Annotated in this window: 55 protein-coding genes and 1 pseudogene (1 of these 56 only partly in view); 29 read left to right on the top strand and 27 right to left on the bottom strand. The window is 68.7% G+C overall.

Annotated features, from left to right (window positions below; all coding sequences use genetic code 11):
* The 4 genes from OG707_RS00285 to OG707_RS00270 all read left to right on the top strand — a co-directional run.
* A protein-coding gene (locus OG707_RS00285) for a non-ribosomal peptide synthetase (protein ID WP_329112973.1) crosses the window boundary here: on the top strand, positions 1-711 show its 3' portion. Its footprint begins 2,496 nt before the window's first position; only the last 711 of its 3,207 coding nucleotides appear in the window; its start codon lies off the left edge, out of view; it ends in the stop codon at positions 709-711.
* 62 nt (positions 712-773) lie between these two features.
* Positions 774-2,132: a crotonyl-CoA carboxylase/reductase gene (gene ccrA / locus OG707_RS00280; protein ID WP_329112971.1), complete on the top strand. Its 1,359-nt coding sequence runs from the start codon at positions 774-776 to the stop codon at positions 2,130-2,132.
* 1 nt (position 2,133) lies between these two features.
* Positions 2,134-3,123 (top strand): 3-oxoacyl-ACP synthase III family protein, encoded by a 990-nt coding sequence (locus tag OG707_RS00275; protein ID WP_329112969.1) that lies wholly within the window; start codon positions 2,134-2,136, stop codon positions 3,121-3,123.
* Entirely contained in the window at positions 3,120-3,989 is an 870-nt protein-coding gene (locus tag OG707_RS00270; RefSeq protein WP_329112967.1) for a 3-hydroxybutyryl-CoA dehydrogenase, read from the top strand. The genes OG707_RS00275 and OG707_RS00270 overlap by 4 nt, the downstream gene beginning before the upstream one ends.
* Before the next feature lie 69 nt (positions 3,990-4,058).
* On the opposite strand, the gene OG707_RS00265 is transcribed toward OG707_RS00270, so the two are convergent.
* The 3 genes from OG707_RS00265 to OG707_RS00255 form a co-directional block, all read right to left on the bottom strand.
* Complete coding sequence (locus OG707_RS00265; RefSeq protein ID WP_329112965.1) at positions 4,059-4,817, bottom strand: thioesterase II family protein; 759 nt, start codon at positions 4,815-4,817, stop codon at positions 4,059-4,061.
* A 43-nt stretch (positions 4,818-4,860) separates the two neighbouring features.
* Positions 4,861-6,357: an FAD-dependent monooxygenase gene (locus OG707_RS00260; RefSeq protein WP_443071467.1), complete on the bottom strand. Its 1,497-nt coding sequence runs from the start codon at positions 6,355-6,357 to the stop codon at positions 4,861-4,863.
* 180 nt (positions 6,358-6,537) lie between these two features.
* Complete coding sequence (locus OG707_RS00255) at positions 6,538-6,945, bottom strand: hypothetical protein (protein WP_329112961.1); 408 nt, start codon at positions 6,943-6,945, stop codon at positions 6,538-6,540.
* Between the two features lie 303 nt (positions 6,946-7,248).
* Between OG707_RS00255 and OG707_RS00250 the strand changes: the two genes are divergently transcribed.
* The 6 genes from OG707_RS00250 to OG707_RS00225 all read left to right on the top strand — a co-directional run bounded on the left by OG707_RS00250 (position 7,249) and on the right by OG707_RS00225 (position 14,888).
* Positions 7,249-8,826, top strand: a complete 1,578-nt coding sequence (locus OG707_RS00250) for an acyl-CoA carboxylase subunit beta (RefSeq protein ID WP_329112960.1) — start codon at positions 7,249-7,251, stop codon at positions 8,824-8,826.
* A gap of 20 nt (positions 8,827-8,846) precedes the next feature.
* Positions 8,847-10,745 carry a 2-oxoacid:acceptor oxidoreductase subunit alpha gene (locus tag OG707_RS00245; protein WP_443071250.1) on the top strand — a complete coding sequence of 633 codons (1,899 nt, stop codon included), beginning with the start codon at positions 8,847-8,849 and terminating at the stop codon, positions 10,743-10,745.
* Positions 10,735-11,784 (top strand): 2-oxoacid:ferredoxin oxidoreductase subunit beta, encoded by a 1,050-nt coding sequence (locus OG707_RS00240; protein WP_329112957.1) that lies wholly within the window; start codon positions 10,735-10,737, stop codon positions 11,782-11,784. Before OG707_RS00245 ends, OG707_RS00240 begins: the two co-directional genes overlap by 11 nt.
* Before the next feature lie 30 nt (positions 11,785-11,814).
* Positions 11,815-13,410, top strand: coding sequence for a citramalate synthase (gene cimA / locus OG707_RS00235; RefSeq protein WP_329112955.1), 1,596 nt, complete (start codon positions 11,815-11,817; stop codon positions 13,408-13,410).
* 67 nt (positions 13,411-13,477) lie between these two features.
* Positions 13,478-13,990: a hypothetical protein gene (locus OG707_RS00230; protein WP_329112954.1), complete on the top strand. Its 513-nt coding sequence runs from the start codon at positions 13,478-13,480 to the stop codon at positions 13,988-13,990.
* Between the two features lie 52 nt (positions 13,991-14,042).
* The gene (locus tag OG707_RS00225) at positions 14,043-14,888 is read left to right on the top strand and encodes a DUF4097 family beta strand repeat-containing protein (RefSeq protein ID WP_329112952.1); all 846 of its coding nucleotides are present in this window, start codon (positions 14,043-14,045) and stop codon (positions 14,886-14,888) included.
* A gap of 12 nt (positions 14,889-14,900) precedes the next feature.
* On the opposite strand, the gene OG707_RS00220 is transcribed toward OG707_RS00225, so the two are convergent.
* Complete coding sequence (locus OG707_RS00220) at positions 14,901-15,599, bottom strand: hypothetical protein (RefSeq protein WP_329112950.1); 699 nt, start codon at positions 15,597-15,599, stop codon at positions 14,901-14,903.
* A gap of 199 nt (positions 15,600-15,798) precedes the next feature.
* Between OG707_RS00220 and OG707_RS00215 the strand changes: the two genes are divergently transcribed.
* Positions 15,799-16,617, top strand: coding sequence for an alpha/beta fold hydrolase (locus tag OG707_RS00215; RefSeq protein ID WP_329112948.1), 819 nt, complete (start codon positions 15,799-15,801; stop codon positions 16,615-16,617).
* 10 nt (positions 16,618-16,627) lie between these two features.
* Here the strand turns inward: OG707_RS00215 and OG707_RS00210 are convergent, their stop codons facing one another.
* The 7 genes from OG707_RS00210 to OG707_RS00180 form a co-directional block, all read right to left on the bottom strand.
* Positions 16,628-17,362, bottom strand: a complete 735-nt coding sequence (locus OG707_RS00210) for a helix-turn-helix domain-containing protein (RefSeq protein ID WP_329112946.1) — start codon at positions 17,360-17,362, stop codon at positions 16,628-16,630.
* A 225-nt stretch (positions 17,363-17,587) separates the two neighbouring features.
* Positions 17,588-18,670, bottom strand: coding sequence for a class I SAM-dependent methyltransferase (locus tag OG707_RS00205; RefSeq protein WP_329112944.1), 1,083 nt, complete (start codon positions 18,668-18,670; stop codon positions 17,588-17,590).
* Between the two features lie 42 nt (positions 18,671-18,712).
* A complete protein-coding gene (locus tag OG707_RS00200; protein WP_329112942.1) occupies positions 18,713-19,219 on the bottom strand; it encodes a hypothetical protein in 507 nt (168 codons plus the stop codon).
* A 188-nt stretch (positions 19,220-19,407) separates the two neighbouring features.
* Positions 19,408-20,685 carry an MFS transporter gene (locus OG707_RS00195; protein ID WP_329112934.1) on the bottom strand — a complete coding sequence of 426 codons (1,278 nt, stop codon included), beginning with the start codon at positions 20,683-20,685 and terminating at the stop codon, positions 19,408-19,410.
* Positions 20,682-21,929 (bottom strand): hypothetical protein, encoded by a 1,248-nt coding sequence (locus OG707_RS00190; RefSeq protein WP_329112932.1) that lies wholly within the window; start codon positions 21,927-21,929, stop codon positions 20,682-20,684. The genes OG707_RS00195 and OG707_RS00190 overlap by 4 nt, the downstream gene beginning before the upstream one ends.
* Before the next feature lie 15 nt (positions 21,930-21,944).
* A complete protein-coding gene (locus OG707_RS00185) occupies positions 21,945-24,170 on the bottom strand; it encodes a B12-binding domain-containing radical SAM protein (RefSeq protein ID WP_329112930.1) in 2,226 nt (741 codons plus the stop codon).
* A gap of 220 nt (positions 24,171-24,390) precedes the next feature.
* Complete coding sequence (locus tag OG707_RS00180; protein WP_329112928.1) at positions 24,391-24,543, bottom strand: hypothetical protein; 153 nt, start codon at positions 24,541-24,543, stop codon at positions 24,391-24,393.
* Positions 24,544-24,932: 389 nt separating this feature from the next.
* Between OG707_RS00180 and OG707_RS00175 the strand changes: the two genes are divergently transcribed.
* Together OG707_RS00175 and OG707_RS00170 are read left to right on the top strand one after the other, a co-directional pair.
* A complete protein-coding gene (locus tag OG707_RS00175) occupies positions 24,933-25,106 on the top strand; it encodes a hypothetical protein (RefSeq protein WP_329112925.1) in 174 nt (57 codons plus the stop codon).
* 32 nt (positions 25,107-25,138) lie between these two features.
* A complete protein-coding gene (locus OG707_RS00170; RefSeq protein ID WP_329112923.1) occupies positions 25,139-26,224 on the top strand; it encodes a hypothetical protein in 1,086 nt (361 codons plus the stop codon).
* Between the two features lie 72 nt (positions 26,225-26,296).
* On the opposite strand, the gene OG707_RS00165 is transcribed toward OG707_RS00170, so the two are convergent.
* From OG707_RS00165 to OG707_RS00155, 3 genes are all read right to left on the bottom strand, one after another.
* Positions 26,297-27,052, bottom strand: a complete 756-nt coding sequence (locus OG707_RS00165; RefSeq protein ID WP_329112921.1) for a hypothetical protein — start codon at positions 27,050-27,052, stop codon at positions 26,297-26,299.
* Between the two features lie 128 nt (positions 27,053-27,180).
* Positions 27,181-28,359 (bottom strand): phospholipase D-like domain-containing protein, encoded by a 1,179-nt coding sequence (locus OG707_RS00160; RefSeq protein ID WP_329112919.1) that lies wholly within the window; start codon positions 28,357-28,359, stop codon positions 27,181-27,183.
* A 138-nt stretch (positions 28,360-28,497) separates the two neighbouring features.
* On the bottom strand, positions 28,498-29,433 hold the full coding sequence (locus OG707_RS00155; protein ID WP_329112917.1) for an AraC family transcriptional regulator: 936 nt from the start codon (positions 29,431-29,433) through the stop codon (positions 28,498-28,500).
* An 89-nt stretch (positions 29,434-29,522) separates the two neighbouring features.
* Here OG707_RS00155 and OG707_RS00150 point away from each other — a divergent pair, with 89 nt between their 5' ends.
* Positions 29,523-30,455 (top strand): NADP-dependent oxidoreductase, encoded by a 933-nt coding sequence (locus OG707_RS00150; protein ID WP_329112915.1) that lies wholly within the window; start codon positions 29,523-29,525, stop codon positions 30,453-30,455.
* A gap of 305 nt (positions 30,456-30,760) precedes the next feature.
* Positions 30,761-31,150 (top strand): GNAT family N-acetyltransferase, encoded by a 390-nt coding sequence (locus OG707_RS00145; RefSeq protein WP_329112913.1) that lies wholly within the window; start codon positions 30,761-30,763, stop codon positions 31,148-31,150.
* A 50-nt stretch (positions 31,151-31,200) separates the two neighbouring features.
* Here OG707_RS00145 and OG707_RS00140 read toward each other — a convergent pair whose 3' ends face one another.
* Positions 31,201-31,974: a class I SAM-dependent methyltransferase gene (locus tag OG707_RS00140; RefSeq protein WP_329112911.1), complete on the bottom strand. Its 774-nt coding sequence runs from the start codon at positions 31,972-31,974 to the stop codon at positions 31,201-31,203.
* A gap of 404 nt (positions 31,975-32,378) precedes the next feature.
* Here OG707_RS00140 and OG707_RS00130 point away from each other — a divergent pair, with 404 nt between their 5' ends.
* Positions 32,379-33,101 carry a dienelactone hydrolase family protein gene (locus OG707_RS00130; RefSeq protein WP_329112909.1) on the top strand — a complete coding sequence of 241 codons (723 nt, stop codon included), beginning with the start codon at positions 32,379-32,381 and terminating at the stop codon, positions 33,099-33,101.
* A 139-nt stretch (positions 33,102-33,240) separates the two neighbouring features.
* Here the strand turns inward: OG707_RS00130 and OG707_RS00125 are convergent, their stop codons facing one another.
* On the bottom strand, positions 33,241-34,143 hold the full coding sequence (locus OG707_RS00125; RefSeq protein ID WP_329112907.1) for a LysR family transcriptional regulator: 903 nt from the start codon (positions 34,141-34,143) through the stop codon (positions 33,241-33,243).
* Between the two features lie 188 nt (positions 34,144-34,331).
* On the opposite strand from OG707_RS00125, the gene OG707_RS00120 reads away from it, so the two are divergent.
* Positions 34,332-34,625: a DUF1330 domain-containing protein gene (locus OG707_RS00120; protein WP_329112905.1), complete on the top strand. Its 294-nt coding sequence runs from the start codon at positions 34,332-34,334 to the stop codon at positions 34,623-34,625.
* Between the two features lie 253 nt (positions 34,626-34,878).
* Here the strand turns inward: OG707_RS00120 and OG707_RS00115 are convergent, their stop codons facing one another.
* The gene (locus tag OG707_RS00115; protein ID WP_329112903.1) at positions 34,879-35,805 is read right to left on the bottom strand and encodes a helix-turn-helix domain-containing protein; all 927 of its coding nucleotides are present in this window, start codon (positions 35,803-35,805) and stop codon (positions 34,879-34,881) included.
* 2 nt (positions 35,806-35,807) lie between these two features.
* A complete protein-coding gene (locus OG707_RS00110; RefSeq protein WP_329112901.1) occupies positions 35,808-36,035 on the bottom strand; it encodes a hypothetical protein in 228 nt (75 codons plus the stop codon).
* Between the two features lie 872 nt (positions 36,036-36,907).
* Here OG707_RS00110 and OG707_RS00105 point away from each other — a divergent pair.
* Together OG707_RS00105 and OG707_RS00100 are read left to right on the top strand one after the other, a co-directional pair.
* Positions 36,908-37,621: a hypothetical protein gene (locus OG707_RS00105; RefSeq protein WP_329112899.1), complete on the top strand. Its 714-nt coding sequence runs from the start codon at positions 36,908-36,910 to the stop codon at positions 37,619-37,621.
* Positions 37,622-38,225: 604 nt separating this feature from the next.
* Entirely contained in the window at positions 38,226-38,408 is a 183-nt protein-coding gene (locus OG707_RS00100) for a hypothetical protein (protein WP_329112897.1), read from the top strand.
* A 114-nt stretch (positions 38,409-38,522) separates the two neighbouring features.
* On the opposite strand, the gene OG707_RS00095 is transcribed toward OG707_RS00100, so the two are convergent.
* Positions 38,523-38,789, bottom strand: a complete 267-nt coding sequence (locus OG707_RS00095) for a hypothetical protein (protein WP_329112895.1) — start codon at positions 38,787-38,789, stop codon at positions 38,523-38,525.
* A 215-nt stretch (positions 38,790-39,004) separates the two neighbouring features.
* Between OG707_RS00095 and tap the strand changes: the two genes are divergently transcribed.
* The 3 genes from tap (at position 39,005) to OG707_RS00080 (ending at position 42,148) form a co-directional block, all read left to right on the top strand.
* Positions 39,005-41,248 (top strand): telomere-associated protein Tap, encoded by a 2,244-nt coding sequence (gene tap, locus OG707_RS00090; RefSeq protein ID WP_329112893.1) that lies wholly within the window; start codon positions 39,005-39,007, stop codon positions 41,246-41,248.
* A gap of 9 nt (positions 41,249-41,257) precedes the next feature.
* Entirely contained in the window at positions 41,258-41,815 is a 558-nt protein-coding gene (gene tpg, locus OG707_RS00085; RefSeq protein ID WP_329112891.1) for a telomere-protecting terminal protein Tpg, read from the top strand.
* A 117-nt stretch (positions 41,816-41,932) separates the two neighbouring features.
* On the top strand, positions 41,933-42,148 hold the full coding sequence (locus OG707_RS00080) for an e9imm peptide (RefSeq protein WP_329112889.1): 216 nt from the start codon (positions 41,933-41,935) through the stop codon (positions 42,146-42,148).
* Between the two features lie 7 nt (positions 42,149-42,155).
* Here the strand turns inward: OG707_RS00080 and OG707_RS00075 are convergent.
* The 4 genes and pseudogenes from OG707_RS00075 to OG707_RS00060 all read right to left on the bottom strand — a co-directional run.
* Positions 42,156-42,410: pseudogene (locus OG707_RS00075) on the bottom strand (IS5/IS1182 family transposase); the annotation flags it as partial.
* Between the two features lie 65 nt (positions 42,411-42,475).
* A complete protein-coding gene (locus OG707_RS00070; protein WP_329112887.1) occupies positions 42,476-42,919 on the bottom strand; it encodes a hypothetical protein in 444 nt (147 codons plus the stop codon).
* 313 nt (positions 42,920-43,232) lie between these two features.
* Positions 43,233-43,772, bottom strand: a complete 540-nt coding sequence (locus OG707_RS00065) for a hypothetical protein (RefSeq protein WP_329112885.1) — start codon at positions 43,770-43,772, stop codon at positions 43,233-43,235.
* Positions 43,769-44,449, bottom strand: coding sequence for a hypothetical protein (locus OG707_RS00060; RefSeq protein WP_329112883.1), 681 nt, complete (start codon positions 44,447-44,449; stop codon positions 43,769-43,771). The genes OG707_RS00065 and OG707_RS00060 overlap by 4 nt, the downstream gene beginning before the upstream one ends.
* Positions 44,450-44,945: 496 nt before the next feature.
* Here OG707_RS00060 and OG707_RS00055 point away from each other — a divergent pair, with 496 nt between their 5' ends.
* Positions 44,946-45,203: a hypothetical protein gene (locus OG707_RS00055; RefSeq protein ID WP_329112881.1), complete on the top strand. Its 258-nt coding sequence runs from the start codon at positions 44,946-44,948 to the stop codon at positions 45,201-45,203.
* 193 nt (positions 45,204-45,396) lie between these two features.
* A complete protein-coding gene (locus OG707_RS00050) occupies positions 45,397-45,585 on the top strand; it encodes a hypothetical protein (RefSeq protein WP_329112879.1) in 189 nt (62 codons plus the stop codon).
* 101 nt (positions 45,586-45,686) lie between these two features.
* On the opposite strand, the gene OG707_RS00045 is transcribed toward OG707_RS00050, so the two are convergent.
* Positions 45,687-45,815, bottom strand: coding sequence for a hypothetical protein (locus OG707_RS00045; protein WP_329112877.1), 129 nt, complete (start codon positions 45,813-45,815; stop codon positions 45,687-45,689).
* A 179-nt stretch (positions 45,816-45,994) separates the two neighbouring features.
* On the opposite strand from OG707_RS00045, the gene OG707_RS00040 reads away from it, so the two are divergent.
* Complete coding sequence (locus OG707_RS00040; protein WP_329112875.1) at positions 45,995-47,899, top strand: hypothetical protein; 1,905 nt, start codon at positions 45,995-45,997, stop codon at positions 47,897-47,899.
* Between the two features lie 104 nt (positions 47,900-48,003).
* Here OG707_RS00040 and OG707_RS00035 read toward each other — a convergent pair whose 3' ends face one another.
* On the bottom strand, positions 48,004-48,981 hold the full coding sequence (locus OG707_RS00035; protein ID WP_329112873.1) for a tyrosine-type recombinase/integrase: 978 nt from the start codon (positions 48,979-48,981) through the stop codon (positions 48,004-48,006).
* Positions 48,982-49,239: 258 nt separating this feature from the next.
* Between OG707_RS00035 and OG707_RS00030 the strand changes: the two genes are divergently transcribed.
* The 3 genes from OG707_RS00030 to OG707_RS00020 all read left to right on the top strand — a co-directional run bounded on the left by OG707_RS00030 (position 49,240) and on the right by OG707_RS00020 (position 50,297).
* Complete coding sequence (locus OG707_RS00030; RefSeq protein ID WP_329112871.1) at positions 49,240-49,653, top strand: hypothetical protein; 414 nt, start codon at positions 49,240-49,242, stop codon at positions 49,651-49,653.
* Between the two features lie 124 nt (positions 49,654-49,777).
* Complete coding sequence (locus tag OG707_RS00025) at positions 49,778-50,002, top strand: DUF6207 family protein (protein WP_329112869.1); 225 nt, start codon at positions 49,778-49,780, stop codon at positions 50,000-50,002.
* Positions 50,003-50,057: 55 nt separating this feature from the next.
* The gene (locus OG707_RS00020; protein ID WP_329112867.1) at positions 50,058-50,297 is read left to right on the top strand and encodes a hypothetical protein; all 240 of its coding nucleotides are present in this window, start codon (positions 50,058-50,060) and stop codon (positions 50,295-50,297) included.
* A 258-nt stretch (positions 50,298-50,555) separates the two neighbouring features.
* Here OG707_RS00020 and OG707_RS00015 read toward each other — a convergent pair whose 3' ends face one another.
* Positions 50,556-52,403, bottom strand: coding sequence for a hypothetical protein (locus tag OG707_RS00015; protein WP_329112865.1), 1,848 nt, complete (start codon positions 52,401-52,403; stop codon positions 50,556-50,558).
* Between the two features lie 146 nt (positions 52,404-52,549).
* Here OG707_RS00015 and OG707_RS00010 point away from each other — a divergent pair, with 146 nt between their 5' ends.
* Positions 52,550-52,810 carry a hypothetical protein gene (locus OG707_RS00010; protein ID WP_329112863.1) on the top strand — a complete coding sequence of 87 codons (261 nt, stop codon included), beginning with the start codon at positions 52,550-52,552 and terminating at the stop codon, positions 52,808-52,810.
* Positions 52,811-53,108: 298 nt separating this feature from the next.
* Here the strand turns inward: OG707_RS00010 and OG707_RS00005 are convergent, their stop codons facing one another.
* Complete coding sequence (locus OG707_RS00005; RefSeq protein WP_329112861.1) at positions 53,109-55,631, bottom strand: DEAD/DEAH box helicase; 2,523 nt, start codon at positions 55,629-55,631, stop codon at positions 53,109-53,111.
* Between the last annotated feature and the right edge of the window lie 805 nt (positions 55,632-56,436).

The raw sequence follows: 56,436 nt of genomic DNA, 5'->3' as shown, positions 1-56,436 counted from the left end.
GAGCGCTTCGTACCCAACCCGTACGGTCCGGCCGGATCGCTCATGCACCGGACCGGGGACCGTGTGCGCTGGGGCACCGAAGGACGCCTCGAGTACGTCGCCCGGGCCGACGCCCAGGCGGACGTACGCGGTGTCCGCGTCGAGTTGGCCGAGGTCGAAGAGGTCCTGTCCGAACACACCGGGCTCGCCCAGTCGGTCGTGGTCGTACGGGAGGACAGCACCGGCCAGCAGCGCCTGGTCGCCTACGTCGTCCCGGCGGGCGGCGGCACCGTCTCCGCCGACGAGCTCCGCCGGTTCGCCGCGGGATGGCTGCCCGAGTCCATGGTGCCGTCCGTCTTCACCGTGCTGGAACGCCTCCCCCTGACGGCCGCCGGACGAGTGGACCGGGCCGCGCTGCCGGCCCCCGACTTCGGCGAGGGCACGTACCGGGCGCCGCGCAACGACACCGAACGCGTACTCGCCACGGCGTTCGCCGATGTGCTCGAGCTGGACCGCGTGGGCATCGACGAGGACTTCTTCGACCTCGGCGGCAACTCGCTGCGCGCGATCCGGCTCGTCGGCCTGATCCGGTCGGAGCTCAAGCAGGAGGTCTCCATCCGCAGGCTGTTCGCGGCGCGCACCATCACCGGCCTGTCGGACATGTGGAAGGACCTCGGCCAGTCCAGCAGGCCGAGCCTGCGCCGTCGAACCAAGGAGGGCGCGGTCCTCTGAGCTCGTCCTCCGAGCGCGGTCCGGTCCCGTCGGCAGTGGCACTGCAAAGGAGAAAGGGAATCATGGATTCTTTGACAGAGGCCCTGCTGTCCGGGGCCGGCCCCGAGGAGCTCGGGCGACACGAACTCCCCTCGGAGTACGAGGCCGCGCACCTCCTCGCCTCGGACGTCGGCATGTTCGACGGCGTGGAGGACAAGGACGTCCGCAAGTCGCTGCACGTCGGACGCGTACCGATGCCGGAGCTCGCTCCGGACGAGGTGGTCGTCGCCGTCATGGCGAGCTCCATCAACTACAACACCGTCTGGTCGGCGACCTTCGAGCCCGTCCCCACCTTCGCGTTCCTCAAGCGCCTGGCTCGCGAGGGCGGTTACGCCGCCCGGCACGATCTGCCGCACCAGGTCGTGGGATCGGACGCGTCCGGGATCGTCGTACGGGTCGGGTCCGGCGTACGGCACTGGAAGGTGGGCGACCACGTGGTCGCCAGCTGTGTCCAGGTCGACGAGCAGGAACCAGCGACGCACGCCGACGCGATGCTCGGAGCGGGACAGCGCATCTGGGGCTACGAGACGAACTTCGGCGGGCTCGCCCACTACTCGGTGGTGCGCGCCAGCCAGCTCCTGCCCAAGCCGGCCCATCTGACCTGGGAAGAATCGGCGGGCGTGCTGCTGACCGCGGCCACCTCGTACCGGATGCTGGTCGGCGAGAACGGTGCGCGGATCAAGCAGGGCGATGTCGTACTCGTCTGGGGAGCGACGGGCGGCCTCGGCGCGTTCGCCGTGCAGATGGTGAAGAACGCGGGCGGCATCGCCGTCGGCGTGGTCAGCTCCGAGCGCAAGGCCGACGCACTGCGCCGGCTCGGCTGCGACGTGGTGATCAACCGCAACGAGATCGGCATGGGCGGCGACGACGCGCTCACCCCGGAGCGCACGATCGAGCTGGGCAAGCGGCTCGGCCGGGAGATCAGACGCCAGGTCGGCGAGGACCCGCACGTCGTGTTCGACTACGTCGGACGGGCGACGTTCGGGATCTCCGTCTTCGTCGTACGCAAGGGCGGCACCGTCGTCACCTGCGGGTCGAGCACCGGCTACGACCACCACTTCGACAACCGCTACCTCTGGATGAACCTCAAGCGGATCCTCGGCAGTCACGCGGCGAATCTGCAGGAGCAGGCCGAGTGCAACCGGCTCTTCCAGCTGGGGCAGCTTTCCCCCATCCTCTCCGAGGTCTTCCCGCTCAAGGACGTGGGCGAGGCTGCCCGGCTGGTCCAGCTGAACCGGCACACCGGCAAGGTCGGCGTGCTCTGCCTCGCGCCCGAGGAAGGGCTCGGCGTGACCGATCCCGTACGCCGCGAGAAGATCGGGGCCGCCCGGCTCAACCCGCTGCGCGGACTCCGTGCACCCGACTCCGCCGAGGCGTCCTGACATGGGTATCGGCATACTCTCCACCGGCTCGTACCTGCCCAAGCACGAAGTGGGCAACGAAGAGGTCGCCGAGCGCGTCGGCGTCACCGCCGAGTGGATCGAGCGCAAGACGCAGATACAGTCGCGGCGTTACGCGGCTCCGCACGAGGCCACGTCCGACCTTGCGGTGAAGGCCGCCGAACGGGCCCTGACCCAGGCGCAGTTGAGCCCCCAGCAGATCGACTACATCATCGTCTCGACCTCCACGGGGGACTTCCCGCAGCCGCCCACGTCCTATCTGGTGCAGCACGGCCTGGGCGCGTACGGCGCCGCCTGCTTCGACGTCAACGTCGTGTGCAGCGGCTTCGTCTACGCGCTGTCGCTGGCCCACAGCCTGGTCACCGTACGGCCGGACGCCCGGGTGCTGGTGATCGGCGCGGACGTGTACTCGCGGATCCTCGACTTCACCGACCACAGGACGGCGATCCTGTTCGCCGACGGCGCCGGAGCGGCGATCGTGGGGACGGTCCCGGAACCGTACGGGATCATCGCCAGCGACCTCGCCAGCCGCGGCGACGCACACCATCTGATCCGCGTCGAGGCCGGCGGCAGCCGCAAACCGGCGTCGGCGGCGACCGTCGCCGCGGGCGACCACTACTTCAGGATGGACGGCCGCGGGGTACGGGACTTCGTCGCCGAGCACGTGCCGCCTGCGCTCCTCGCGCTGGCCCGCAAGGCGGGCGTCGACATCGGCGCGGTCGACCACTTCGTACCGCACCAGGCCAACGGCGTGATGCTCGGCGACGTCGTCGAACGCGCGGGCCTGGGCGCGGCGCAGACGCACCGCACGCTGATCCGCTACGGAAACGTCGGCAGCGCCTCGGTGCCCGTGGCGCTCGACGAGGCGAACCGCACGGGAGCGCTGTCGCCGGGCGACCTGGTGCTGCTCGCCGGATTCGGCGGCGGCATGTCGATCGGAGCATCACTACTGACCTGGGGGGCCCACGCATGACCACGACGACCACGATCGAACGGGTGGGTGTCGCCGGCAGCGGCATCATGGGCACCGGCATCGCCGAACTCTGCGCGAAGGCCGGGCTGCAGGTGACGGTCGCGGTGTTCTCCGAGTCGTCGCTCGTGACGGCGCCGCAGCGGCTGGCCGCGTCCCTCGACAAGGGTGTGGCCAGGGGCAAACTGACGGCCGAGGAGCGCGACGCGGCGCTGGGCCGGGTGTCGTTCACCCGCGATCTCGCCGATCTGGCCGACCGTCAGCTGGTGATCGAGGCGGTCAAGGAGGACGAGCAGGTCAAGCTGGACCTGTTCGCCACCCTCGACAAGATCGTCGAGGACCCGGACGCGATCCTGGCGACCAACACGTCCTCGATCCCGGTCGTACGGCTCTCCGCCGCGACCCGCCGCCCGGGCCAGGTCCTCGGCCTGCACTTCTTCAACCCGGTACCGGCGCTGCCGCTCGTCGAGATCGTCGCCTCGGTGCTCACGGACGAGGCGGTGAGCGCGCGGGCGCTGGCCTTCGTGACCGACGTACTCGGCAAGAAGCCGATCGCCTCACCGGACCGCGCGGGCTTCCTCGTCAACGCGCTGCTGTTCCCGTATCTGCTGTCCGCGGTCCGGATGGTCGAGTCGGGCCTGGCCACGGCGGAGACCGTCGACCAGGGCATGGTGCAGGGCTGCTCGCATCCGATGGGCCCGCTGCGTCTCGCCGACCTCATCGGCCTGGACACGACCGTCTCCATCGCACAGGCCATGTACGAGGAGTTCAAGGAGCCGCTGTACGCACCGCCGCCGCTGCTGCTGCGCATGGTCGAGGGCGGCCTGCTGGGCAAGAAGTCGGGGCGCGGTTTCTACGCGTACACCTGACAGCCCAGTGCGGAAAGGGGCCCGGCCCGCCGGAAACGGCGGACCGGGCCCCTCGCGGTGGGCGGCCGGTCAGGAAGCGGCCACCCCCGTCAGCATCCCCTCGGTGACGGCCGCGGCGACCTGCCCGAGCTGGTCGAAGAGATAGAAGTGACCGCCGGGAAAGACCTTCAGAGCGAAGTCCCCTGTGGTGTGCGCCCCCCAGGTCCCGGCGTCCTGGACCGTCATCATCGGGTCGCTGTCCCCGGTCAGGGCGGTCACCGGAACGGCGAGCGGCTCACCTCCGCGCCAGGTGTACGTGCCCAGCGCCCGGTAGTCGGCCCGCAGCGCCGGCATCACCAGCTCCAGGATGTCCGGGTCGTCGAGCATGGCCTGCTGGGTGCCGCCCAGCCTGCGTACGTCGGCGAGCACATCGGAGTCGTCGTAGAGGTGATACGGGACGCCGCCGGTATTCGGTCCGCCCCGGCCGGAGAGGAACAGCCGCTGGGGACCGGGCAGTTGGCCGTCGGCGAGCAGCCGGGCCGTCTCGTACGCGACGAGTGCGCCCATGCTGTGGCCGAACAGGGCGTACGGCCGCCCGTCGTCCTCGGCCAGCTCCCGGGTCAGCTCCTCGGTGACCGCCCCGACCAGCGAGGCCAGGGACGTGAACGGCTCCTCGCGGTAACGGTCCTGGCGCCCCGGGTACTGCACGGACACGACGTCGAAGTTCGGGGGCAGTGCCTGCGCCAAGTCCTTGAACGCCGTCGCGGAACCCCCGGCATGCGGGAAGCACACGAGCCGCGGCCCGTCTCCCGAGGCCGTGGTGAAGCGTCGGAACCACGTGCTCTTCACTGTCGGTGTGTCCCTTCGTCGGCTGTTCGTTGCGGGCGGTGCCTCACCCCTGCAGGGCCGGACCGAACCAGGTGGCGAGGGCGGTACGGAGCGCGGAGGTGTCGGGCGTGCCGGCGGAGGCCCAGGCGACATGGCCGTCCGGGCGGATGAGGAGGGCGGTGGGAGCGGGGATCTCGCCGAGGGCCGGGACGGGCCAGTGGTCGTCCTCGCTGCGCGCCTCCACGAGGTCGATCCTGTCTCCCCATCCCTTGGCGACCGCCGCGATGTCCGCGCTGCCGTGCAGGTCGAGCAGGACGGGGCGGCCGGCGTGCAGCAGTTCGTAGACGCAGTCGGCGCCGTCGTACGACGTGAGGTCGGCGTCCGGTACGCGGCGGCCGACGAGTTGGTGGTCGCCGTCGACCGGGTACCGGATGTCCAGTGCTGTCAGCAGGTGGCGGAGGTACTGGTTCACGTCGTCGAACACCATGAGGGAGCTGAACACCTCGCGCAGGGCGTCCGTCTGGGGGCCCGGGCGGACCAGGGCGGACTGCGCCCTGGTGTTGTTCAGCACGCGCTCCGCCACGGGGTGACGCTCGGCGTGATAGCTGTCCAGCAGGCTCTCCGGCGCCCGGCCGCGTACCACCGAGGCCAGCTTCCAGCCGAGGTTGACCGCGTCCTGCACCCCCATGTTCAGCCCCTGCCCGCCGGCCGGGAAGTGGATGTGCGCTGCGTCGCCCGCGAGCAGCACGCGGCCCTTCCGGTACTGGGCTGCCTGCCGCGCGGCGTCGTTGAACCGGGAGACCCACCGGGGGTTGCGCATCCCGAAGTCGGTGCCCGCGACCCTGACCATCGACTCCCGGAGCCGCTCGAACGTCACGGGTTCGTCGCGGTCGGCGACCTGGTCGAACTCGGAGGTGATCACCCGGTGCCAGCCCGCCTCGAACGCGATCGCCGAGTAGTCGCCGTTCGGGGTGCGCCGGACCCAGACGTAGTCCTCGGGCAGATCGGGCAGTTCGACGTCGCCGACCAGTGCGGTCATCGTCGCCTCGGTACCGGGGAAGTCGATGCCCGTCAGCTTGCGCACCGTGCTCCGCCCGCCGTCGCAGCCCACGAGATAGCGGGCGCGCAGCGTCGCAGGGGTCTCTTCCGCCGTACTCAGCTCGACCGTCACGCCGGCCTCGTCCTGGCGGACCCCGCTGACCCCGGACGACCGGCGCACCCGGACACCGAGTTCGGCCGCCCACTCCTCGAGCAGGCGCTCGATGGCGGACTGCAGGATCATCAGCGGATACGGGTGCCTGGACTCGGACTCGTCGAAGTCGAGATAGAGGCCGGAGAAATGGCCCACCGGCTGCAGTTCGCCCTCCGCCAGGAAGCGGTCGAGGACGCCGCGCTGGTCGAGCACCTCCAGCGTCCGGGAGTGCATCCCGCCGGCGCGCGATTCGCCCGACCGCTCCGCGAGCGGCTCGACCACCGTCACGTCGACACCCGCCAGCCGCAGTTCACAGGCGAGCATCAGCCCGGTGGGTCCGGCGCCCGCGATCACCACGTCCGTGTCCATGCCGGTGTGTCCCACGTCGTTACCCCTCTTTCCGCCGCGCCTGTGACGTCGTCACATCGACTCCACGTTCACGCACGTGGATCAGCGGTTCAAGACAACTCGGTGCAGGGCCGGGGCACTTGGCGGGCGGACTTGCCCTGTCCCGCCGGCGGGACAGGGCAAGTCTCACGCGGACGTCGGTCAGGCGGCGTCGAGAGCGGCGGTGATCTTGTCGGTCATGGCGGTGAGGGTGGGGCTGGACGCGTTCTTACGCGACTGGGTGGACGCGTCGAGGGCGACGAGGACGGTGCTGCGGAAGTTGTCGGCCTCGTCGGGGGCCTGCTTCTTGAGCAGCTGCATGGCCGCGGTGAGGGCGGGCAGGACGCGATCGGCGAGTTCGGCGGTGGACTTGCCGCTCAGGTCGCCGACCGAGGACTTCTCGGAGAGCACGTGCCCGACGAGACCGGTCGCGGACGTCAGGGCGATGCTTCCCTGGGTGGCGACCTTGTGGGGGGAGTCGGCGCCGGCAGCGGCAGCCATCAGTGAGACCGCGCCGTAGGCGGCGGTCCGCAGGGTGACCTTGTCCTGGTCGCTCAGCGTGACAGACATGGTGGGGGGCTCCTTTGCTTCGTACGGGTGCGCAAGATGCCCGCCGGTGCCCTCGGGGGATGTGCAGGGGGTGCCGACGGGCTTGTGTGGCCCTCCGCGAGGGCTCGTGACCGTCAGCTTCGGAGCTCACGCGGGGAGCATCCCATTCCGTTCTCGACGCGGACTCGAGCGCCGGTGGAGCGCCGGTGAGCCCGGCCCCGTTGTCGTCCGGCGCTCCAACAGGCTTCGAGCGGCATGGCAGAAGCTGACGGCTGCTTCACCACACGACGGACGGTTCATCACGACGGCCGGAAGGGGAAACCCATGACCGCCCTGGACGACAAGCCGGTCGGGCAGCAGCGCGGCACGGTCGCCGAACTGCATGCCATACGTGACGCGATGCGCCGAGGCCCCAGCGACAGGGCCACCGAGGCGCAGCACGCCAAAGGCAAACTCACGGCACGCGAGCGGCTCCAACTCCTTTTCGACGACGGACGGTTCACCGAGGTCGAAGGGCTGCGCAGACACCGGGCCAGCGGCTTCGGCCTGGAGGACAAGCGCCCCTACACCGACGGTGTGGTCACCGCCTGGGGCCGCGTGTTCGGCCGTGTCGTCTTCGCGTACGCCCATGACTTCCGGATCTTCGGAGGCTCCCTCGGCGAGGCGCACGCCGAGAAGATCCACAAGATCATGGACATGGCCGCCTCCGCCGGAGCCCCGATCGTGGGCCTGTGCGACGGCGCCGGCGCACGCATCCAGGAAGGGGTGACCGCGCTCGCCGGGTACGGCGGGATCTTCCAGCGCAACGTCCGCAACTCCGGGGTCGTCCCGCAGATCAGCGTCATGCTGGGCCCCTGCGCGGGCGGGGCGGCCTACTCCCCGGTGCTGACCGACTTCGTGTTCATGGTGCGCGGCACCGCGCAGATGTTCATCACGGGTCCCGACGTGGTGCAGGCGGTCACCGGAGAGCAGATCAGCCACGACGAGCTGGGCGGCGCCGACGCCCACACCCGTCTCTCCGGCGTCGCCGGATTCGCGTACGACGACGAGGAGAGCTGCCTCGCGGACGTCCGCTACCTGCTGTCCTTCCTGCCCGCCAACAACCGTGAACAGCCGCCCTCCGAGACCTGTGCGGACCGGCCCGACCGGCTCACCCCGGCCATGCGCGACCTGGTGCCGTCCGACGACAAGCGGGTGTACGACGTACGCGAGGTCGTCGAGGAGTTCGTCGACGGCGGCGACTACTTCGAGGTGCACGAGGCCTGGGCGCCCAACGTGGTGTGCGCACTGGCCCGTCTGGACGGCCATGTCGTCGGCATCGTGGCCAACCAGCCCGCCGCGCTCGCCGGCGTACTCGACATCAAGGGCAGCGAGAAGGCGGCGCGCTTCGTGCAGATGTGCGACTCCTTCAACATCCCCCTCGTGACCCTGGTGGATGTGCCGGGCTTCCTGCCCGGCATCGACCAGGAGCACGGCGGCATCATCCGCCACGGCGCCAAACTCCTCTACGCGTACTGCAATGCGACGGTTCCCCGCATCCAGCTGATCCTGCGCAAGGCCTACGGCGGCGCGTACATCGTCATGGACTCGCGCTCCATCGGCTCGGACCTGTCGCTGGCCTGGCCGGGCAACGAGATCGCCGTGATGGGGGCGGAGGGCGCCGCCAACGTCGTCTTCCGGCGCGAGATCGCGGCGTCCGCCGATCCCGAGTCCTCCCGCGAACAGCACATCAAGGAGTACCGGGACCAGCTCATGCACCCGTACTACGCGGCCGAACGAGGCCTGGTGGACGACGTCATCGACCCTGCGGAGACCCGCATCAGGCTGATCGACGCGCTCGCCGTGCTGCGCACCAAGTACGTGGCTCAGCCTTCCCGCAAGCACGGGAACCAGCCCCAGTAGCGACAGGAGTCGACACTCGTATGTCTGTGACAACCGCTGCCCCTGACGTAACAGGGGTGCGCGACAAGGAAGTCCGCCGTCTGGACCGGGTGATCATCCGGTTCGCGGGGGACTCCGGTGACGGTATGCAGCTCACGGGCGACCGGTTCACGTCGGAGACGGCGTCGTTCGGCAACGACCTGTCGACGCTGCCGAACTTCCCGGCCGAGATCCGGGCGCCCGCAGGGACGCTGCCGGGTGTCTCCAGCTTCCAGCTGCACTTCGCGGATCACGACATCCTCACGCCGGGCGATGCCCCGAACGTGCTGGTCGCGATGAACCCGGCGGCGCTGAAGGCCAACATCGGGGACCTGCCGCGCGGGGCCGAAATCATCGTGAACACCGATGAGTTCACGAAGCGGCCGATGGCGAAGGTCGGGTATGCGACCTCTCCGCTGGAGGACGGTTCGCTGGAGGCGTTCCGGGTGCATCCGGTGCCGCTGACGTCGATGACGATCGAGGCGCTGAAGGAGTTCGGGCTCTCCCGCAAGGAGGCCGAGCGGTCGAAGAACATGTTCGCGCTGGGGCTTCTGTCGTGGATGTACCACCGGCCGACCGAGGGCACGGAGAAGTTCCTGCGGACGAAGTTCGCGAAGAAGCCCGAGATCGCCGAGGCCAACGTCGCTGCGTTCAGGGCGGGTTGGAACTTCGGTGAGACGACCGAGGACTTCGCGGTGTCTTATGAGGTGGCTCCGGCGACGTCCGCGTTCCCGACGGGCACCTACCGGAACATGTCGGGGAATCTGGCGCTGTCGTACGGGCTGATCGCGGCCGCCCGGCAGGCGGATCTCCCGCTCTACCTCGGCTCGTATCCGATCACTCCGGCTTCCGACATCCTGCACGAGCTCTCCAAGCACAAGAACTTCGGGGTGCGGACCTTCCAGGCGGAGGACGAGATCGCGGGGATCGGCGCCGCACTCGGCGCGGCGTTCGGCGGCTCCCTCGCCATCACCACCACATCGGGTCCTGGGGTGGCGTTGAAGTCCGAGGCGATCGGCCTCGCGGTGTCCCTGGAGCTCCCGTTGCTGATCATCGATATTCAGCGCGGCGGGCCCTCGACCGGTCTGCCGACGAAGACGGAGCAGGCGGATCTGCTGCAGGCGATGTACGGGCGCAACGGCGAGGCCCCGGTCCCGATCGTCGCGCCGAAGACGCCGGGTGACTGTTTCGATGCGGCGCTGGATGCGGCACGGATCGCGCTGACCTACCGCACCCCGGTCTTCCTGCTCTCGGACGGGTATCTGGCGAACGGCTCGGAGCCGTGGCGGGTGCCCGAGGTGGATGAACTGCCCGATCTGCGGGTGCAGTTCGCGGCCGGTCCCAATCATGAGCTGGCCGATGGCACCGAAGTGTTCTGGCCCTACAAGCGCGACCCGCAGACGTTGGCGCGTCCGTGGGCGGTGCCGGGCACGCCGGGGTTGGAGCACCGGATCGGCGGAATCGAGAAGCAGGACGGCACCGGCAACATCAGCTACGACCCGGCCAACCACGACTTCATGGTCCGCACCCGCCAGGCGAAGATCGACGGCATCGAGGTCCCCGACCTGAAGGTCGACGACCCCAACGAGGCCAGGACCCTGGTCCTTGGCTGGGGTTCGACATTCGGCCCCATCACCGCAGCCGTCCGCCGCCTGCGCGCGGAGAACGTACCCATCGCGCAGGCCCATCTGCGCCACCTCAACCCCTTCCCGAACAACCTGGGTGACGTCCTCGCCGACTACGACCGCGTGGTGATCCCCGAGATGAACCTCGGCCAGCTCGCCACACTGATCCGTGCGAAGTACCTCGTCGACGCGATCAGTTTCAACCAGGTCAACGGCATGCCGTTCAAGGCCGAGCAGCTCGCCACCGCCCTCAAGGAGGCCATCGATGCCCACTGAGGCCCTGACCCTCATCCCCAAGTCCGAAGTTCCGCTGGCGGCCCGGGACTTCAAGTCCGATCAGGAAGTGCGCTGGTGTCCGGGCTGCGGTGACTACGCGGTGCTGGCGGCGGTGCAGGGCTTCATGCCCGAACTCGGTCTGGCGAAGGAGAACATCGTCTTCGTCTCCGGGATCGGCTGCTCCTCCCGCTTCCCGTACTACATGAACACCTACGGGATGCACTCCATCCACGGCCGCGCCCCCGCGATCGCCACCGGACTGGCGTCTTCCCGGCGGGACTTGAGCGTGTGGGTGGTCACCGGCGACGGCGACGCCCTGTCGATCGGCGGCAACCACCTCATCCACGCCCTGCGCCGCAACGTGAACCTGAAGATCCTCCTGTTCAACAACCGGATCTACGGACTCACCAAGGGCCAGTACTCCCCCACCTCCGAGGTCGGGAAGATCACCAAGTCCACCCCGATGGGCTCCCTCGACGCCCCCTTCAACCCCGTCTCCCTCGCCATCGGCGCGGAAGCCAGCTTCGTGGCACGGACGGTGGACTCCGACCGCAAGCACCTCACCAGCGTGCTGCGCGCCGCCGCCGAACACCCCGGCACCGCCCTGGTCGAGATCTACCAGAACTGCAACATCTTCAACGACGGCGCTTTTGAGGTCCTCAAGGACAAGCAACAGGCCGAAGAAGCCGTCATCCGCCTCGAGCACGGCCAGCCGATCCGCTTCGGCGCCGACGGCTCCAAGGGCGTCGTCCGCGACCAGGCCACCGGCGACCTCAAGGTCATCGCAGTCACCCCCGAGAACGAGTCGCAGATCCTCATGCACGACGCCCACACCACGTCCCCGACCACGGCGTTCGCCCTGTCCCGCCTGGCCGACCCCGACACCCTGCACCACACCCCCATCGGGGTGTTCCGCTCGGTGGACCGCCCGGTCTACGACACCCAGATGTCCGACCAACTCGAAACCGCCATCGAGCAGAAGGGCAAGGGCGACCTCGCCACCCTCCTCGCCGGCAACGACACCTGGACCGTCGTCTAGGCCGAGATCCCAGACAGGAGCCGGATCAGTATGAGCAGCAGCCCGAGTGATTCCTTCCACGTCTTCGACACGACGCTGCGCGACGGAGCTCAGCGCGAAGGCATCAGCCTCACTGTCGCGGACAAGCTGACCATCGCACGGCACCTGGACGATTTCGGCGTGGGCTTCATCGAAGGAGGCTGGCCGGGCGCCAACCCGCGCGACACCGAGTTCTTCGCCCGTGCGCAGGAGATCGACTTCCGGCACGCCCAGCTCGTCGCCTTCGGCGCCACGCGCAGGCCCGGCGCCAAAGCAGCCGACGACCCGCAGGTCAGGGCGCTCCTCGAGTCGGGTGCCCCGGTGATCACGCTGGTCGCCAAGGCGCACGACCGGCATGTCGAACTGGCCCTGCGCACCACCCTCGACGAGAACCTGGAGATGGTCCGCGACACCGTCGCCCATCTGGTGGCCGAGGGCCGCCGTGTCTTCGTCGACTGCGAGCACTTCTTCGACGGCTACCGCGCCAACCCCGTTTATGCGAAAGCCGTCGTACGGGCCGCACACGAGGCGGGCGCCTCGGTCGTCGTGCTCTGCGACACCAACGGCGGCATGCTCCCCGCCCAGATCCAGGCGATCGTGCACATCGTCCTCGACGACACGGGAGCCCGGCTCGGCATTCACGCCCAGGACGACACGGGCTGCGCCGTCGCCAACACCCTTGCAGCCGTCGACGCCGGCGCGACTCATGTGCAGTGCACGGCCAATGGCTACGGAGAGCGCGTCGGCAACTCCAACCTCTTCTCGGTCGTCGCCGCCCTGGAACTCAAGTACGGCAAGAAGGTTCTGCCCGACGGCGCGCTGCGCGAGATGACGCGCATCTCGCACGCCATCGCCGAGGTCACGAACCTCGCCCCGTCCACCCACCAGCCCTATGTCGGCATCTCCGCCTTCGCACACAAGGCGGGCCTCCACGCCTCCGCGATCAAGGTCGACCCGGATCTGTACCAGCACATCGACCCCGACCTCGTCGGCAACCGCATCCGCATGCTGGTCTCCGACATGGCGGGCCGCGCCTCCGTCGAGCTCAAGAGCCAGGAGCTCGGCGTGGACATCTCCGGCGACCGCGAGCTCGTCGGCCGCGTCGTCGCACGCGTCAAGGAGCGTGAACTGCAGGGCTACACGTACGAGGCCGCCGACGCCTCCTTCGAACTGCTGCTCCGCGAGGAGGCCGAGGGCAGGGCCCGCAGCTACTTCCGCATCGAGTCCAGGCGGGCCATCATCGAGGACCGCCCCGACGGCAGCCACGCCAACGAAGCGACCGTGAAGCTGTGGGCCAAGGGCGAGCGCATCGTCGCCACCGCCGAGGGCAACGGCCCGGTCAATGCGCTCGACCGTGCCCTGCGCGTCGCGCTCGAGCGCATCTACCCGCAGCTCGCCACGCTCGAACTGGTCGACTACAGGGTCCGCAGGCTGGACGGCACGTACGGCACGGAGTGCACGACCCGCGTCCTGATCTCCACCACGGACGGCCAGAACGAGTGGTCAACGGTGGGCGTCGCCGAGAACGTCATCGCCGCATCGTGGTGTGCGCTGGAGGAGGCCTACACGTACGGGTTGCTGCGAGCGGGGATCGAGCCGGTCGAGTAGCGCACCGACGCCACGCGTCGCACCTTCGGACTTGCATATGACGCCACCCTGGTGCCATCATGGCGTCATGGACCTCACTCCGTATGTCGACACTCTCCGCCGGGAGCTCGCGGTTGCCGCCGAAGCGGGCGGAGAGGATGCCCTGAAGCTGGCCGAGCGGCTCACCGCTCCGCTGGAATCGGCGACCCGGCTGACGCTGCTCAACGTGCTCTCCGCCGCGATGGACGAGATCACCCGTGAGCTCGCCCCGGGCTCCGTCGACGTACGGCTTCGTGGTCTGGAGCCCGACTTCGTGGTGGTGCTGCCGCAGCGCGAGGACCGGTCCGAGCCGTCCGACGCTCCGGCGCCCGTCTCCGTCCCGGTCGTAGCCGACGGCGACGAGGGAGGCACTGCCCGCGTCAACCTGCGCCTGCCCGCCCACCTGAAGGCGCGCACCGAGGAGGCCGCGAGCCGGGAAGGTCTGTCGGTCAACGCCTGGCTGGTGCGGGCCGTGTCCGCCGCGGTCGACGGCGGCAGCCGGCCGCGCACTCCGGAGAAGAGTCAGACCGTAGGACAGAACTTCACGGGCTGGGTGCGATAGCCGAGTTCGTCCGTACCACTTCATCCCACAAACTCACGAGGACGGGACAGCCATGCCTACTTTCGACACTCCCGGAGCGGTCTCGGTCACGGCGCGCGTGGATGCCGGTTCCATCCAGTTCACCGCCGGCGACCGCCGCGACACCGTCGTCGAGGTGCGGCCCCGCGACCCGAAGAAGGACCAGGACGTACGGGCGGCCGAGCAGACGGAGGTCAGTTACGCGAACGGCGAACTGACCGTCCGGACGCCCAAGGTGCGCTATCTGATGGGCCGTAACGGCACCGTCGACGTCACGGTCGAACTGCCCGAGGGCTCGCGCGTGGACATGACCGGCGCCTGGGCACAGGTGCTCGGCGAAGGCCGGCTCGGTGAGGTCCGGGTGAAGACGTCCTCGGGTGACGTCCGCCTCGATGTGACCGGTCCGCTGCACCTGACCGCGTCGCACGGCTCGATCACCGTGGACCACATCGAGGGCGCGGCAGAGATCACCACCAGCTCCGGCAGCCTGCGCGTCGGTTTCGTCGACGGTCCGGCCGTCCTGAAGAACTCGCACGGCACCACGACCGTCGGGGCGGCGACCGGCGAACTGCGGGTGAGCGGCGCCAATGGCGACATCGACATCGCCCGCGCCGAGTCGTCCGTCACCGCCACCACAGCCCACGGCACCCTCCGTGTGGGCGAAGTGGCGCGCGGCACCGTCCAGTTGGAGACCTCGTACGGCGCCATCGAGGTCGGAATCCGCGAGGGCACGGCTGCCTGGCTCGACGTCAACTCCACCTCCGGACAGGTCCGCAACACGCTCACCGCGTCCCAGAACCCGGAGAAGTCCGAGGAGTCCGTCGAGGTCCGCGCCCGCACCCGGCACGGCAACATCGACATCCGCCGCGCCAAGGCCTGACCCCGTCGTGACCTAGGCGGCGGCCTGCTCGCTGCCGGGACAGAAGGCGAAGTTGACGTTGACGGCCACGGCGTCGGGCGACCTGCCCACGTGCAGTTGTCCCGCGGGGATGTAGGTCAGCGCACCGGGCACGCCGACCAGCGGGACCTGGTTGCCGCGCTCCGGTGGCCAGGTCAGCAGAAGCTGCTTGCCGCGCAGAGTGAACCCGAAGATCCCCGCATGCGCGTGGTTCGCGGGCGCATCGGCGTGGGATGAGGCGTACCGGCCGATGAAGGCGCCGACATCGACGCGCCCGACGGCCCGGCTTCCCGTATGCCGGCGGACGTCGTCGGCCAGCCGTCCGGCCCGGTCCCGCAACGCCACGTCGACCGCGTCCAGGCCGGAAACGGCGACGCTCCATTCGTGGTTCCGCATCCGCGTGTCCACCCTGGCCAGGTAGGCGTCCAGACCGCTGTCGTCGGGCAGAGGCAGGAACGGCCGAGGGTCGTCCGACTCTGCCCGGCCGTCCACCGTGACCACGATCCTCGGCAGGCCCGAGCCGTCGTCGAGGTCGGCCGTCAGCCTCAACGCCCGCAGCAACTCCCAGTCCGCGAGGCCCAGTCGGACGGGAGACGTCTGCCGGGAGAGCGGCTGCCGCTCCCAGTTGAGGGCGGCGAACTCCTTCCAGAAGCGGTCCAGCTCTGCGTCTGTCGCGGAGACCCGGTGGGCCACAGCGCATCTCCTGTGGTCAGGCCGCGATGCGCGGCAGTTCGAGGGCGGATCCTCTCAGGGAAGCCCCTCCCGCTGGACGCTCGCTCAAGGACCACTTGAGTGGGAGTTGGCGCAATCTGGCTCGCAATGGCGCCACATGTGTGCCACCATTGAGCCACACCAAGCTGTACAAGACGCCTCATACGAGCGGGTGGAGCACATGACCAAGAACAGCACTTCCTCGACCGACTCGACGTGGACCGGCATGGTCCCGGTCGACGACACCGCCCTGGCCGTCACCGACACCGGCGGCCCCGGTATCCCCGTGATCTACCTCAACGGCCAGTTCGCCACTCAGGGGTACTGGCGCCGGGTCATCGCCGAACTCGGGCCGGGCCTGCGCCACATCACCTTCGACGAGCGCGGCCGCGGCCGGAAGTCGAAGCGTTCGGCGGACTATTCCTTCGAGGCCGCCGTGCGCGATGTCGATGCCGTTCTCGCGGCGAGGGGTGTGGACCGGGTCCTGGTGGTGGGCTGGTCGTACGGATCGTTCGTCGGGGCGCACTGGGTCGGCCGGAACCCGGAACGCGCCCTGGGTGCAGTCCTGGTCGACGGTGCGCAGCCGAACGACTGGCTGGACGAGGCCATGGAGCAGCGGATCCGCAAGCAGTTCAAGCGGATGGGCTGGTTCCTGCCACTGCTGCGACCGACGGGCCTGACCGCGCGGATGTCCGCCGAGCAGATGGCGGAATGCAACATCGAGCTCGGAAAGGTGGCCCGCGAAGCCGCGTTGGGCCCCGTCCTGGACGGCATCACCGTCCCGGTGCGGTACGTAGTCGCCTCGGGTACGTCCCTCGGCAGCAAGGGGGACGAGCAGGAGCGGATTCGCGCATCGCTCGACCAGGTCTTCGCGCGCAATGCGAACATCCAGCTCGGCGCGAAGGTCGCCAGCAACCACGGTGCGATTCTGAAGAAGGACGCCCCTGCCATCGCCGCGGCCCTGCGTGAAGTGGCCGCGCTCAACGGGGGCGAGCGCTGAGAAACGCGGCTCAGGCGCTGTCGTCCTGAGCCGTATCGGATTTCGTGTGGAGGATTTCGCGAGCCTGTTCCGCGGCGCGGGCGATGCTCTCGGAGACGAAGTCGAGGAAACGGGCGATGTTTTCGAGACGCGTGGCGGCCGGCGTGCCGGGCACGAGGACGCCGACTCCCTGCCGTGCGGTCTCGACGAGCTGGGCGGTGGACCGGGCGCTCGCCATCATCGACTGGTACCAGATGTCGTCGTCGACGACGTAGCGCTCGCGGCGGCGTTCGTCGCGTTCGCGGCGGACCAGGCCCTGGTTCTCGAGGTACGCGATCGCTTTGGAGATGGACGCCGGGCTGACCTGGAGGCGTTCGACGAGTTCGGCCGCGGTGAGACTGCCGGAGTCGGTGAGGGTCAGGCAGGCGAGCACCCGCGACATCATCGTGGGCGCACCCGACGCCATGATGACGGTGGTGAACACCTCCTCGTACTCACGGACCGCCTCCGCGTCGCGACCGTGGGGCTGGGGGAGTGCTCCTGCTCCCCGGGGCGCGGCCTGCCTGCGCCGGTGGGCGCGGCGCTCGGTGGCGCGGTGGGCGACTTCGGCCCGGTACGAGGTGGGGCCGCCGTTGCGCATCACCTCCCGCGTGATCGTCGAGGTCGGGCGGTCCACACGCCTGGCGATCTCCGCGTAGGCAAGACCGTCCGCCAGTCCCAGCGCGATCTGCTGGCGTTCCTGCTGGGTGAGTCTGCCTCCCGGCATCACGGTCTCCTTCGTGGTCTGCGACGGCGCCACCATAGCGTTCACTCTCGATTCATTGCAACGAACCGTGTGGGAGAGTGTTGCGCCATGTGCGGGACCATTGGACCACGAGTTCCGGATCTACCTGCTGCGACGGAGTGCATTCAGGGTGAATTCGTTCCCCGGCTCATGAATGCAACGTAGCGTTTCCGCCTTCAGGAAGACCCGAACCGTTTCACCAGCCGCTCACGCCTGCGCGGTGGACGAGGGCTGCAGCTGCCGCCAAATACGGTCGGCGGCGGACCAGAGGCCGTTCTCGTGCGTGACGAGGCCTACCGCATGCAGTCCGGCAAGAGCCGCAGTGCATGCGGCGGGAGACGTACCGAGGCGCGCCGCGATGCCTTGCGCGGTGTCGGCCAGGAGGACCACCGAGCTGAACACGGTGCGCTGGGCGACGTCGGACAGCGCCGCGAGGATCTGCCCCGCGTCCCCGGGAGTGCCGCTCCCCGCAGGTACGGGTGTGGGGGACAGACGTGGCACCTCGTCCGAGGGAATCTCCCCCAGCGCCTTCAGCTCCTCGGCGAAGGGGGTGCACCTGTCGCGTTCCCACCCGGCGTGTTTGCGGAGCATCAGCAGACCCGTCTGACGGTGCTTGTGGGGCTCGCTCAGGGCAAGCACGTCGAATCCGTCCGCGCTCGCGGCGCCCTGGCGGCGCAATTCCTGCAGCAGGGGAGTGGGGACGACACGACAGGCCACCCTGCCGTGGGACGTCTCGACCGTCGTGGCCAGGTACGGCTCGTGCAACACAACCGTGCCACCCGGTGTGACGCGTGGCCACAGCGAAGTGAGGAACCCGGCGTCGTCGGCCTGCGTGCCGGCATCGAGCCACACCAGGTCCAACGGCCCCCATGCGTCGAGCTCCTGGTCGGTCATCTCGAAGAAGTCCCGTTCGACGAAGGTGAGCATGTCGTCGAGGCCGAGTGCGCGGGCCGCGTCGCTCACCTGGTGCGCGGACGTGCCGGCCACGGAAATGTCGTCGACGACAAGGAGTTTCGGCGCGTAGTCCTCGCTTGCGGACCGTGGATGCAGGACAGAGGCACGTTCGTCGTTCGTCACCGACCCGCCGACGACACGACGGTCCGCGGCAGCCTCCGCCCGGGCGTCGCGCAGCCCGAGGAGCAGGTGGAGCGTCGAGGAACCGGCACCCACCTCGACCACGGTGCGCGGACGCGCCATCCTGGTCAGCGCCCGCAGCAGAGGCCCCGCGTTCTCGGTGCCCATACCGGGGCGGGTGAGGGCGCTCAGCGCCGCTTCGGCCGGATCGTGCACGGCTCGTCCCTTCTCTCTGCGGCCCGTTCGGCCGTGGTCTCGTCAGACGACAGCCCGGAACATGCCGGACGACAGCAACAGGTCGGCGACGTCACGGAGTTGTGCGGGAAGCTGTACGCAGTCGATCCCGGCTCCTTGCCGAGCCAACTGCCACAGTTGGAAGGCCGCCACGCCCGTCCTGACGAAGTTGCCTGTCGGAGTGTGGGCCAGGACGGCGCCACCGTCATCTCGCTCCATCGACTGCACCCATGACTCCTGGACCAGCGAACGGGCACCTTCGGCTTGTCTGCGTTCCTCGGGCCCGGCATCTCCGCGCAACAGGCCGTAGCGCATCATCCCGATGAGCTTGTGGTCGACGGTTGCGGCTTCCTGCCCCCACACCTGGCGGACATGGGCCACCGAGCTGCCGCGCAGCAGGGCGTCGCCGACCGGACCAGGCACCTCGACGAAGGCCGACGGGTCCGTCCCGAACACCACAGCGACCGCCCCGCCGTTTCGCAGGAACGGAACGGGTGTGTATTGGAGTTGCACCGTCGGTGCCAGGCTCAACCTGGTGTCCTGCGGCAGCCGCCGGGGCCAGGCAGTGCGATCGAGAACCAGGGGGTCCGGTGGAGGTGCCAGCCTGACCGCGCCTTCGTCGGACGGTGGTGACCATGCGAATTCCCAGGCAAGGGGGAGTGAGGCCCCTGTCTGGGCGCAGAACCGGGGAATGACCGGGTCGAGGGCCGTCGGGCGGTTCATGGCATCTCTCCGTCCATTGCCGTTCCCACGGGTACGGATACGGCCCGTCCCGGTGCGAGGAGGCCGACCGTCGCGCGGGTCCGCAGCCAGCCGAGCAGGCCGCCCACGAAAGCGATCGCTCCGCCGGTGAAGATCCCCCAGCGGGCCCAGTGGGCCGGCGCGAGTGCGGCCAGGGCGAAGCCGATTGCCACCGCGCTCTGCAGCGTCGCCCCGTAGGCGGCACCCACTCGTCCTCGTAGGTCCGGCGGGCAGTCGGCCATCACATGGGTACGCAGGGTCACGTTCTGTACGGCGTTGGCCGCACCGCCGCACAGGAAGGCGACGAGCATGAGCGGGACGACCGGGAAGGCACCGGTCACCGTGTAGGTGAGGCCGATGAACGTGGCCGCTGCGACGGCGACCATGGCAGTGGGACGGTGGCTGAGGCGGCCGCGCAGCAGGAACGGACCGAGGACCAGGCCCACGCTCCAGGCGGCCAGCAGCGTGCCGTAGACCGCCGTTCCGCCGGGCATGTCGCGTGCGAAGAACGGCAGCAGCACGTTGGCCACCGAGGTCGCAGCGACAGTGACCGCGATCGTGGCGAGCGTCGTCCGGCGCGCAGCTCCCGCCCACAGGAGGGAGAGGCCGAGCCGCAACCCCCCTCCGGCCGACTCCGCGGTCCGCTTCTCGTCCGTGGAAGGGCTGTCGGCACCGCGGGGCATCGCGGCCAGCCAGCCACCGATCACGGGCACGGCCAGGAGGGCGAACGCGAAGGTCCCCGCGTCGACCACCAGCGCGAGGCCGGTTCCGCCGTGCGCCGTCAACACGCCCACCAGCAGCGGCCCGACGATGTACCCCGCGTTCCGCGACGACTCCATGACCCCGTTCACCCGCAGTTGGGATCCGGAGTCCTGGAACAGCTGAGGCACGAGGGCCATCACACACGTCTGGGCGACGGCCCCCAGTACGCCGAGCAACAGCATCGTGGCGATGAGCGACAGCGCACTGTCCGCGACCGCGGCGGCCGCCGCCGCGATCAAGCACTCCAGCGCCAGAGTCACGCCGAGTACCGCGTCCGTACGGAAACGGTCGCAGACGCGCCCGATGGGGCCGCCCAGGACGATGCCGGGTACGAGACCGGCAAGCATCTGAGCCGAGACCACCGACGTCAGGCCGGTTCGCTCAGCGCCGCGCAGAGCCAGCGCCACCATCGCCACCTCGTCGCCCACTGTGCTCACCAGCAGAGCGGCCATCACCATGAGTCCCGCTGCCCTGCCCTGTCGAGTGGCTGTCACGGGGCCGGCTCCTCCTGGACTTCGATGGCGCGCCAGGCCGAAAGCCTGAGCAGCACGGCATGGAGGAGTGGTACGGCTGCGGCGTCCGAGTGGCGCTCCCACTCGGCGAGTACGAGCGTGTCCCCTTCGGCGAGCGCACTGACGGCCGCTGCCAGGTGCGGATGTTCGGCCACCCTCAGGGTGTGCCCTTGGGCGGCAACGGCGCGGCGGCCGTCGCTGAGGACACGCTGGCGCACTTCGACATCCGTGTGCTTACGGACAACTGCCCGGCGGGGCACGGCGACAAGGGCTTCGGCCGGCCGGCCGCAACCCAGTCCGCCCGATGTCTCCGCACGCATGTGGTGTTCCCATACGACGTCTGCGACCTCGTCGCCTGTCAGCCCAGCGAGGACAGCCAGCGCGTTCTGTGCCTGCTCGGGAATGCCGTCCGCCGCGGAGGCGACAGGTCCGGACCGGACGCCGCGAGCCCGCCCGAGTACTTCACCGACAGCTTCCACGACGAGGGCGGCCGGATCGCTGCGGGTGAAGAAGGCGATATTGACGTTGACGGCCACGGCGTCGGGCGACTCGCCCACGTGCAACTGCTCGGAGGGGAAGTACGTCAGTGCTCCGGGCACGCCGACCAGTACGTCGGCGTGATCGCGTGCGGAGGCGTAGTCGGACGTGTGCTGGGGGACCTGGTCGCCGCGTTCCGGCGGCCAGGTCAGCAGCAGCTTCTCGCCGCGCAGGGTGAAGCCGAAATTTCCCGCGTGGTCCACGTGCACACCCACGTTGGTGGAGGTGTACCGGCCGATGAAGGTGTCGATGTCGACGCGCCCGGCGACCCGGCTCCCCGTATACCGGTGGACGTCGTCGGCCAGCCGTTTGGCCCGGTCCCACAGGGCCGCGTCGACCGCGTGCAGACCGGAGACAGCGACGCTCCATTCGTGGTTCCGCATCCGCCTGTCCACCCTGGCGAGATAGGCGTCCAGGTCGCTGTCGTCGGGCAGCGGCAGGAAAGCCCCGGTGTCGATCGGCTGAGTCCGGCCGTCCACGGTCACCACGACTATCGGCAGACTCAAACCCTTGGGCCGGTTGGCAGGGTCGGCCGCCAGCCGCAGGGCCCGCAGCAACTCCCAGTCCGCAACTCCCAGCCGGACGGGAGACGAGCGGAGGGACAGGGGCTGGCGCTCCCAGTTGTGGGAGGCGAACTCCTTCCAGAATCGGTCGAGTTCAGCGCCTGCAACGGAGACCGGGTGAGGCACAGCAAACTCCTGTGGTCAGGCCGCGACGCGCGGCAGTTCGAGAAGCCCGGGGGCGAGGGAGGCCACTGCGATCACACGGTTGCCGGCCAGATTTTCCAGGAGCAGTCGTCGTTGCCGCTCGGGGAGGCGGGACCGCTCCGCCAGTTCGGCGTCGCTCACTCCGTCGGCCGCGAGCAGCCACAGGAGCCGTCCCGCAGCGGTGACCCGCACCCGGTGCCCCGTCTCCGGGGAAACGAGCAGGCAGCCTCCGTCGGGGCGGCTGTCCGCCACGGCATAGGGCTGGGCGGCGTACCACAGAGGAGACGACTCTTCGCTGGAATCGGCCTGTTCGACAGTCAGGGCGCCATGAGCGGCGAGCCGCGCGAGCGTGCCCGCGGCAACGCGCGGTGACTCGACGTCCTGCCAGAGGCTGGCCACGGTGTGCGGCAGGCCGTCGAGCAGCGGATGCCATTCCCGGGGTACGTCGATGAGGGCGTCGCACGACGGCACGTGCAACAGAATCCCCCTTCCGGTGTCCGACAAACGCCCCTGGACACCCGCCGCCAGCCGCACCGAAGCAGTGGTGCCCACGTGGAGGCGCGGGACGATTGGTACGGGCACGCGCCGGGGCGGCAGCTCCGCCTCGGCCAGCGCCCACAGGAACGACCACTCCTCCGCGTCGCCGATCCACGTGCCCTGATGGAACGCGGCGCCCGCAGTGGTGCCGGAAGGCTCTCCAGAGGTCAGCCGGGCCGTGTCCTGCTGGCTCAGGCCCTCGGAAACCGTGTAGTCGAGGTCGAAAGCCAGGTCTTCGCCCTCGCCGGGCGGAATGAGTTCGACACCGAAGAGGTCGGGGCGTTCGCCGACCGGGGAGAGCACATCAAGGATGAAGGGCCCGTTCGCCGCAGTCGAGTACGGCACGTCGAACTCCTCCGCCGAGCGCCGAAGCGCCTGATCGGCGAACTCCTGTGTACGCAGGGCTTCGTCCTCCGTCTCGCCCGGGAAGCCCGTCATGCAGAAGAGGTGGACAGGGACCTTGTTTCCCAGGAGAGCCTGGAGCGACGGCTCGATGTCGGCGACCTTGGTACCCTTGCGCATCAGGTCGAGCACACGCTGGTTGTACGACTCCAGACCGAGATCCAGGCGGCGGCAGCCGGAGCGGCGCAACGAGGACGCCAGTTCGTCGTCGAGTCCCTTGCTGAACCGGGTCTCCCCGTACCAGAAGAGATCGTGCCCGCCGTCGATCAGCTCCCGCGAAACTCCACGCAGCGAGGTCAGCGTCATGATCTCGTCCACGAACATGAAACTGTCGGAGCCGTGCTTGGCCGCGAGTGCGGCCATGTCGCGGACAACCTGTTCGGGGCGCCGGATCCGGAACTTGTTGCTGGCGAACGGGATCGAGCAGAAGGCGCAGTCCCAGGCACAGCTGCGCGACGCCTGGAGCGGCAGGACGGGTCCCGGTGCGAAATACCGCTCGAGCGGCAGGCCGTCGAAGTCAGGTGTGGGCAGATCGGACACATCGACCATGGCTGCCGGCGTGCGCAGCAGCCCTCCGCTTCCGTCGCGCTCCAGCAGCCCAGGGATGGGCCTGTTGTCGACGCCGGTGATCCGGTCGCACAGCGCGGGGAGCGCATCCTCGCCCTCGTAGGAGATGAAGGAGTCCACGTACGCGAAGAACGGGTGCTCCTCCTGCCAGCGGCTCACCATGCGCGTTGTCAGATTGCCGCCCATGACCACGTGCACATCGGGCCGGCGGAGCTTGACGTGGCGGGCGGTGGTGAGTGCGGCGATCAGCTGTGTGTCGGCGGAGACCGAAATTCCGACCACCGCAAGGCTGCTGTCGTCGAGTTCAGGGATCGGCCGCTGCTCCAGAGCCCATCCGTAGACATTGCGGTCGACGGAACCTGCGGCCTCGAGAACGGAGTCGGTGCGCCGGTGCGAGAAGCAGGAGAAGTTCCCCCGGAGATCGAACTTCAGACCGGGGAACGAAGCCGAAACACAGGCGAGTCCATTGCGGAGGACCGTGGCCGCATGCGTGAAGGCCGCCGGGTCGGCCAGCACGTCACGTGACTTGAGTGCTGCTCTGGCACTGTCGATGCGTTGCATCGTGTCACCGAAGATGGTGAGTACCTCCTCGTGTGCCCTGCGCTCGCCGGGGGGCAGCTCGCCCAGACGGCGCTCGGCCTTCGGGAACAGCTTCCCGAGGCCTGCGGAGGAGAGGAGCCAGTCTGTCTGCTCGATGCTCAGGTCGAGCGACGACACCTGCCAACCGTGTCTACGCATGACCGCGGCCAGGAGGGGAACTGCGAGGTGAGGTGCGTAGACGTTCCAGATGGGCGGGTTGACGAGGAGTATTCGAGGCTGCCGCATGTATGCCCTCGTGAAGGTCTGATGCCGGATGGGGTGGGGAGTCGAGCGTGGCCGTGCTGTCAGCGTGAGGACAGATCCCGCGGCGGCCGGTAGGACCGGCCGAGGACGCGGATCAGGCGTCAGTGCCGTCCTGCAGAAGGGCGTACTTGCTGTTGGCGCGCTTCGGGGTGACCGGCTCGACAGCGGTGGACTCGTCCGTCTCGGCGAGAGCGGCGAGCTTGTCGGCGTCGAGCTCCTGTGCGGATTCCTCGTGGTTGATGTTCATGTGGATCTCCCATTCTCGAAAACTCGGATGGTGCCCAGTGAGATGCGTGCCACGGCCTGCGCCCGACCCCCCGGGCGTCCAGCACGTATGACAGAAAAACAGGAGCCACTGGATCAGTGCTTAAAGGCTGCTGGAGGTGAGCTGGAGGGCTTCAACACCAACGAGGGGTACACACTCCACGACCCGAGGTCGGTGATGCCAAAGCCAGCCACCCCAGCCATGGTCAACGTGCTCAGGCCTTCAGGCCGGTGATGATCTCTTCGTTGTTCGTGAGTCTGTCGATCCACCCTGTTGGAGGGCGGGTCGCTGTGAATCTTCGTGGGAGCACTCGCGGTACGTGCGGCACATCGCCGACGAGACGCTGACAGAGCGCTACCAGCGACCCGACCGTGCCCGCCGCGTACGGCGCCGGCGACCTGGAAGAAGCCCGACTGGGCAACTGGGGAAAGCTCCGCCGCGAACAGCGCATGCTGGAACTGCGCCAGGACGCCCGCGCCAGATCCGAGGACAAGCAACGCATCCGCACCCGGGCCCGCGCACTCAAGAAACGCCCCCACCGCTGATGCCGCAACAGAGTCCCTGCTAGCGTGCGCCGGTGCCATCCGAGATATCCCGCCTGGTCGACGAACTGGTCGCGCAGATGAAGTCCGGTTCAGCCACCAGCTACCAGGCCGCGGTGAAGCAACTGGCGGACACCGCGCGAGGAGAGGGCCCTTCGGGCCTGACCGCGACGGTCGAGGCTCTCGCGCCGTGGTTGCCCGGCCTGAGTGGTGTTTACGCCAAGACCGCGGTGCTGGCGGGCGCCTGTGTGGAGTGGGGTGCGTCTCCCATGGCGCTCGTCGACGCACTGCCGCTGCGTGCCGCGCAGGCCATGATGCTCAATGCGATGGTGCCGGAACTGTGGGAGAAGGCAGCGCGCGGACGGCCGCTGCCCGAACCGGCGAGCGCCAACACGCAGCAGCTGGTGAAGGTGCTCACCCGACGCAGCCGATGGCGCCGAGGCATGGACAAGATCGACCTGACCCGGATCGCCATGTCCTGGAGTGACATGGACGACTGGCTCAACGCTTCGATCACCGTCATGGCGAACGCCCAATTCCGTACAGCAGTCCCCGAAGACGTCAAGGCAGAGCTACGTGACCATGCCGCTGTGGTGGGCGTCCGCTCCCAGCGAGCTGCCTGGGTCGGCGCGCTGGCCGCCGTCCTCGACGACGAGCCGCTGGTGGTCATCGACCCTCGAGCGCGCCGGGGATACGCCCTCACGATGAGCGGCATCGGGGACAACTGCCAACTGCACATCCTGCTGGCAGACCGGCTCGTCGGAGATCCCGCCCAAGGGATGGTGGCGGGGGAGCGCCCTGACCGCACTTGGGTCGAGGCGGCGACGACCGGCGACCCGCGCCTCGGCCCCGCCGCTCCGGCGATCCGCAGCTTCCGCCTCTTCGACGGCCAGGGCACGTACGTAGCTCCAGAAGGATCACCTGCCGACATCGAACCTCTCAACGGCACCCGCGTCCTGGTCCTGCATCCGCCGAAGGGCACCTACGCCATGGGCGCGGGCCGCGTGTTCGAACACATGGCGCCGGCTCTGGACCTTGACCGGATCATGGAGCCGGCGGAGACCGAGGGCTGGCTCGCCCGCCTGTCTCCCGCTGTCGAGGACCACCTGATGACGGACTAGCGGTATCTGCGCCCCGGCCGACGGCCCGGCACGTGCACCCGGCAGACAGGCCGCCGTCGGCGCCGACCGTTGTCACTGTGCGTCGATCGGTCCCTGCACCGGCTGTCCGGAGCGCAGCAGCCGCACAAACGCCTTGAGACCGGTGATGATTTCTTCGTTGTCCGTGAGCCCGTCCACTGTCTGCTCGAACTGTCTTGCCAGCCCGGTGATTCGACGATCGGCTTCATCGGCCTGCTGATAGGCAGTGTGTGTCAACGCATCATGCGCGCGCCGCAATTCGGCCAGGGTCCGATACTGCTCTTCCGTCTTGTCCTCCAGAACCCGCATACCGGTCAGGACGTGTTCGACCCGCGTCCTCAACTCGACTACGTCGTCGCGGGGGTACTTCACTTCCCGAAGCAGCAGACCAAGGCGCTGCCTGAGCTGCTCGAAGTAGGCTCCCGCAGGCCGGAAGGCGGTGCTGAGCAAGAAGAACCCCGCACACCAGTAGCCGAGGACCCGTTGAGCGGCCAGGCCGGTGGCAAGCAGGAGCGCGGCCGTGACCACATGCCCCGATACGGCGACCCGGAGCATCATGCGAGCGATCCGCCGTGCCTCGGCATCGCGTTCCGCGGAGACGACGAGCCCCTTGTTCCTGCTGATTGCGATCTCTGCCAGGACCGAGCGAGCCCGGAAGTAGATGTTCCACGGCGTGGTCAGCAGAAGGAGCAACCACAACAGCCCAAGGACAGCGGCTCCTACGCCCAACACCACGTCGGGCGGCGCCCCCACGGCATACGCGACAACCAGCACCACGACCGTCGCCGCCGCAACGGCGAATGCACCCACGACTTTCCCCATGCCGCCCCCCTGACGCCTGCTGCCGCGGCCATGGTCTCGCCGGGGACGGCGTATGGCATGAGTACCGCTACTCAGACTGCGCCTCGCCACAGTGATTCCGGCCCCGGCGGGTGGTGCTACAGGAAGCGGCGGATGGGCAGTACGGCGACCTCGCATACGCGCTGCAGTGGTGAGCGCCGCTTCCACCGGCCGGCGCGGATGAGTTCGCTGACCGCCAGATCCTGGTCGAAGTGCGCGTCGAGGGTGGCGGTGAAGTCCTGATCCAGTACGGCGAGCATGACTTCCTCGTCGTGGTCCAGGGAACGCCGGTTGAAATTGGTCGATCCGATCAGACCCGCGACACCGTCCACGGTCATGATCTTCGCGTGCATCATCGTCGGCTGGTACTGGTAGATCTTCACGCCACAGGTGTGGAGCTCCTCGTAGAACCGCTGGCCTGCCAGCTGCGACACCCGCTTGTCCGTGTGCGGTCCGGGCAGCAGGATCTCCACTTCGACGCCGCGGCGTGCCGTGGAGCACAGCAGACCGATGAAGTAGGGGTCCGGTGAAAAGTAGGCGGTGGCCAGCCGGAAGCGCTCTTCCGCCGACTCGAGCATGACGCGGATCAGTGTCTGCATGTCCTGCCAGCCGACGCTGGCGGAACCGCGCACCACCTGCACGATCGCATCACCCTGCGCGTCGTGGCCGACGAACCGGTCGCGCTCGTCGAACAGTTCGTCGTGACACTCGGCCCAGTTCTGGGCGAAGGCAGCCGCGATTCCGTCGACCGCGGGCCCGCGCACCTCGACGTGCGTGTCGCGCCACTCGTTCTCGTTGCGCGCATTGCCGCACCACTCCTCGGCGATGCCCACCCCGCCGGTATAGGCGATCTCCTCGTCGACGACGAGGACCTTGCGGTGGCAGCGATGGTTCTGCTTGAAGGGCGACAGGTAAAGCGGCTTGCGGAACCAGGCCACCAGCACTCCGGCCCGTTCCATTGCCTCCAACTGATCCGTCTCGATCAGGCGGCTTCCGAACCCGTCCAGCAGCAGTCGCACCCGTGCACCTGCGCGGGCACGGTCGGCCAGTGCCAGGGCGAACTGCCGGGCGATGTCCCCCCGCCAGTACACGAACGTCATCATGTCGACGGTGTGCTGGGCGGAGCGGATGCCCCTCAGCATCGCGGCGAAGATCTCGTCGCCGTTGCGCAGCGGTATCAGCGAGTTGCCTTCGGTCGCCGCGATGCCGATCAGCCGCTCCAGGCGCCGGCGTATCCGCACGGTGCGTTCCGCTGCCGAGGGCGGCTCCTGCTTCATGGTCTCCCCTGGCCGGCGCAGAGAGGGAGGTTCGCCGCCGGGTCCGGTCGGTCCGGCGCGGTCTCGGGGCGGCTGACTCTACCGGCGGGCAGCAGTCCCGGGCAGGCCGCGGAGCGCTCACTGGTACGGCCTTCGGATTCAGCTTGCTCGCCGGTAGGCGCCGGGAGCCGTCCCGTATGTGCGTTTGAATGCGCCTGCGAAGGCGAACTCGGATGTGTAGCCGACCTGGGTGGCGATGGACCGCAGGGGCGCGTTGGACGTCCGCAGCAGGCGCGCTGCCGTAGTCATCCGCCACCAGGTCAGATAGGCGAGGGGCGGTTGGCCGGTCAGCAGGGCGAATCGCCTGGCGAACGGTGCCCGGGAGAGCCCGGCTTCCGCTGCGAGTCCCGCGACTGTCCACGGCGATCCCGGGGCTTGGTGGATGGCGTGGAGGGCGGCGGTGACCGACGGGTCGTTCAGCGCGGCGGCCCAGCCGGTGTCGGTTTTCTGGGAGGGCTGTTCGCTGAACCAGAGCCGCAGGATGTACAGGAGCAGGGTGTCCAGCAGCGCGGGGACGGCCGCGTCCGTGCCCAGGCGGGGGTTCTCCACCTCGGTGGCCAGCAGCTGCACAGCCGAGCTCAGCTCGGGACGGTGGCCGGGGTCGGCCGGCAAGTGGATCAGATCCGGAAGGGTCAGCAACAGCGGGTGGGCACGGGACGGGTCGAGTTGGTAGGCCCCGCAGAGCACTGTGGTGACCGGACCGCTGTCGCCGCTCCGGTCCACAGTGTCCGAGGCGTAGGGCTCGGAGAGCTGGTGGTCGCCGGGGCCACAGGCGGGCGCCGTTGCCAGCGATTCGGGACTGTCGGCCAGGGTGTGCCCGCTGCCGTGGGGCAGGAACACCACGTCACCCGCGCCCAGTTGGAGGGGTTCCGCGTCCGGAGGCAGCAGCCAGCAGGAACCCTGCAGGACCACCTGGAAGCCGGCCGAGCCCGGGACGGAGGTGAACTCCTGCCCCCACGGGGCATGCCACCGCACGTGTGCCGACCGGGCCCGCCCGGCCCTGGTCACCGCGATCACATCGCTGAGTACATCCATGCACTGACACTACGTGTGCGAGACGTACGCGTATGAACTGGGCCTCATCACGCATGGATCGTCTCCGCATGCGGCCGTAGATTCGCGGCATGACGATGATGAAGGCAGCGAGAATCCATGAGTACGGCGACGCGTCCGTGATCCGCCACGACAACGTTCCGCGACCCCGACCCGCCGTCGGCGAAGTACTCGTCCGAGTTGCCGCGACCTCGTTCAATCCCACCGAGGCCGCATTGCGCGCCGGATTGCTGCAGGCGTTCCTCCCCGTGGACTTGCCCTACACGCTCGGCTGGGACGTCGCCGGCACTGTGGCCGAGATCGGCACGGGAGTAGAGGAGTTCACTGTCGGCGACCGGGTCATCGGCCGGCTCGACAGCGGCGGTGCGGCTGCGGAGTACGTGCGTGCGCCCGCCGGCACGCTGGTCGCGGCGCCTCACTCAGTCCCTCTCGCGCACGCCGCGGCCCTTCCCGTTGCCGGCCTGACGGCATGGCAGGCGGTGTTCGAGTACGGGAAGGCAGCCACCGGCCAGCGGGTACTGGTCAATGGTGCGGGCGGCGGCGTCGGTGGCTTCGTGACGCAGCTGGCCAAGCACGCCGGGGCCGAGGTGATAGCCACCGCCAGTCCCCGCAGTACCGAGGCAGTCCTGCTGCAGGGCGCGGACCAAGTGATCGACTACACCGCCGGACCAGTCGGTGCCGCGCTCGACGGCCAGGTGGACACTCTGCTCAATCTTGTCCCGTTGAGCCCGCCGGACGCCCAGGCCCTTGTGTCTCTGGTGCGACCGGGCGGACGGATCGTATCGATCGCGACCCCGATCACACCGGCTGCCGACAGCGGAGTGACCGCGATGCACATGGTCGCCCGCAACGACGTGGCCCACCTGGCAGAACTCGTAAAACTCCTGGACACGGGCATGGTCACCCTCGACATCAGCGAGTCACGCCCGCTGAACGACCTCGCGGACGTCCACCGGTCCAGCGACGCCGGCCGGACCCGAGGCAAGGTCGTCCTCATCCCCTGAGGCCGGGCACCGTCACGATGGTTCTCGCGTACCTGACCGGGGCGACCTGGCGGGGTCGGGCAAAGAATTCCCCCAGAGGCGGTGAGAGAACGCGACGGGGGCACTCGGCAACTCGGAGCGCCTGCTGGTGTTCTGCCGTCCGAAGGAGAGAGAAACCTGTGTACATCGGCATCGGTACCGTAGTCATCATTCTCGTCATCATCCTCGTCGTCATGATGCTGAGGCGCCGCTGAACATCCGAGAGCGCCGGGCACGGCAAGAAAACGCAGTGTTGCTGTCACCAGCGGCCAGTTGAAGATGGTGGCATGGACGCGCAGAAGGTCACCTTGCGGAAGATGACGCCGTCGGAGTACGGCACGGCGACTGAGCATCGTGAAGCCGAGACGACCCGTGAACTCGGCAAGTTCATGTCCCAGGAGCTGGCACGAGAGCGGACCCGGCAGGGCACCGCTCAGTTCCTTCCGGACGGGCTCGACACAGCTGGGCATCATCTCGTGGTGGCGGAGAACGGTTCAGGCGAGACTGTGGGGAACGCATGGATCGGCCCCGATCCGCGCCAAGCCGCGGGCACCACGAGCTCAGCTTGGCTCTACGACATCAACGTCTACGCCCCGTTCAGGCGCCGCGGATACGGATCCGCCATCCTCGAAGCCGCCGAGGAGCTCGTTGAACCGCGCTGCACCGGAAAGTTGTAACGGACCACGGGACAGCCAGCGGCCTGCGGATCGGTGGCGTCAGCGCGAGGTCAGGCTGGTGAGGTGCCGCGCCAGAGTTCGGCGCCGGCGGCAAATACGATCGGGTCCACGGAGGACAGCTCTGCTCGTACGCGGGCTTCGAACTCGGTTCGGGCATCTGCCGGGAGCGCGTCGATGAAGGCGCGGGAGCCGTGCGAGAGCCCCCAGTCCCAGAACGTGTCGGCGTCGCGGACGGGAAGACGCTGCTCGATGGCGGTCTCACCGACGCCGGTGAACCCCGCCGTCGCGAGGAACTGCTCCGCGTCCAAAGGCCGACTGAGCCGTCCTTCGCCGACGGGTATCAGGGGCTGAAACTCGCGGAAGAGGGCACTGTAGAACTCCCACTCCGGCGCGTCCTCGACCGCGCGGGGGACGGAGAAGGAGAACACCCCGCCGGGAGTGAGGACTCGACGGATCTCGTGGGCTGCCGCAGCTGGATCATCGAGCAGATGGACGACGAATCCCGCGCAGACCAGGTCGAAGGAGCTGTCGGGGAAGTCCAGCCGGTGAGCGTCCATCACTCGTGCTTCGTGAACCTGCGGGAACTGGGCCGAGATCCGCTCGATCATGGCAGGGGCGCAGTCCACCGCCGTCACCTGGCAGCCGCAGGCGAGAGCGGCAGCAGTCAGGGCGCCGCGCCCGGCACCCAGGTCCAGGACACGGGTGCCGGGCACCGGAGCGAGCCACTCCATGTGCTGTTGACCGAACCCGGTGAAGAACGGCAGTACCTCGTCGTACACCGAGGCCACTTGGTCGAAGAGGGCGGTAGCTCGCGCTGCGGTCATGGCCGGTCATCCTGGCAGAGCGACAGATGGTCTACCCACCCATTTCACTACTGGGCGCTTGGTCCGGGGCGGTGATGAGCTGCCTGCCTACCGTCGCCAGCATCGCCCCCGAAAGTTGAGATCCCCTGTGCCCGGTGGCGCCGGCTGTCACGTCGTCCTCGGATCCGAGCCGCACCACGTCCAGGATTGATGTCCACGACACAGAACAGTCGCTGGCCCGGGCACGGCGCATCCGAGCGCAGCCAGGGCGACACGTCGACCACGAGTACCAGGCGTCCGCCTTCGAAGCACGGCAAGGGCATGCCGGCCGGCAGGGCCCGCAACCCACCAGCCGCGACGGACCACCTTCTGCCGACGGTGAACCCCGGCCCGACCTGGCTGGATGCTCACTACGGTCCAGCCTCATGACGATCACCACACGTACGGTCGAATACCCGGCCGATGCTCTCGCGATGGTCGGGCACCTCGCGCTCCCCGCCGGCGATGAGCCTCGGCCCGCAGTCCTGATCGGGCCTGAGGGGATGGGGCTCAGCGATGTCGAGCGCCGCCGGGCCGATGCCCTGGCCGAGCTGGGATATGTCGCGCTCGCCTTTGACCTCCACGGCGGGCGCTATTTGGACAACCCCGAGGAGATGCTGGCCCGTTGCATGCCGCTGCTCGCAGACCCCGACCGGATGCGGGGCATTGGCCATGCTGCACTTGATGTGCTGCGCGCCGAACCACGGACCGACCTCGACCGGATCGCCGCAATCGGCTACGGCACCGGGGGTGCGATTGTGCTGGAACTCGGGCGCGACGGAGTCGACTTGCGCGCGATCGGTACGGTCAACGCACTCACCACGGGCCGACCGGGCGAGGCGGCACGCATTCGCTGCCCCGTGTGGGCGGGGGTCGGATCGGAGGACCCGATCATGCCGCCCGCGCAACGGGAAGCGTTCACCGCCGAGATGCGGGACGCGGGCGTCGACTGGCGTTGCGTGGTCTACGGCGGGGCTCTGCATGCCTTCCACCACCCACCGGTCAACCACACCACACCCCCGGGCGTCGGCTACCACCCACGACATGCGCAGCGAGCCTGGCGCGACATCGTCGATCTGCTCGCCGAATGCCTGCCCGTAACGGAGTGACCCCGTACGGCGTCCCTGAGGCAGTGGTGGCCCACATCCGCCGAGATCTCGGGCTGGACGAGGACGTTCGCCGCGACGTACGACTGGGACCGGACCCGGGGGGCATCATCAGGCGTCCGTCTCGCTTGACCTCTGCGCGTCAGTCCGGCAACCAGTGCAACTCGTGCGCCAGGGATGTGGCGACGGCACGGATGCGTCGGTGCAGTGGCGACTGCTCGCGTGGGAGGACCAGGTGGATCGTCAGGCTGGGCGCGCCCCGCAGCGGTCGCCAGGTGACACCGGCCGGTGATGCCGTGACCGCGGCCTCTCCGGCCGGGGCGAGGGTGACCCCGTCGCGCAGGTCGCCCTGGGACATGTCGAAAGAGACTGCGGGCGTGTGGAATCGGGGGTGTGGTCGGGTGTCCCGGAACACCTCGGACAACTGATCGTGGATCACGGGGTTGGCCTCACGGTCCGGGAGTCGCAGCGGATACGCGGCCGCGTCGGCGATCTCGATCTCCGCATGGTCGGCCAGCGGATGGTGCTGCGCCAGCTGGACCCCGATGCGCAAACGCCGCAGCATCAACCGGCGCACGCCACGGCCCGGCTGTTCACCACGGGTGATCCCGGCATCGATGCGGCCGTCGGCTACCCCGGGGGAGATCTCCGGTGTCGCCATTGGGATCGCACCGACCTGGAGTCCGCTGTTGTCGCGCATCAGCCTGTCCACCAGGGCCGGTGCCGTCTCGGCCCCGGCGCTGAGGCTGTATCCGATGCGCAGCGTGCCCAGTTCACCGGCCGCCGCGCTCCGGGCGGTGCCCCATGCCCGGTCCAGCGCCGCCAGCGCGGACGGCGCGGACTCCGCCAAAGCCGCACCGGCCGTGGTCAATACGACGCTACGCGTGGTGCGGACCAGCAGGGCCGTACCGAGCTCCGCCTCCAACCGGCGCATCCGGGCGCTGAGAGCGGGCTGTGCGATACCGATCCGTGCCGCCGCGCGGGTGAAATTCAACTCCTGCGCCAGCACCAGGAAGTACCGCAGACTCACCGTATCCGGCGCCACGTGCCCTCCCTGCCGATTGATAACGATCCGTTCTGAACCTATCCCGAACCGGTCTTTCCCCGGACCGCACACCAAGCCCTAACCTGCGCATACGACGATCCAACCGGCCGCACTACCCGTCGCCGGGATCGATCGATCCGAGTGCCAATTCAAAGCCGGACGCATCCGGCCGCACACAGGAGGTCTCCATGGCCAAGGGCTACTGGGTCAGCGTCTACCCCGCCATATCCGACCCTGAGGGACTGACCGCCTACGACAAGCTGGCCGGTCCGGCAGTCCGGGCCGGGGGCGGGCGCCTCCTGTCCCGCGGCGCTCGAGTCGTCGCCCACGAGGCCGGAATCACGCAACGCGTCGTTCTGATCGAGTTCGACAACTTTGAACAGGCCGTCGCGGCATACGAGAGCGAGGCATACCAGAATGCGCTGGTGGCCCTCCCCGACGGCGCCGAGCGCGACTTCCGCATCACCGAAGGCATCGACTGACCTGTGGGCCCGCCCATCGCTGAGCCTCCGTCACCGGCAACACACAGTGCTGAACGACGACTCACCAGACGAGTCCGAAGCCACGCCCCGCGCCCCGGACCGACCTCGACGACCTCGACGGTCTGATCCCTGCGGGGCGGATACCCGGCTTCCGGAGCCCGGCGCCGAGCTGCTGGCGGCCGCTCATCTTTGGCAGCCGCCCTGGCCACCCGCTGATCTCTGCCCCGGCCGGCCGGTACGCGAGTCCGGCACGCTACGCGGCGCGGGCCCTTCGCTGCGGCTCTCCCTGGGATTTGGGGGCTGCCCCGGATGCGCGCTTCCTGGAGAGGGCGCGCGCGGTCCGCTGGGTGTTCATGATGCTGCGTGCGGCCGCCAGATCGGCGGGCGAGAGGACTCGGTGCCCAAGAACGATCTCCTCCATCCTCTGCTCGAGTACCGTCTCGGGGACCGCCTTCGTCTGGAGCTTCCAGACTTCCTGCCCTCCCGGATGGCGTCCGCGGTCCAGGTAGACCTCGTTCCCGGCGCCTCGCCCCGAGACGAACACCGGGCCACGCCGGTTACGGCTGGTGTCGCCGGTCCGCCGCTCCTCCGCCCGGTCCCAGGCCTGCGCCCAGTCCCTGAGTCCGATCCCGCGCAGACCGCAGGCCTGTGCGAACTCCACGACGAAGCTCCGGGAGGGCCGCCCGGTCTGCTCGTTGAGCACCCGCCAGATAGTGGAGTGCTTGAGCCTTTGGCCGCTGAGGTCCTCCAGTTCCTGGCAGGAACGGCAGCCTGATGTGCGATACAGCTCGACCATGGCCAGATGCAGATCGGCGAAGTCCCGCACGTAGGTGATGTGCTTGGGTTTCTCCTTCAGCGGCTCGGCTTCCTGGGCCTGCCGGTAGCGGGCCTGCTTCCACAGCCGGTCCGCCTCCGCCAGGTTCGCTCCGCATGCGGCGGCGTAGGCCAGCACCGCTTTGCGGCGCGGCACTCCCCGGGCTCCGGAAGCCGCCCGCAGCAGGGTGTCGGCACTGCACTTGGCCGACTCGCCCTGCGGCAGTGAGATCCAGCGGACCCGCTCCGTACGGCGTGCCGGCTGGGTGTAGTTCAGTCCGGCCTCCTCGCGCCGGTCCCGCAGCCATTGGGCCAGCGCATGGAGCGCCTTGTCGCACGGGGCGATGGGGTTCTCGCGTCGTCCCACGGTCAGCTCACCTCCTGCGCGGCCGCCTTGGGCTGGAACAGCCTGCGGGCCAGCTTCACGCCGGTCGTGGCGGCCTCGACGATCAGAACGAGGGCTGACAGGCTCGGCAGGCCTGCCAGAGCAAGGATCGCGGCGAGGACCACCACGATGACGACCACGGTCGCCTCGGGGACGGTCAGCGGGGCGGGACCAGACTCCACGCACTCGGCGTGGATGGGACGGTGGGACACGGTTCCTCCATCGGTTGTGGCTCCAACTCGGGTGCACTCGGGGGCGGTTGGCGTCGCCCGTGTGAGTGGCACCCCCTGATGTTGTCGTACCGGGCGCAGACTCCGGTCGGGAGAACCTCCGCAGGCTGCGATAGCGGGCACGCGCCGCTCAGCCTGGGACTAGCCAGTAAGTGCCGCTGAAAGGTGGTTCCCGCACGTCAGAACCTTGATCCATAACTGAATCCGCAGGAGCATCCCAAACGCGGTTGAGCACCCCGCCCAACCCCGTGATCCTGGCTATTGCCTCGCTGTGTATGTGGATACACAACGAGGCAACGGACACTCCCTCCGGTCTGTGGCTCCAACCTCGACACGGGATGACTGCGGTGGCCACGTTGGCGCGAGAGCCTCGCAGGAGAACATCGGCGGTTCGTACACGCCGGGACTCAAGGCGGCCCGGGGACTCTGCTCCCCGGGCCGCCTTCCTGCTCTCTGCTCGGTATTGGCCGGCGCTGTGCCGGCTGCTTTGGGGCGCGGCCGGCGGACAGGTGCCGCCAGCCGGGAGCAGGGTGTTGAGCGGCGTGCGCCCTCGGTGCGGTGTTCCCGGGCGTTCTCACAGGCTCGTCCTCACGCATCACGGCCCGGACCGCATCGTCGTCGTCAGTAGCAGCGAAGGAGCCACAGACAACTCCCATGCGGCGATCGTGGCACCCGCCACTGGCAATCGGCCCTGATCAGCCCCTCACTTCAGAAGGTGCCGCACCCAACTGAAAATCACACGGATTGACGAAGGTGGGCTCTGGTTGCTTTCTGTCCCGGTCTTTTGTCGTTGGCAGGGCGCGGAGAGGTGCCCGTTGTCGAGGGGCTGGCGGTCTCCGGTTGAGGAGGCTGTGGTGGGGCGAGGGAAGAAGAACAAGGCGCGGCGTCGCAGCGGTGAGGCGGTGCAGCCGGGGCAGGTTGCGTGGACACCGCTGGAGCAGGTGTGCGGCTGTGTCGTCGACTGGGGGCGGAGTGGGCAGAGTTCGGATCCGCAGGCGTTCATTGACTGGTGTGTCGGCAGGATTGTGCTGAACCGGCCCTGTCCCTGGCACGAGGAAGCAGGGGGCGGTGCCGGCGGCGGTGTGGTGCCCGGTCACTTGCTCGTTCAGCCTCCTGGTAGCGGTGTCGTGCTGAACGCCCGCAGAGCCGAGGGCTCGGATGTGGCGTTGGGCCGTGAACTCACCGCGCGCCTGCGGCGTCTTGTGGCGACGGTCGAGGCGGGTGACCTGGCGTTGCTGGACACGGTTCCAGCCGGCCTGCGTGACTGGCTGCTCACCGAAACGGCCAGCCCTGCCCGGGCCTGGCTGCAGCATGAACTGACCGAGATCCTCCTCAACCGCGGCCGCGCTGCTGTGCCCCGCGAGATGCTCGCGGATCTTCCGCGCCAGCTTTCTGAGCCGGCCGGCCCGCAGCCCGACTCCGCGGCCTGCAACGTCTGCTCGGTCTCTGCCGCCCACGGCGGCATTCTCTGCACCTGCGGGCACGACTGGTCCTGCCATCCGGGCCGCCCCTGTGAACAGGAACCGTGCTCGCACTGCGACTGTAAGAACATGCAAGATCCCATGTAGGGCAGAACATGGGGCCTCATGCACGGTGCCGGGAGTCCTCCTGCGTCAATCGACGGGGGCGAGGGTGATGCTGCATCGGGGCGCGCTTCCCCGTCTTGTGGCATGAGGCATTCATGACCGGATGTCTGATCTCTCCGGTGGGGGAGTGGCGGCGGGCCGGCGCGGGCGTCGAGCGGCACCAACAACGGGGCAGGGGCCTGAGATCCACTTCGTGCGATGACCAGGTGCCTCAGCACGCGCGGGCCGTCGCTGCTTCGCTTCAGTGAACGCGCCGGGAGCCTGTGGTGCGAGTCCGTACCGCCCCCGTGAGGTGTCTTTTCGATCTCTCCCGTGCCCATGCCTGTGTCCGTACGCGTGGTCGTGCCCGTGCTGGTGGTCGTGCCCGTACGCGTGTTGGTGGTCGTGTTGGTGGTTGGGGTCGGGTGGGGGAGGTGGTCGGGACGCGGCTCGTTGCGCCGCTGATGGCCTTCGCCGTCCGGGCCGAGGTGTGGGCTGTTCTGCTCGCTCAGCGCCTGCCGTGTGTCCATCGTGCTGTCGGGCTCGAGGCAGGCGCCCCCGGGTGGATCACGGGAGCAGGGCTGCCCGGCGTGGTGTGGTGGTCGAGGTGGCCGGTCTTCTGCGGACCGACGTCAAGCGCTTCTTCGACCCCGACTTGATGAGAGTGCTGCCGGGCGTGCCGGTGCGCGGGACCCTGGCCCTGGACGCGCAGACGGTTGTGGACGCCGTCGTCGAGAGCGGCTGGACGGCCTTGCGCTGTGAAGGTGCGCGAGGCCGGGGGTGCGGGTGAAGGAGCGCAGCGCACGGCAGGAGATCGTCCGCTCGGGAGCGAACACGGACGGCAAAAAACGGAGGGGCCAAGACAGCGTGTGCTGTCTTGGCCCCTCCGCCTCTGCGGTGCGCGCTACTTGCGCTTCTTGCCGCCCTTGGGGTTTTTCTTCCCCTTGGGCTTGTTGTTCTCTTGCTGCGCCGGGGGCTTGGTCTTGGGCGTGTGGTTGGCGGTGGTGGTCGGGGCCGGCCGCTGGTGGGTGAAGATGAAGACGGTCAGGGCGCTCGCTGCGGCGGCCGCGGCGGAGGCGGCGATCATGCAGCCGGCCGGTCCGACTCCCACGTAGTGGGCCAGTGCGCCGGTGGCGACGGCGCACAGCAGTACGGCGGCCAGGACCAGCACGCAGACCGCGCCGGTACCCAGGGTCGTTCACCGCCCGCCGGGCGTGGGACAAGAGCTCTCTCTGACTCGCGAACTCCGAGCCGAAGGCGTACTTCCAGTGGCCTGGAAACGGGCCACCTGCCGCGCGCGCCGCGAGTTTTCAGTGTTGTTGATGCGCGTTTCATGCGCGATGCGATGTGCGGTTGGTGTATAGGGTGGGGGTGGAGGTGATCTTGGTGTCCGCTGGTGAGAACGACTTGTTCGGTGCAGTCGATGCACTGTTGGAGCAGGTTGCGCAGGACGATCTTCCGGGGCCTGAGGAACGCAGACGCCTGCGTGAGGCGGCCGGGTTGAGCCAGGCCCAGATCGCTGCGGCGCTCAACGCCCGCCGGGAAGCGGTGGGGAACTGGGAGAGCGGCAGGACAGATCCGCGGCCGCCGAAGCGGGCTGCCTATGCCCGGCTTTTGGAAGGCCTTGCCGCGCGTTTCCCCGCCCCGCCCGCCACGGCGCCCGCCACACCGCCTCCGGCCGAAGTGTCCACCGACCTGCCTCCCGGCCCGACCACCGGCCTGTCTTGTGGCCCGGTGCAGCCCACGGCAGCATCTGTAGGTGTGGCTGGGGAGTTGGCGGAACCTGTAGCGGTCGCCGGATTGCCGACGACGCCCCACCGCCAGCCGACAGCGAAGCCAGCCAGGTCGACGGCGCAGCCACCGACAAGGGCGGTGGCTGCGAAGGCTGCCCCGGCCCTGGACGCGGTTGATCCGCGGTTCGCCAACGGTCCGCTCGGTGTGCTGGATGGCGACGGTTCGCTGTACTGCGTCGGCGGGTTGGTATTGGAATGCCCGGCCAGGACGATCCCGGCCCTGGTCGAGTGGACACTGCGCGAGGCGAGGCTCGGCTCACCGCGGCTGCACCGATCGGGCATGGACGGCGACCCACTGATCGTGCTCACCGCATCCGCCGCCCAGCACCTGGGACTGCCACTGCGCCTGGAGGACCGGCGTGGGCTGCGCCTGCCCGAGAACCACAAAGTCATCAAGGAGATCACCCAGGCCAAGTGGGAGCTCACCCAACGCGGCTTCGGGCCATGGGCGCGGGTGTTCCGGCGCGGCGAGCAGCGCCAGTGCGTGCAGTTCGCCATCCTGCCCTGGGACGCACTGGACACCCGCTCCTGGGGCGACACCGACCAGATGCAAGCCCCCGAGGTCGCCCGGGTCCTGGGCACCTACGCGACACGGGTGCTGACCCCCCGCGGGTCCACAGCCGTCTCGAGCCTGGAACTGATGACATCGCTGCGCCCGCCGACCCGGGCGGTCAAGGACGAGGAGAGCGGCACCTGGGTCTCTGGTGCGATGCCCGGCTCCCTGCCCGGCCCTCTGCCGCCCGCTCTGCCCGAAGCACCCGACGAGCACCCGCTGGTCGTTGCCGCGTTGAAGGGCCGTGAGCGGACCGACGACGACGTCTTCCACGAGGAGGCGTATGACTGGGTGCGCGACGTGGAACTGCTCACCGACCTGGAGGCCACCCGGGCATGGGCGGTCGGCATCGATGTGAACACCGCGTTCCTCGCCGCCGCCAACCGGTTGACCGTCGGCCTGTCCGAGCCCATCCACGTGACCCGTCCGGTGTTCGACAAGACGATTCCCGGGACCTGGCGGGTCGATCTGTCCGCGATCACTATGGACCCGCGGCTGCCGAACCCCTTCACCTTCCGCGGTGAGCGCCCGACGGGACCTGCCTGGTATTCCACCTCCACGCTCGCCTACGCAGGCGAACTCATCGACACCTACCAGCTGCCCGCCACCCTTACCCCGACCGAGGCCTACCTGCGCCGCGAGTCCGGGCCTTACCTGGACCCCTGGTACAAGCGCCTCGCCGAGGCCTACAAGGCGACCATGGCCGACCTCGGCGTCGTCTCAGGCATGGGGGAGCAGGAGTTCCTCGACGCGATGGCCGTGCACCAGGACAGCGACCCCGCGATGCTCGCCGTGCTGTCCGCGATCAAGTCGACCGTCAAGGGCGGCATCGGCAAGCTGAGGGAACGCAACAAGGACACCAAGATCCCGCCAGGCGAGCCGTGGCCGGCCCTCAAGCGCGTGGCATGGAGCCCCCACATCCGGGCCGAAGTCATCGCCAAGGCCCGCACCGGCATGCACCGCAAGATCCTCAAAACAGCCCTGGCCACCCAGCAGGACGCACCCCCGGCCGGCCACCTGACGCTGGGCGAGGACGCACTGCTGCCCATCGCAATCCTGTCCGACTGCGCCGTCTACCTCTCCGAGGGGCCCTCCCCGCTGGACGTCCTCCCGCACACCGACGACGGCAAGCCCGCCCCGGGCGGATTCCGCCTCGGCGTCAGCCCCGGCATGGTCAAGCACCAGGGCACCCAACCACTGATGTGGGCCGTCACGATGCTCGACGAAGGCCACAACCCCGCCACCCACATCAAGGGCACCGACGCGATCGACGACGGAGAGTAGGACACCGAGATGGGCATCCTGGGCGACAGCCTCGACAAGGCCATCGCGGGCACCGCGACCCGGCCGATCCCCCAAAGCGCCGGCGCGCAGATGCGCTACCTCGTCAAGCAGAACTCCGGCTCCACCCAAGCCGTAGCGCAGCTCCTGGGCATCTCACAGCGCACCGTGGAGCGCTACCTCAAAGGCACCCTCAAGCGGCCCCGCAAGGACCTCGCCACCCGCCTGTCGGGGGAGGTCCGCAAGAAATGGCAGCCCCGCGTGAGAGCCAGGGCCAAGAAGAAGGCCGCAACAGCAGGCGGCATCACGATCGAAACCCGGGCCCGGTTCGGATTCACCGCAGCACCAGGCACCACCGACGACGGACGCCTGCGCCTCATCGCCCAGCACCTTCCCCCGACCTACGCCGCCCGCCTCTTCACCGCCCAGGAGCAAGGAGCCACCGAACAACAGCTCCAGAACATCGCCGCCGAAGCACTCCAAGAGGTCTACTTCAAAGACCGCGGCCGCCGCGCCGCCGGACTCCAAGTCGAACTCACCGACATCGACTACATCGAGCTCGGTTTGTGACGGCCGCGACGGTGACATCGATGGTCTCTCGGTGTGACTGGGCGTCCTGGGAGCTGTCCGGCCGATCATGTGACTCAGTAGGGTGCTGCTGCTCATGAAGGGTGGGTGCAGTTGCCGATGACTCGCGAGACGGCGATCACGCTGGTGCAGAAGGTCATGGACGTTGAGTGCGACGAGGACGAGATGGCCCGGGTGCTGGACCGGCTCGACAGAGCTCTCGCCTGCCCGACTGGCTACGTATCCGGTCTGATCTTCTGGCCCAAGGACGGGCAGGAGCCAACCGCTGCGGAGGTGGTTGACCGGGCTCTGGCATACCAGCCGTTCGCACTGTGAAACGGCCTCAGGTCCGGAGCCAGATGACGAGCGCGGCTGCGGTGACGGTGCCGAGAAAGACGTCGCCGCGCTTGTCGTAGCGCGTGGCCACAGCTCGGTGGTTCTTGAGCTTGTTGATGGCCCGTTCGACGGTGTTGCGCTTCTTGTAGCGGTCCTCGTCGAAGCCGGGTGGCCGTCCACCGCGTGAGCCTTTGCGCAGACGGGCGGCTTGGCTGCCGGTCTTCTCCGGGATCGTGTGTGGGATGCCGCGACGTTGTAGGTACTCGCGGCAAAGACGATGGGTGTAGCGCCTGTTGCTGGGGGCTGAGCTGAGTTGAGCCGGCGTTGTTAGTACCGGATCTCTGTGGCTTTGTACCCTTCGAGCCCTGCCGGGACGAGGGGCGGGACAAGGGCATGCAGGTACCAGGCGAGGTCGGTAAATTCCGGCGCCGCCGGGATGCGGCGACGGTCGATGGTGGGCACGAAGGAGACGTCCGTGCGGCCAGGCAGGAACATGAGCATGCCGCCTGTCCCCGCTTCCCGGTGGTAGACGTTGAGGGCCACCGCGTAGGGCAGGTTCTCCGGCGCATCCAGCAGCGTTACTACCTCGCCGATGCCGTCGGGCGCGCTGTCGTGCCAGTCGTACATGTCGTCCGCATCGTTGAGCATGTACGCAACGCCCCCAGGCTGCAGGACCGCGGACCAGCCCGCCCCGGCGAGGGTGTCCACAACGGCCCGCACGGTGGTCGGGGACGTGAAAGTGAAGTCAATGTCGGCATCTCTGGATCCCACGGGCCCTCCGGGCAGGGTGAGCGATAGTCCCGCATCCTCGCCTGTGGAGCGCAGGGCCGTCGATTCGTTTTCCCAGCCTGGCTCCTGCCACGCCCGAGCCCTGTCATCTGCAAAGGCCGTATCGCGAAGCGCTCAACCGGCCAACGAAAAGACTCAGTCACACTCGGCTCAGCTGGGTGAGCGCAGTGAGGGTGATCCAGCTACGCGACCACCTGCACAGTGAGGCAGAGGCGCACGCTCGGACAGGGAGAGGCCCCCGGTGGGCCGTGGTCCTCATGCCCTCCCACGCCCAGCTGCAGGGTGGGGTTGTGGCTCAGCTGATTCTGCCGCTGTGGAGGATGAACTCTCCGGATTCGTCGCGCCCGCGGGGGAGTAGCCCGTACCTGCGCAGACAGGCGCTGGAGGAAACGTTGGACGGATCCACCAGGGCATTCAGGACGATGAAGGCACCCTCTTCGTGGCGGGAGACGGCGTCCTCGACCACCGCGTCCAACACGGCATGGGAAGCTCGCCCCCCGTCGGAGAGCTCCTTGCCCTGATAAGCAAGCGCGACGGCGTAGACGACGATGGCCCGATCACGCACCCCCTGCGGGTCGTCCTCATCGGTCAGCGCGTGCACAGCAGCCCCCACCAGCGCAGGCCCGTCTTCCAGCAGAAGCAGCCGCTGGTCACGCGCCGGAGGGTTGCGCAGACACCAGGGCAGCGCATGCTGACGCAGATAGCCCTGGACCTCGTGGGCCCAGGGCTGCTCGCAGGCGTCCTTGCGCGGATGGTCGGTGTCGGGACAACAGGTGAAGTGCTGCAGCGCCTGCCGGTCCGCTCGGGTCGCAGGATGCCACCGGACATCGCTCACCCCAGCACCCGCCTCACCAGCGGCTCCTCTTCCTCCAGAGAGGCCAGGAGAGCTTTTCTGGCGGCAGGCGACTGGGAACGACGCAACGCCCGCGCCTCGAGAGGGTGCAGCGCTTCGTCGCCCTCATCGGCCTGCTCGGCCTGGCTCATGTCGAGGCCGGCCTGCAGACGCAGGACCGCGTTGCCATTGGGCAGCAGCTCGCGGAAGAGGACGGCGGGATCACCGACCGAGAGGTCCGCGGAGCGGACCATCTGCCAGGGCACGTCGTAGCGGCCTGTTCCGGTGGAAGCGACGAAGCGCACCCACTGCCCCATGCGCGCCTCAAGGATTCCTGGCACGGCATCCTCGCCAGGGACCGGTTGAAGGTGCTCGCGGGCCGCGGCGACTGCCTCGCTGAACTGCGCCAGAACCCGCCAGGCTTCACGCCTGCGGGGTTCGGTGGGGCGGATGAGTTCGGCTATCTGCACGCTGTGCTCGACAAGCAGCCGCTGCAGGCCCTCCTCCAGGCCGCTGGCTGCGGCACGGTACTGCCCTGCGAGATCGGCCAGTCCGCGGCGTGACAACACAGCCGCGTCAAGGTTCAGCTCGCAAAAGAGGGACAGCTTTCCACTGAAGCGGCCCGTGTGAGCTTTGAGCAGACCCTGGACGCCCTCCGAAACGATGGCATTGCGACGCAACGTACGCAGACGCGCCTCTGTCGGCGGATCCGTTGGCGTGTAGGCACTGAGGACATCCCTCCACTCCACGACCGGCCAGGGGCGGACAGTAGGGGACCCTGCAGACTCAGCCACCACCACTCCCATCCGTCGAAACGACGCCTCCGTATACAGAGTACGGCAGCGCGCCTATTCGCAACAACCGCCTGCCGCATCTGCGTACACACGACACAGGCCGCTGGGAAGAGCCGCAGGCGCGCTGGGGGTATCGCACCAGGCAGCCAGACCAGTCATGCCACCGAGAGGACGTCACTTCGAGGACGTCCTGCCGTGCTTGAACTACTCAGCATGGGTGGAGATGGCTGAGCGAAGACGCAGACCCCCGCGCCGGGGCTGCTTTCCAGCGAGCGACGGGGATGCCGTCCGCCTGAATTGGCCAAACCTGCCGCGCCATGTGTCGCCATCGGTGAAGATGGAGCTCCTGACCTGTCCAGAGATCTCTTCTTTGGACGTCGTCATGCCTCAACGCCATCGCGCCACAGCTCTGCTGGGCATCAGCGCAGCGTCTTCCGTGCCGCCCGCGGCCCTTGCCGTCTCCGGAGCACCTTGGTGGGCTCTCCTGGTCGCGACCCTGCCCGGCGCCATGGCTCTGATGCTGCAGTCGGTCTTCCCGCAGAACTCCCAGGACCGCCTTGAGTGGTGGCGCGATCGGCGCCGCCACCGTGAACACCTCAGCCGCGCATCCCCGCCCGCGACCGATCCCGGTGATCGCTGAGCAACCTGCGGAGATCGAGTAGGCAGGGAGGTAGCAATACAGCTCGATAGGGATCTACGTAGGGATCGCTGCTTCGCAGTATCGATCTGCACGAGGATCGATCGATGGACCGGTTGGTCTATCGGTAGATGACCGGGTACGCCGGTCCGACGGCTGACGGTCGGTGGCGTGTGGTGAGGGTATGGATCGCCGCATGAATCAACTCGCCAAGCGTCGCTGGATCTTCTCTCCCATCACTTCCTGGCAGGCCAGGCGGCTTTCCCGTTTGACGGGCATCGATCACAACGCCGCGTGGGTCAAGCTCCGCACGGCCACGCACCCTGACGAAGCCGTCGCCTATGCGAAGCCCTTACTCGACAGCCCGGACAGCACTGGGCGCTGACGCACGTGCAGCCCCGGACCTAGAGGTCCGGGGCTTCGTCGCGTCTTGAGGTCAGTAGTCGCTGGGGACGGGGAGGCCTCGGGGAGAGGGTCCGGTGACGGTCAGTCTTCGTGGTGCTGGTCGCTGTCGTCGCGCTGGGTCTTGCGGGCGCGGTGGAGTTCGAGGGCGAGTTGGGCGAGCGCGGTCAGGGCGTTGAGCGCTTCGATGACGGTGTTGAGGGTGTCGTGCATGGCGGGCCTCCCCATTGGGGGCTGCGGGGACGGTGCGTCCGGCGGCTGATGGGAGGTGACTGTGCGGATCGATTGGGTCGTCTGGGAGTCAGGGGCCGGACAACGCAGGTAAGTTCCGGACCAGGGGCCTTTTGTCCAGGACAGCCCGGACAAGACACAGCCCCGGGGCGGGGGCTCGCGTGACATCGAAAGCCGGCGGTGGCAGGCCGTGGGGCCCGATCCGCGCCGAGAACCCCGCGGCCCGGCAGCTCGCCGTCGTACTGCGCGGCCACGTGGACGCGAGCGGCAAGACCCTCGCCGCTCTCGGCGCCGAGATCCACGTGAGCAAGGCGCAGACCGGCGTCTACCTCGCCGGGAAAGTCCCCACCGAGACGTTCATCGCCGCCCTGATCAAGTCAACGGTCCGCGCCGAGCTGCGTGAGCGCCGCCGGGAAGAAGCACTGGCCCTGCGGGAGAAGGCGCTGCGCCCCGCCCCTCGCACCGTCCCCGGAACGCCTGCCGCGTCTGGTCCGGCGTATGCGGTGGAGCTCGCCGCCGCGCAGGTCCGCCAGCTGGAGACCTATGACCGGCTGACCCGCTCGCTGGAGCAGCAGGCGGAGGTCGAGCGGGCAAAGAACAACTCCGACAAGCTCGTCATGGTCCTGATCAACATGATCCGCCAACTGGACCGTCGGGTCGCCGACCTCACCCAGGAACGCGACCAGCTGCGCACCCAGCCGCGCAGCGAGGCCCTGGAAAACGCTGAGCGCAAGCTCGCCCGCGCCGAAGAGCAGGAGAAACGCGCCCACGCCGAACTCCAGCGCGCGGAGGAAAAACAGCGCCAGGCCGAGGAACTCGCAGTGCGCGTAACGGACCAACTGCGCCAGCTCACCGACGAACTTGACCGACTGCGCGCCGGTGACCCCGCCTCACCCCTCGACACGCTGCCCACCCTGTACGAGGAGTCGTTCCAGCAGCCCAGATCAGCAGATCCAGACGGCGACGACATCGACGCCGTCCTCGCCCGGGCCAGCGCGGTCAACGACGAAGACAACGACGCTCTGACCCGCGTGACCAGCCAACTCAACGAGACCAGTGCCGAGGTTGTCCAGGACAAGCCACCAGACAACCCAGACGAGGACTGGCGGGTCACCTTCGCACTCGCCGACAGCCCAATTGGCACCCTGGATACACGCCGCCAGCACGCCTTCAACATCGGGGAGACCGGAGACCGGGAGCAGGCCGTCCAGCTGTACACCGACCTCATCCCTGAACTGACCTACGCCCTCGGCCCCGACCACCCCAACACCCTGCAAGCACACCTCCATCACGCCCTCAACGTCGGGCAGACCGGAGACCGGGAGCAGGCCGTCCAGCTGTACACCGACCTCATCCCTGAACTGACCCGCATCCTCGGCGCCGACCACCCCGACACCCTGACCGCACGCCGCGTGCACGCCTTCTACGTCGGGCAGATCAGAGGCCGGGAGCAGGCCGTGCGGCTGTTCACCGGACTCATCACCGACCTGACCCGCATCCTCGGCGCCGACCACCCCAACACCCTGACCGCACGCCTCCAGCACGCCTTCTACGTCGGGCAGACCGGAGGCCGGGAGCAGGCCGTCCATCTGTACACCGACCTCATCCCCCGCCTGACCCGCGTCCTCGGCGCCGACAACCGCAACACCCTGGAAGCACGCCGCCAGCACGCCTTCAACATCGGGGAGACCGGAGGCCGGGAGCTGGCCGTGCGGCTGTTCACCGACCTCATCCCTGAACTGACCCGCGTCCTCGGCGCCGACAACCGCAACACCCTGCAAGCACGCGTCCATCACGCCCTCAACGTCGGGCAGACCAGAGGCCGGGAGCAGGCCGTCCAGCTGTACACCGACCTCATCCCTGAACTGACCCGTGCCCTCGGCCCCGACCACCCCTACACCCTGCAAGCACGCCGCCAGCACGCCTTCTACGTCGGGCAGACCGGAGGCCGGGAGCAGACCGTCCAGCTGTACACCGACCTCATCACCGACCTGACCCGCGTCCTGGGCGCCGACCACCCCGACACCCTGGAATCACATCGCTTCCTCGCCCGCTACGTCTCGTAAAAGGGCACAGATCAGAGCCGCGGGTCGGCGCGAATGAGGAGCTCTGCCGGAACTTGTCGACGGCCCACACCTTCTTGCCAGGCCTGCCGGCAAGGAGGTGTGGTTCAGCGGCTTCTGTCGCTGGGGGCGAGCAGGCTGGTGACTTCGGCGAGGGCGGCCGCGCCGGGCTTGAAGTACTTCCGGGCTGCGCTGACCGACTTGTGGCGGGACTTCGCCATGAACAGCAGCAGGGAGACGCCCTGTTCGCCGAGGTGAGTCAGCCCGGAGTGGCGGAACTCGTGGGGGTCCCTGCCGGTGCCTTCCTCGCCGCCGACGCAGGTGTGCCGGTCGAGCAGGGCGCGCAGTTGGCCGTAGGAGAGGCGGGCCAGGCTGGTGTCGGGGCAGACGTCGCGCGGGGTGAGGAGTTTGCCGGGGCCGGGCTTGCGGTGGGTGACGAGCAGCGGGCCGCGGTTGCGTGCGCCGATCAGGCGGGGGAGGAGGCGGGCGGTGCCGGCGTCCCAGTAGATCGTCTCGGTGGCGTAGTCCTCGCGGGCCTGGCCTCGCCGGCGTACGGCCTTGGCGCCCTTGGCCTTCACCGGGGCCTGGCGGGCGGTGAGGTTGAGGTCGTCGATGTTGATGCCGAGCAGTTCGTCGGCGCGGGCGCAGGTCTCGTAGAGCATCCGGTAGGTGGTCTTCTCGCGCAGGTCGACATCGCGCCGCGCGACCAGGCGGTCGATGGCGGTCTTGGAGCGGACCGGAGTCTCGGAGGCGGGGTCGGGCATCCGCTTGCACCAGGCCGGGATGTGCGGCGGCTGCAGGCCCGCCTCGTGGCACCAGGAGAGCCAGCCGCCGACCGCGCCACGGCGGGAGTTCCAGGTGCTGGCGGCCGCGGTGCCCCAGAGCTGTTCGAGCGCCTGGCCGACCTCGTCGTCGGCGACGGCCGTCAGCGGCCGGCCCTCGCCGAGCTCGGGGACGACCTTGCCGAGCGTCGTGGTGTAGGCCCGGCGGGTGTTCGCCACGGTGAGGGAGTCGAGGTAACGGTCGGCGGCGGTGCGCACCGTCGCCGCTGTGGAGCCGGTCTTGAGGGGGACGACGGTTGCCACGGATCTCCTTGCCACAGATAACAGGTCCTCTTCGCGCAGTGCGGCGGGGACGTTCCTGCTGGTCGGAGAGCCACGGACTGCAGATAACAGGGGAGTTATCTGCAATGCGAGACCCTTGGTTGGGACCGGGGAGGCCGGGAGGATCAACCGGTGACCGCTCTCATTCAATCGAGTCGTTTACTCAGCGGACCCAGTCGTGCGGTGCCTCAGGCGCAGCGGAAGCGATACCTCCGATCACGCAGTGGGTACGTCTGCGGCATGGCACCGGACGGCCACACGAACCCAGAGCAAGAGAAAGCAGCTGACGCCCGCTTATGGGGACACGTGCTCCATGAAGAGATCCTGCTTTTCCAGCGGGGCAACTTGTTTCTCATCGCTCAGTCGCTGCTTGCCGTGGCCTACAGCACCATCGCAAAACCAGACGGGATGAACACACCAGCACGTGTCATGGCAGCGTTCGGGATCGCATTGACCCTGACATGGCTCTTCGTTGGGCATCGGCATCTCAAGTTCTGCACTGCGATCCAGCAGCGCGTCATCGACAGGTTTCCTGACGTTGCCGAGACTGAAGCGGCGTGCCGAGAGCCGGGGCTTAGAACGTGGCCCTTCATGGTCTACGGGCTGCCGATCCTGGCCTCGGTAATGTGGATCATGCTGCTCGTGATCACTTGATGGACCAGGAACCGCACCCTTCCTACGTGGGTTCCGACTAACCCTGACCAGCAGCGCTACACCAGAGGGTGAACTCCGCACCGTTTCCCGAACCGTGGCACGGGATCCTTGCGTCCGCCCGGGTATGAGCCCCCGCCCCGCGTATCTGTCCCAGCCCGGCCTCGCCCGCATCACCGTGCAGTCGGCCGACGAGGAGACGACCCTCGCCGTGGCCTGGTCCCTGGTCTCCGGCCGGAATCTCACCGGCCCTTCGGCTCCGTACCGAGTGCCGGGGGAGGAGGGGGTGTGGGCCTACCTGTACGGCGACGCATCCCCGCTGCCCCCGGAGACCGAGGAAGGCGCCGAGTAGTCGGGTCCCGCGCGTCTCTTTGACCTCAAATTCGAACAGGTGTTGCAATCAATGTATGACCTCGCACCCGTTCCCCGCGGACCTCCTGGAGGCCCAGACCCACTGGTATCGCACCTACGCCGAGCTCGCCGCCGAGGCACAGTCGACCGGCTCGGCGGCACAGCGCCGGCGCCTGCTGCAGTTGTCCCGCAGGATCGCCTCGCACCCCTATTGGGAGAGTCCGGCGGGCACGCCCGCGGCCCGGGTCGCGCTGAAGGAGCTGGCCCGCACCGGAGCGCTGGGGGAAAACTCGTGATGATCGCGGACAGTCAGACCCGGATCCTGCGCAGTTCGCGTGCGTACGTCGCCAAGTACGGCGAGGAGCCCTCCATACGCGAACTCGCGGAAGCGGTCGGCCTCTCGACCTCGACCGTCTTCTACCACCGGGGCGCCTGCGCGAGATGGGCGAACCCATCGCCACCCGAGGGCGCAGTGCGAGCACACGGTGCCCGCACTGCGGGCGCTGACGCTGCACGCGGGTGGGGAGCACGCCCTCCTCTCACGGCTACCCGGGTCAGCCGTGCTTCCCGGACGGTGCGGGGAGCAGCCCGACCTGGTCGGCGAGCCAGTGGCCGAGGACGTCCGTACCGATGACCCACGGCGCGACGAGACCAGCAAGGCCAGCCAGAAGCCCGACAATCAAGATGAAGGTCGCAGGAGCGTCCTCGGCCGCTGAGCCTTCCACCCCCAGCGCAGTGATGATCATCCCGACGCCAAGGAATCCCACCAGGCAGAAGGCGACCAAGGTGCCGATCGCGTAAAGGATCAGTTGCCAGACGGAGATTCCGGGGTGCGCCTGCACACCGGCCGTCCAGGCGGCCGTGGGCCCGCCCATCAGCAGGGACGTCACGAGAGCGATGGTCCAGGCCGTCTTTCTCCTGAGTCCGGAGATGTTCGCCGGTTGAGGGTGCTGCGTCTGTTCATTCTCGGCGGCGACAATGCGCTCGCGGGCCAGGAGGAACGCCTCGGCCTCCAGATTGCTCGCCCCCATGCTCCGTACCAACCGGCTCAAGTGGTGCGAGTACATCGGCTCCCCCTTGAGCCAGCTCTCGACTCGCTGCTCAAGCATGGTTGTGGTGCCTCCCTCGTTGCCATCGCCGCGTACGACCGCGGCCAGGATGGTGAGAGAGGGAGCTTCGGTCCCTGCCCGGGTGTGCAGGTGGCGCAGGGCCTCGCCGAACAAGGTCCATGTGATGGCGTCCGCGAGGAGGCCGAGAAGGATTTCGTCCTGTCGCAGGTCGGCCGGTTCTCCGGTCGTCCCATCGTCGTTGTCCGGAGAACCTGATGCAGGATCGTTGCTGGTCACAGAGTTCTCCGGGTTCTCCGGTTGTTCTCCGCGGACAACTCCCGGATCCGGCTGGTCCGCTGCGTCGGCGTGGACGTCCCCCTGTTCTTTTGTGGCTGGTGCGCTCGCGGATGAGGAGTCACGGGCCACCTCGCCTTGGAGGACCGTGCCGCCGCTCTCCTCGCTCTCGTGTCCGTCATCGCCCTCTGTCGTGCTGAGACCGATCTTCTCGTCGAGTGCAGCCAGTTCCTGGTCCTGGTCGTCGAGCCGTTCCTGGCCGACCCGCATTAGATCGGGTATCAGGTCCAGGGGCAGCAGTCCCAGCTCCTCGGCGATGGACACCACCGGGGCGGGCAGCTCCTCTTCGGTCTCGGATGCCTCGTCTTGTTCGGCCTCGCGCAGCACGATGCGCTCCCGGGTCACGTTCTGGGTGGCGGTGGCCTGCAGGGTGCGGGCGTGCTCTTCGGTCCGTCGGGCCTGCGCGAGCTTCTCGTCGGCCTGGCGCCGGTATTCGACCGACAGGTCGAGTTCTCTGCGCAGCTCGGTGCGGGCTTCCTCGCGGGCTTGGATGCGGACCGTTTTGAGTTCGGCCTCCAGGAGGTCGCACCTCTCCTGCAGGGCGGCCGCGATGCGCTCGAAGTGGTCGCGGGTGCGCTCGGAATCGGCGAGTTTCTGGATCGCGTCGATCTGCAACTGCCGGGCGTTGTCGAGGCGTACCAGGGCATCGACGAGGTCGACCCGGCCCTCGCTGCGGCCCGCCGGCGGCGCGGAGCGCTGTCCGGGCGGGGCGTCCAGGAGCTGTGCGGCCTCCCGCGCCGCATCCAGCAGCCGCTTGCCGGTGGCTAACTCCTCCGCCTGTTCACCCGGTCCGCTGACGTACGTCTCGACGAGCGTGCGCAGCAACTCCTCGGAGATGAGGGTCCTGCCCTGGCGGTAGTCGGACCAGGCGGAGCTCTTGTAGTGGAACCGCTCCTCGAGGTCGGCTCCCGTCTTGTCGCCGATGATCGTGCGCAGCCACATGGCGAACGTGTTCGCCGCGGCCGTACGGCCCTTCGGCGGTCCTAACGGCCGTGCCATGGCCTGCCCCCGTTCGCTTTGTCCGGCGCCAATACGCCGGTTGTCCGTGGTTAATCGGCAGCGACCTGCGACGACGCCGAAGACCTCGAATGGACTATCGCAGCAACTGTCACGTTGGGCCCTCCAATCAGCGTCAGGAGGCCCACATGCCCGCCCCCAACACCACGTCCCTGCTCGGGGCCGGCCTCGCCTCGTCCGCACCGCCCGTCGCGCTCTCCGCATCTGGCGCGCCCTGGTGGATCCTCCTGGCCGCCTCGCTGCCCGGTGCCCTCACCTTGATCCTGCAGGCCGCACTTCCCCAGAATTCTCGCGACCGCCTGGAGTGGTGGAGAGACCGGCGCAGCCACCGTGAACGCCTCCTGAACCGGACCGCACCGCCTTCGCCGACCGCCCCCGACGACGACTGACCCCGACGGCGTTGAGCATGCCTGCGCCACGCCGAAGGCCCGCGTCAGCATCGCTGATGCGGGCCTTCGGGCCAGACGATGCCGGTGTGCCGGTGTGCCGATGCGCCAGCTGGTGCGCGGCGCGGTGACGACGTGGACCAGGACGACGAGAGCCTGCCGCACGGTGCCGCCTCGGCCCCACGCTCCGGTGAAGCGGACCTGGTCGGTCGCCCAGTCGCCCGTACGCCGCCAGGGACGCAGCCCCCGAGCAGTTAACTGGCCGCGAGTGTGGCGGCCGCGGTGACGACGACGTCCATCATCAGGACCACCGCATCCCGACCTCGGACAGCTGCCCCATCCGCTCCGAGGTCAGCGCGGCGGCCCGGCTCCGCTGGTTGCTGACCCACGCCCCGAGGCGGTACTGGTCCTCTCGGCCGTCCTCGGAGAGCACGGTCTCGACATGCTTGCGGGGGACCTTGAGGTGGCCCTCGCGCTCGAAGAACTGCCGGGCCGCACCAAGGTGGGCGGTCCACTTGTCGGCCTGCGTACGGGGCCGCTTCGGCTTCTCCTCCTCGGGCGCAGGCTCGATCCCGAGGACGTGTTCGCACATCCACTGCTGCACGCTGGTGAGTTGGTCCCACTTGTCCCGCACCGACGTCACCCACCGCCCCAGGTCCTCGCCCTGACGCAGGACCTCGCCCGCTGCGATGGGCAGCGCCTGGCCCGCGTTCAGGTGCAGCCGCACCAGGTGGAAGCACCGTTGCCACGCCACGGGCCATGACGGGCACCAGGATGCGTCGATGTCCTCCAGCTGCTCGCGCCGCGTCTCTGACAGCGCCCCGGCCGACGACTGAACCGGCAGCCCCTGCGCGCGCCGTCGCTCGTTGTCCTGCGCTTTGCGGGCGGCGGCCCGCGCGTTCTTCAGCCAGATGCCCACCGCTGCGCCCTGGAAGGTGGCGCCCAGCGGCGCCAGGAGGTGCCCGTTCTCGGCGGCCCACCCGCGCGCGGCGGCAAGTCCCTCCTGCCACGCGACGTCGAAGTGGGACCAGATCATGCCGAGCTTCTCCAGCTGGGCAACGCGGTCCTGGTCCATGTCCCCGCGGGCGTAGGACCGGCGCGCATCAGCGGTCCACTGCCCCAGCGGGAACCCCGCGAGCGAGGCCGGCCACCCCTCGCCCTTCGCCTCCTGGTCGTCGACGGCGGGCACGCGGAACGTGAACGGCACCTTCAGGTCGCCGCGCTCGCGGGCGTAGATGACGGCCGCTTCCACGCCGCGCCGCCAGTGCTCGTGTTCCGGATTGAGGACGCGCAGGTTGATGAACGCAGCCAGGGCAGCGGGATCGCGGGGCGTGGAAAACTTCAGCAGGGCCTTCGCGGGGGCACTCACGCCGTCAGACCCTTCGCCGCTCCCCGCCCTGCTCATCCCTCTCTCGTCCTGCACCGCAGGCTTGTAGGCACTTGGTGCCTGCTGCTCCGCGAGGGTCTCCACGATCCGGGCATCGTGCGCCCGCAGCGCCTCCAGCAGCTTGGCCAGCCCGCCGAACGCCCGGCTGGTGAGCATGCTGTCCGCGCTCTCGCCCGGTCCGAGCAGCACCGGCACCACGAGCGAAGCCACCTTGCCCTCGCCCGGCTGCATCCGCAGCGCCCGCCCCACCGCCTGGACCAGGTCGGGCATAGACCCGCGCACATCCGCCCAATACACGGAGTCACAGTGCTTGGTGTCGACACCCTCGCCCAGCACCTTCACCGAGCACAGGAAGCACTTCTCCACCACGGTGCCGTCCGTAGCGATCCCGGCGGCGAACTCTCCAAGAAGCCGGCGGCGGTGGAGCGGCTTGTGATCCCCGCACAGCCAGTTGGCCCAGATCGTGGCCGGGTACAGCTCGGGGTCGGATGCGTGCAGCTGCGCGGCGATTTGGGGGAGGCCGGCCGCGAACGCTTCGGCCTCCTTCACCAGGTGGTGGAAGACCAGCGTGCGGCAGAACCCTTCCTGTGCCGACGCCTTCACCAGGGCGGTCTGCAGAGCGGCGAGCCGCGCCCCGCGCACCTCTACCGACCGGCCCTCCGCGCCCAGGAGCTGCACAGCCTGGAGCGCGGTGTCAGTGACGTCCACGCATACGACCTGGTAGGGGGCACAGATACCCCGGTCGATGGCCTCCGAGAGCGTCAGCGTGAAGCACCGGCCACCGAACGGCCCGTCCGGATTATCGTCCATGCTCGCGACCAGCTCGCCCGGCGCGCCGGTCTCGTCCTCGTCCCCGAGCTGCCACAACCGGGGCGTGGCGGTCATGTAGAGACGGCGCAGGGAGGGAATCTTCTGATTGTCGTGGACGACCGCCCACGGCTTCCCGATCCGGCCCGAAACGCGGTGGGCTTCGTCCACGACGATCAGGTCCCAGGCCGCCAGGCCCGCGGCGTGCGCCCGCTCCAGCGTGCCGAGTCCGAGGCTGGCGTACGTGGCGTACACGGTCACCTTCTCCAGACCCCTCGTCCACTCCACCACCTCGTCCACGTCCGTGGTGTGGGGGAAGGACGCCTCCTCACCACGGAGCGAGGACACCCCGATCACCGGCCCCCGCCGGCCTCCCTCACGCCACGCGGTCTCGGTCTGGGCGAGCAGGTCCAGCGAAGGCACGAGCACCAACACACGGCCCGCATGGAGCTCCTCCGCGCTGCGGACCGCCACCCGGGTCTTCCCGGACCCGGTCGCCATGATCACCTGCGTGCGAAGCCCTCGTTCGGGCACCAGCGAGCCGGCAGGCAACTCGAGCGCACGCAGGACCGCGTCAATGGCTTCCCGCTGGGCGGCCCCCCGCTGATCGGCGCGGTGCGTGGTCGACATTGCGCCTGCCTTCTCCTGGATGCCATACGGTCGATCGGAGCGTAGGAAGCCGTCACGTAGACGGACAATAAGAGCCCCGGTTGGACTGACACTCGCTGCGCGGCCTCGCCGAGCACCGACAAAGCCCATTCGGCGGATCTACACCTTCTCCCGAGCATCCTGGAGAGGTGCGCTCCGATTCCAGAGTCTATCCGATCAATAAAATGAAACACACGCCTTGAGGAACCTGAACAGAACCACTTCTGCCGCATCCCGGACGCCACTACACTCCGGCTCGCAACCACCGATCGGCACGCCCCGCTGAGAGGACACCCGAGAGACCAGAACAGCTGTTTGAAGGGAGAGCGAGATGGAGAAATCTTCACCGGAAGCAGATCTTCTAAGCCTAGTCGAGCAGGCAATGAAGATCCGGACCGTGTGGGAGGAAGTCTCCCGCACCCATTGGGGCCGCCCCCACGAAGAAGTAAGAAGAGCCCTACAAGAGTCCGCTGACCGGTGGGAAGTGCCGATCGACACCGATTTCAGCTGCAGAGCCGCCCTCAACATCCACGGCGGCTCCTGGGAGTAGCCTCGCTGCTGCTCGGGCCGACAGGCCCGCAGGCGGACTGCGCGAAGCGCAGCCCGCCCGAAGTGGCTGCAGCGCAGCGGAAGCCACAGGCCGGCCGAAGGCCGGCCCGGGCCCGCAACGCGGGCCCGATTCCCCGCAGTTGACGGTGAGCGAAGCGAACCGGCCATCCCCCGCGAAGCGGGGACGGCCAGGGAGCGCAGCGACCTGGCTCGCTTGCATGGCGCGCAGCGCCATGGC

The sequence above is a fragment of the Streptomyces sp. NBC_01465 genome (assembly GCF_036227325.1).
Classification (GTDB): domain Bacteria; phylum Actinomycetota; class Actinomycetes; order Streptomycetales; family Streptomycetaceae; genus Streptomyces.
This window is presented reverse-complemented; position numbering and strand designations above follow the sequence as displayed.

Excerpts from the sequence above, each read along its gene's own strand:
- OG707_RS00160 (WP_329112919.1), bottom strand. The coding sequence starts at position 28,359 with ATGAAGCAGGAGCCGCCCTCGGCAGCGGAACGCACCGTGCGGATACGC.
- OG707_RS00270 (WP_329112967.1), top strand. The coding sequence starts at position 3,120 with ATGACCACGACGACCACGATCGAACGGGTGGGTGTCGCCGGCAGCGGC.
- OG707_RS00255 (WP_329112961.1), bottom strand. The coding sequence starts at position 6,945 with ATGTCTGTCACGCTGAGCGACCAGGACAAGGTCACCCTGCGGACCGCC.
- OG707_RS00130 (WP_329112909.1), top strand. The coding sequence starts at position 32,379 with ATGACGATCACCACACGTACGGTCGAATACCCGGCCGATGCTCTCGCG.
- OG707_RS00145 (WP_329112913.1), top strand. The coding sequence starts at position 30,761 with ATGGACGCGCAGAAGGTCACCTTGCGGAAGATGACGCCGTCGGAGTAC.
- OG707_RS00210 (WP_329112946.1), bottom strand. The coding sequence starts at position 17,362 with ATGCCGGGAGGCAGACTCACCCAGCAGGAACGCCAGCAGATCGCGCTG.
- OG707_RS00010 (WP_329112863.1), top strand. The coding sequence starts at position 52,550 with ATGCCCGCCCCCAACACCACGTCCCTGCTCGGGGCCGGCCTCGCCTCG.
- OG707_RS00120 (WP_329112905.1), top strand. The coding sequence starts at position 34,332 with ATGGCCAAGGGCTACTGGGTCAGCGTCTACCCCGCCATATCCGACCCT.
- OG707_RS00080 (WP_329112889.1), top strand. The coding sequence starts at position 41,933 with ATGACTCGCGAGACGGCGATCACGCTGGTGCAGAAGGTCATGGACGTT.
- OG707_RS00215 (WP_329112948.1), top strand. The coding sequence starts at position 15,799 with ATGACCAAGAACAGCACTTCCTCGACCGACTCGACGTGGACCGGCATG.
- tpg (WP_329112891.1), top strand. The coding sequence starts at position 41,258 with ATGGGCATCCTGGGCGACAGCCTCGACAAGGCCATCGCGGGCACCGCG.
- OG707_RS00030 (WP_329112871.1), top strand. The coding sequence starts at position 49,240 with ATGGCACCGGACGGCCACACGAACCCAGAGCAAGAGAAAGCAGCTGAC.
- OG707_RS00230 (WP_329112954.1), top strand. The coding sequence starts at position 13,478 with ATGGACCTCACTCCGTATGTCGACACTCTCCGCCGGGAGCTCGCGGTT.
- OG707_RS00050 (WP_329112879.1), top strand. The coding sequence starts at position 45,397 with ATGAATCAACTCGCCAAGCGTCGCTGGATCTTCTCTCCCATCACTTCC.
- cimA (WP_329112955.1), top strand. The coding sequence starts at position 11,815 with ATGAGCAGCAGCCCGAGTGATTCCTTCCACGTCTTCGACACGACGCTG.
- OG707_RS00150 (WP_329112915.1), top strand. The coding sequence starts at position 29,523 with ATGACGATGATGAAGGCAGCGAGAATCCATGAGTACGGCGACGCGTCC.
- OG707_RS00055 (WP_329112881.1), top strand. The coding sequence starts at position 44,946 with ATGCCTCAACGCCATCGCGCCACAGCTCTGCTGGGCATCAGCGCAGCG.
- OG707_RS00240 (WP_329112957.1), top strand. The coding sequence starts at position 10,735 with ATGCCCACTGAGGCCCTGACCCTCATCCCCAAGTCCGAAGTTCCGCTG.
- OG707_RS00005 (WP_329112861.1), bottom strand. The coding sequence starts at position 55,631 with ATGTCGACCACGCACCGCGCCGATCAGCGGGGGGCCGCCCAGCGGGAA.
- OG707_RS00140 (WP_329112911.1), bottom strand. The coding sequence starts at position 31,974 with ATGACCGCAGCGCGAGCTACCGCCCTCTTCGACCAAGTGGCCTCGGTG.
- OG707_RS00275 (WP_329112969.1), top strand. The coding sequence starts at position 2,134 with ATGGGTATCGGCATACTCTCCACCGGCTCGTACCTGCCCAAGCACGAA.
- OG707_RS00155 (WP_329112917.1), bottom strand. The coding sequence starts at position 29,433 with ATGGATGTACTCAGCGATGTGATCGCGGTGACCAGGGCCGGGCGGGCC.
- OG707_RS00260 (WP_443071467.1), bottom strand. The coding sequence starts at position 6,357 with ATGGACACGGACGTGGTGATCGCGGGCGCCGGACCCACCGGGCTGATG.
- OG707_RS00250 (WP_329112960.1), top strand. The coding sequence starts at position 7,249 with ATGACCGCCCTGGACGACAAGCCGGTCGGGCAGCAGCGCGGCACGGTC.
- OG707_RS00245 (WP_443071250.1), top strand. The coding sequence starts at position 8,847 with ATGTCTGTGACAACCGCTGCCCCTGACGTAACAGGGGTGCGCGACAAG.
- OG707_RS00225 (WP_329112952.1), top strand. The coding sequence starts at position 14,043 with ATGCCTACTTTCGACACTCCCGGAGCGGTCTCGGTCACGGCGCGCGTG.
- OG707_RS00180 (WP_329112928.1), bottom strand. The coding sequence starts at position 24,543 with ATGAACATCAACCACGAGGAATCCGCACAGGAGCTCGACGCCGACAAG.
- OG707_RS00025 (WP_329112869.1), top strand. The coding sequence starts at position 49,778 with ATGAGCCCCCGCCCCGCGTATCTGTCCCAGCCCGGCCTCGCCCGCATC.
- OG707_RS00020 (WP_329112867.1), top strand. The coding sequence starts at position 50,058 with ATGACCTCGCACCCGTTCCCCGCGGACCTCCTGGAGGCCCAGACCCAC.
- OG707_RS00045 (WP_329112877.1), bottom strand. The coding sequence starts at position 45,815 with ATGCACGACACCCTCAACACCGTCATCGAAGCGCTCAACGCCCTGACC.
- OG707_RS00015 (WP_329112865.1), bottom strand. The coding sequence starts at position 52,403 with ATGGCACGGCCGTTAGGACCGCCGAAGGGCCGTACGGCCGCGGCGAAC.
- ccrA (WP_329112971.1), top strand. The coding sequence starts at position 774 with ATGGATTCTTTGACAGAGGCCCTGCTGTCCGGGGCCGGCCCCGAGGAG.